Here is a 56950-nt window from a genome sequence, read left to right on the forward strand (position 1 = left end):
GCTTTATCAACGGCGCCGTCGAAATCCTGTTCGAGCTGGAAAAGCCGGGTGCCCATTTCCACCTGAAGCTGCAACATCCAACCGTCCGGCTCGAGGTTGTCGTCGACGACGAGGGACTTGCCATTCGTCATGGAGACGACGCAGTGGAATCCCCTCACTATATTGCCAAGGGAGCCCGTCCAAAACGGCTGCGGATATTCCTCGACTACGGATCGATCGAGGTATTTGCGGATCGCGGTCGTTGGGCTGGCACGAAACGGATCAGCGGTTTTGATCCGGTGCAATCGGCACGTCTCATCGCCGAAACCGGCGCCGTACTACACGCGACGGTATGGGCGCTCAAACCGTGACAAGGAGATAAATATTTCCAGTTCAGGATCGGGCGTCCGCAAACACCGACCAATGAACGAGGCCTTCGACGACGCCAAGGGCGAACTGTTCCTTGGCGCTGTAGATCAGCCGGTTGTTCCGCGCCATGTCAAGCAGTTCAGGAAGGGCATTGGCGACGACAATTCCACGCGCCCCGGGCAGCTCGAACATGCTGCGATCGTTGTTGGTATCGCCGGCGACGACCACCTCATCGAGGCCGATGCCGAGCTCATTGCAGAGCCAGGCCAGCGCCTGGCCCTTGTCTGCTGAGCGCGGCAGGATGTCGAGATCGCGTCCGCTCGAATAGACCATCGTCACCGACAGGCCGGCCTCGGCCAGAGCGCGCTCGATGCTGGCAAGGGTTTCGGGACTTGCGTCGAGCAGGTACCAGCTCGATTTGAAGGCGTGCTGATAGCCGTCGGGCTGGCGGACGGTGTCTTTGAGCGACCCGAGCACCGCATCGACCTTTTCAAGCGACCAGCCTTCCGAAAACCTTTGGGCAAAATGCCCGAGAACAGAGGTGTGCCGCGGACCGGCGAGCATCGTGCCGACACCGCCGATCACATAGTCCGGCGCTGGCAGGCCGACTTCGTCGACGAAGTTCAAGATATCGTCGGCCAGGCGACCGCTGTTGTAGACGAGAACCGGCCGGTGCTCGGGATCGAGCGCTTGCCATTTCAACCGAAAGCGTGACGTCGCCGGCGCGTCGCCCGCCAGGGTCCCGTCGAGATCACTCGACAAAAGCGCGATCGGTTTCAATCGCCGTCGTTCCACGGCTCGTCCCAGTCATGATCGTCGACCGCCTTCAGCACCGGACGTCCTTCGACAAGGCTGACCAGCTGCTGCGCGATGCCTGTCCAGGTGAACAGGCTGCGCGCCTTGTGCGCGCCCATACGGCCCAAGCGGCCGTAGAGGCGCTGGTGCTTCATCGGCTTGACGATGGTGATGCCGAGGTCTTCCTTGTCGAACGGATCGCCAAAAAGCGCATGCCGGCCATAGCTGATCCCGCGATAGAGGCCGCCATGGATCGTAACCACGGTCGGCGTTCCGCAAGCCATTGCTTCGATCGCGGTCATGCCGAACGGCTCGTAGCGGCTCGACAGGACGAACATGTCCGCCGCCCGATAGGTGTCGGCGAGATCCTCGTCGGCAACATAGCCGGAGAAGACGACACGATCCTGCAAGCCTAGCTGTTCGACCTGTTGCTTGAGCTGGTTGAGGATCTTCTGTTCCTGCTCGTCCATGTTCTCGCCGCCGACAGCGAGCCTCAGGACCGCATCCGGCACACGCGGCGCCACCACTGAAAACGCATCGATCAGCAGGTCGTAGCCCTTGTTGGTGGCGAGCCGGCCGAGCGCCAGGACCGTTCGCCCTTCGAAGCCGAGCCGATGGCGGATCAACCGGCGAGACGCCTCGCTGACGGGAAAGAACCGGTTGTCGTCGTAACCGGGCGGGATCATGTGCACGCGGTCGCGCTCGAGGCTGTAGTCCTCGACCAGCATGTCGACCTGCGGCGGCGTTGTTGCGATCACCATGGCGCAGCTTCGATAGATGATCGTCTCGTGCTTGATGCGCTCGGTGAAATTGAACTCGGCCTCGAACGTATCGGCCTTGTCAGGGTAGTCCGTCTTCATCTGGCGCTGCTTCCATATGCCAAGCGAATGCGGCGTATGGATGTGCGGGACAGTGAGCGCTTCCGACAGTCGCTGCCCCGCCACGCCCGCATCCCAGTAGTGACTGTTGATGAAGTCGTAGGAGAGATTTTCCCGGCGAATCAGGCGCAGCGCGTTTTCACACCACTCGAGAAGGTGGCGGTGGAGATATTCCTTCGGAATAAAATCGGGTCCGCCACAGGCGACACGCAGGACGCGAACCCCGTCGGCCACTTCATCGACAGGAGGCTGGTCTTCAAATCGTCGCGTCCAGATATCGACGGCATAACCCAGCTGAGCCAGCTTTTTGGCAAGTTCCAGGACATAGACCACCTGTCCGCCGGTATCGGCCGCGCCCAGTGGCGGGTTGGCTGCTACGTAGCCGTGGGTTGAAATGAGAGCAATTCGAGGTATCGCCGCATCCGAGTCCGGCATCTGTATCCTTCTCTACGATTGATCTGCGCACGCCGCAGCATGCACAAGGTCAATTATATAAGGTTTCCAGCCGCCATCCGCAAATGGCGAAAGCGCCGGGCGGCCGCCAGGGCTGGTGGCACGTCGGTGAGAATATTGACTCCGCCCGCAATGGTAGCCCCCCAGAGACGCCGATAGGGAACATACCGAGGAGCCTCGGCGTGACGATTATGAGAGCCGGACAAGACATTGTGCGATTGGTCGATGATTGCGCCCGCGGACATCGACTTCGAAATCTGACGGACGCTGTAGCAATTTAACGCTGCTCATGATCCTTTCTGGAAATCGATTCCGATTTCCATGGTCATGCGCTAGACCTAACACGCAGCTTTTCCGGAATTCTGATGGCGGGAGGCGCTGGTGGAAGGCCAGGACGAACAGACGACCGGCGCCAGGACTGCTGAGGACAGCGCCGACATCTATGGCGAGGACGGCGCCATTCTGTCGTCGTTCCTTGCCCAGATCGGCGCCGCGATCGCCGATCGCGACACGCTGACGCTGAAGCGTGAGGTCGACGACCTGCACCAATCGGAACTCGGCGACCTGATCGAGGCGCTCCATCCCGAACAGCGCCGCGCGCTGGTCGAATTGTTGGGCGCCGACTTCGATTTTTCCGCGCTGACCGAGGTCGACGAGGCGATCCGCCGCGACATTGTCGACAGCCTGCCCAACGCGCAGATTGCCCAGGGTGTGCAGGACCTCGATTCCGACGACGCGGTCTACATTCTCGAGGATCTCGAAAAGGAAGACCAGGACGAGATCCTGTCGCAACTGCCGTTCACCGAGCGGATCAGGCTGCGCCGCTCGCTCGACTATCCCGAAGAGACCGCCGGTCGCCGCATGCAGACCGAGTTCGTCGCGGTGCCGCCATTCTGGACGATCGGCCAGACCATCGACTACATGCGCGAGGACAACAACCTTCCCGACCGCTTCAGCCAGATTTTCGTCATCGATCCGAGCTTCAAGCTGCTCGGCGCCATCGACCTCGACCAGATCCTGCGCACCAAGCGCTCGATCAAGGTCGAAGAGGTCATGCATGAGACCAGGCACGCCATTCCGGCGACGATGGACCAGGAGGAGGCGGCGCGCGAATTCGAACAATACGACCTTCTCTCCGCTGCCGTCGTCGACGAGAACGAGCGGCTGGTCGGCGTGCTGACCATCGACGACGTGGTCGACGTTATCCAGCAGGAAGCCGAGGAGGATCTGTTGCGCATGGGCGGTGTCGGCGACGAAGAATTGTCGGACAGCATCCTTTCGACCTCGCGCTCGCGCGTTCCGTGGCTGCTCGTCAACCTTTTGACGGCGTTCCTGGCGGCCTCGGTGATCGGCCTGTTCGACCGCACGATCGAGCACATCGTGGCGCTGGCCGTGCTGATGCCGATCGTGGCAGGCATGGGCGGCAATGCCGGCTCGCAAACCATGACGGTCACGGTGCGGGCGCTGGCGACGCGGGACCTCGACATCTACAATGCCGGCCGCATCATCCGCCGCGAGATGGGGGTGGGCTTCATCAACGGCATCATCTTCGCCATCCTGATCGGCATCGTCGCGGCCGCCTGGTTCCACGATCCCAATCTGGGCGGCATCATCGCCGCGGCGATGATCATCAACATGTTCGTGGCCGCACTGGCCGGCATCCTGATCCCGCTGCTGCTCGACCGGTTCAAGATCGACCCGGCCGTGGCTTCGGCGGTTTTCGTCACGACGGTCACCGACGTCGTCGGCTTCTTTGCCTTTCTCGGCCTCGCCACATGGTGGTTCGGCGTGTGAGCGATGCCACTCAATTGACTTTTACGTAAATGCCATGCGAGATTTTGGAACAGCCTCCGGCCGATTCTGAAACGCGTGCGGATAGCGAGGCCGCATGGTTGGAACCCGCAGCGCGGCCGGGCATTTGGAGTGATGATGCGGGAATATTATTCGATAACCGAACTGACCCGCGAATTCGACGTTTCGACGCGGACGCTGCGCTTCTACGAGGACGAGGGGCTGGTGCAGCCGGTGCGGCGCGGCCGCACGCGGCTATTTCGCCCGTCGGACCGGCATCTGATCCGCCAGATCATGCGCGGCAAGAGGCTCGGCTTTTCGATCAACGAGATCCGCGAAATCATCCAGATGTACAAGGAGCCGCCCGGCGAGGTCGGTCAGCTCAACCTGATGATCAAGCGCATCGAGGAAAAGCGCGAGGATCTGCGCCAGAAGCGCCGCGATCTCGAAGAGACCCTGGCCGAACTCGACCAGGCCGAAGAGTCGTGCGTCGAGCGGCTGGTGGAACTCGGCGTCAACACCTGATCGGTTGCCGCCTCAAATCCAGCGCCGCACCCTTTTTGCGTAATCCCGGTATTTCTTGCCGAATTTCGTTGCCAGAACCTTTTCCTCGCCCTCGATCGCCATTTTCTGCGTTGCGAAGGCGGCGATGATCGCCAGCGGCAGGAACCATACGTTCCCCGAGATAAGGGCGACGCCGATCATCAGCAGCGTGTTGGCCAGATAGATCGGATTGCGGCTGACGGCGAAGGGGCCCGATGTAACCAGATGGTCCGGCACGGCGTTCGGGTGGAGCGTCGTCTTTGCCCGGATCATGATGCGGATCGCCGTGAACCAGAGTGCGACGACGCCGAACAATGCCACCCAGCCGGCCGCGAACAGGATGTCGCCCAAAAGGCCGCCGATCCATGGCAGCGGATAAAGCAAGCCAAGCGCGATGCTGACGGCGATGGCCGCGACATAGATCAGCGGCGGCCACGGTATAAACCCCGGTTTTTGCTGTCCCGGTTTCTGTTGGCCCGGTTTCTGCTGATGGTCGGTCATTGTGCTCCTCCCTCCATCAAAGTGCCGTCGGCCTTGGCAGTGCAGGCGCCGGCGAGCTCGTCGAGATGCGCCTTCCATTCCGCAGCCTGGTCGTTTCGGTAGAGCCGATCAAGCGTGGCCTCGCCCTCGAGCGTATCGAGCATGCAGACACAATAGCTGCTGCAGAACTCCGTGTCGCGCGATTGCTCGCACGATGCCTGGCACTCTTTCAGGAAGGTGACCTGCCTGGTTTCGACCGTTGCCGGCATGACTTGCGAAATCAGCCAGACCGAGCCGATCAGCACCGGCTGGTGGATCAGATAGAAGGCGAGGCTGTGCCGGCCGATAAAGACCAGCGGATTAGTCCAGCGGCCGGGCGTCAGGCCCGCCAGCCGCGTCAGCATGCCGGAGGCGAAGGCAAGCTTTGCCGCTGCGATGCCGGCAAGCACAGCGCCGAACCATGGAAACAGCGGGACATAATCGTTGGAGCGCGGGTTGGTTGCCGACAGGCCGACCCACCACAGGGCCGGATGATCGAAGATCTCGGACCTGAGGTAGAGCGGCGCGGTGATGACGAAAGCTGCGACAACCAGCGTCAGCAGCGCCGGCAGCCGCAGAAACGCCAGGCCGAGCAGGCTGGCGAGCGCGATCTCGTGCAGGATGCCGAAGAAGATGAAACTGTCGGGTGTGGCAAGCCTGGTGGCGGCCGATATGGCGAGCGCCGCCCCGCCGACCATGGCGAAGCGTTTCCAGAAGCCGTTCCAGCGGATTTGCTTGCCATGGGCGAGGAACAGGCTGACGCCGACCAGGAACAGGAAGGTCGAAGCGATGCAGCGCGCGTAGAATTTCCACCAGCCAAAGGCAGTCAGGCCGGGATCGGTGTAGCCGAAGAATTCGAGATCCCAGGTGAAATGGTAGCTCGCCATGGCAAGCAAAGCGAAGCCGCGGGCGACGTCGATGGCGATGATGCGCCTGGATCGGTCCTGAACGGCCGGCGTAGGAATGGTCATGGTCTCGCAATTCTGATTCAGTGCTGCAAGACGACTATCATGGTTGCCCCGGACAAAAGAAGACAGGCGCCGCCCTTCTTCCTTCTCCCCTTGTGGGAGAAGGTGGATTGGCGCGCAGCGCCAAGACGGAAGAGGGGTGCTGGCCGGAGCGCTGTTGGTGCCAAGCTGGAACACCCCTCATCCGACCTCGCTTCGCGAGGCCACCTTCTCCCACAATGGGAGAAGGAAGAGCCCACGAGAGACGGCGCATTCGCGCTGCTAGCTGGCGGAATTTGGTTTGCCGGGCGCGGCGATTCTGCCTATAGTCGCAGCCGTCGTCGGTTCCGTTTTGGAACCAAGAGGGAATGCGGTAGGGGCAAAATTCGCCCGATGCCGTGGCTGCCCCCGCAACTGTGTGCGGTAGTCCTCTCCATATGCCACTGAAGATTTTCTTCGGGAAGAGCTTCTTCGGGAAGGTGGGGAAGGGCGCTGATCCGCGAGCCAGGAGACCTGCCGGCGACAGGAGAACTGACTTCTATGCCCTCGGGTGGAGGGCGAAAGGACAAGACATGAATACCGCTTCCGTCTCGCTCGGCGCTTCCGTCTCCTCGCAGTCGCGCTTCGTGCAGTTGGCGCTTGCTGCATTTCTCGGCGTTTTCGTCATGGGTTTTGTCGGCTTCTCGCATATCGATGCGGTCCACAATGCCGCCCACGACTATCGCCATTCGATGGGCTTTCCCTGCCACTGACGAGGGGCTGACACCATGACACTGTTTCGCAACGTCGTGTTCATCGCGGCGATCGCAGGGCTAGTGGCCGGCGTCGTTCTCGCCTGCATGCAGGCCTACGCCACGGTGCCACTCATCCTCAAGGCGGAAGTCTACGAACAGGCCGGCGGTGGTCACACGCATGACCATGGTTTGTCGCCGGCCGCAGCAGGCAGTAATGCCATGAGCAGCGCCGTGCCGGCTGAAGCAGCCACCGCGGAAGAGGAAGGCTGGGCTCCGGCCGATGGCTTCGAGCGCTTCGCCTTCAACGTCGTTGCCAACGTCGTCACCGGCATCGGTTTTGCGCTGATCCTGGTCGCCGCTTCGGAATTCGCCGGCGGCATCGGCAATTGGCGACAGGGCCTGTTCTGGGGCCTTGCCAGCTTTGCCGTGTTCACGCTGGCCCCGAACCTTGGCCTGCCGCCCGAACTGCCGGCGATGCCGGCGGCCGATCTCGCCCAGCGCCAGATCTGGTGGACGGCGACGGTGGTGGCGACCGCGGCCGGTCTCGGCCTGCTCGCCTTTCGCAAGTCATTGCCGCTGGCGGTGATTGCGGTGGCGTTGATCGTGGCGCCGCATATCGTCGGCGCGCCGCAGCCCGACAGTTTCGAATCGCCGATCCCGGAAGGCCTGCACCACCAGTTCGTGGTGGCGGTGACGCTGACCAATCTGGTGTTCTGGCTGGTGCTCGGCGCTGTCGTCGGCTTGGTGCGCGGCCGCTTGACCGGCGCCGCAACCGGCCTGCGCGACAGCCTTGCCTGATCGCGCTGCTCCAGGCAGCAAGCTGACCCTGGTCGTCGGCGGTGCACGCTCGGGCAAGAGCGCGCATGCCGAAAGCCTGGTGACGGACTGTCCGGCGCCGTGGACCTATATCGCCACGGCGCAAGCCTATGACGACGAGATGCGCGAACGCGTCGCGCTACACCGAGCACGGCGCGGCGACGGTTGGACGACCGTCGATGCGCCGCTCGATCTCGTCGGCGCGATCGAGGCGCTGCCTGACGGGCGGCCCGTCCTGATCGACTGCCTGACGCTGTGGCTGTCCAACCACATGCTGGCCGAACGCGACATTGAGGCCGAATGCCGAGGGCTTGCGGATGTGCTGTCGCGGCCGCGCGGGCCGTGGTTCGTGGTTTCCAACGAGGTCGGGCAGGGCATCGTGCCCGACAACGCGCTTGCCCGCCGGTTTCGCGATGCCGCCGGCCGGCTCAACCAGCAGGTCGCCGCCGTCGCCGGCACGGTGCTGCTGATGGTGGCGGGACTGCCGCTCAAGGTGAAGTGATATGACCGAGATCGACGACAGGGACGAGGAACGCCACCGCGCCAAGATGGCCAAGCGCAAGGCGGTGCAGGACGCCGAGGTCGCGGCCAAGACGGTCGAGAAGGGACTGCTGATCGTCAACACCGGGCCCGGCAAGGGCAAGACCACTGCCGCCTTCGGGCTGGCGCTGAGGATGCTCGGCTACGGCAGGCGTGTCGGCGTCGTCCAGTTCATCAAGGGCAAATGGCATACCGGCGAGAAGGACGCCTTTGCCGCTTTCGGCGACCGGGTCGTCTGGCACACGATGGGCGAGGGGTTTACCTGGGAAACGCAGGATTTGAAGCGCGACATCGCCGCCGCCGAGGCTGCCTGGGCCAAGGTGCTCGAGCTGATGGCCGATCCATCGATCAGCCTGCTGGTACTCGACGAATTGAACATCGCGCTGCGCTATGACTATCTCGATCTCGACACGGTGGTGGCGGCGCTGAAGGGCCGCCGCGAAAACCTGCATATCGTCGTCACCGGCCGCAACGCCAAGCCGGCGCTGGTCGATGCCGCCGATCTGGTCACCGAGATGGGCGTAACCAAGCATCACTTTTCCGCCGGCGTGAAAGCGCAGCAAGGCATAGAGTTTTGAGGTTTCGTTCGCCTCTTCTTCCTTCTCCCCTTGTGGGAGAAGGTGGATTGGCGCGTAGCGCCAAGACGGTTGAGGGGTGCTGGACGGAGCGCCGTCGGTACCAGCTGGAACACCCCTCATCCGGCCGCTTCGCGGCCACCTTCTCCCACAAGGGGAGAAGGGGAGGCCGCAGTCACGCAACGATGACGATCACCGACAGCAAGCCGAACAGTCCCATCAGCAGAAAGTCGGCAAGCTGATAGAGTCTTAGCGCTCGTCTGATGTCCACGCTCTCGACATCGCGGCGGCCGCCTTCACCCATGAACGCGTCGTCGACCATGACGCCGTCGTAGGAGCGCGGCCCGGCCAGCGCCAGGCCGAGCGCGCCGGCCATCGCGGCCTCCGGCCAGCCGGCATTCGGCGAGCGGTGCTTTTTCGCGTCGCGCTGCACGGTGCGCCAGGCGTTGCCGGCATCGGCGTCTTTGACGAGGAAGGCGGCCAGCACTATGAGCAGCGCGGTCAGCCGCGACGCCGGCAGGTTGATCAGATCGTCGAAGCGCGCCGCCGCCCGGCCGAAAGCCTCATGGCGCGGCGTGCGGTGGCCGATCATCGAATCGGCGGTGTTGGCGGCCTTGTAGGCGACGCCGCCGGCCAGCCCGCCGACGCCGATCCAGAAGACCGGCGCGACGACGCCGTCGGAAAAATTCTCGGCCAGGCTTTCGATCGCCGCGCGGCAGACACCGGCTCTGTCGAGCTTCTCCGGATCGCGGCCGACGATCTGCGAGACGGCAACACGACCGATGTCGAGTCCGCCATTGTCGAGTCCGTCGGCCACCGCCTCGACATGCTCGGCCAGGCTCTTCTGCGACAGCAGCGATGTCGCCAGGAGCGCGGTGAAGATCAATCCGGCTGGAATGCCCGCAAGCATGGTTTCCACAGCGAATGCGATGGTGGCCGGCACCAGCACGATGATCAGCAGCGCATGAACACCGCGCCGGCGGCGCAGGGCGTCGGAATCAGCATCGCGGTTGAGCCTGCGGTCGAGAAAGGATATCAGCCTGCCGAACCAGGTGACGGGATGGCCGATGGCGCCGAGCAGCCAGCTGGGATAGCCGACAGCGAATTCAACAAGCAGTGACAGGAAAGCGATCAGGATCGACATGAAGTCTCTTGATGGAGCGGCGGCAGTGGTGGATCACGGCGGAAGCCTTGGCCGGGCGAGGGCGCTTTTTCCGCATGCGCCGCAGCCCTTCGTCGACCTCTCGACCGGTATCAATCCGCACTCCTATCCGTTTTTCGAGCTGCCCGCCACCGCCCTGTCGAGATTGCCGGAAGCTGCGCGGGTCCGTGATCTGGCCGATGTCGCGGCAAGCGCCTATGGCGCGCCGTCGGCGGCCAATGTGGTGGCAGCGCCGGGCACGCAGATCCTGTTGCCGCGCGTCGCTTCGCTGGTCAGTCCCGGCAAGGCGCTGGTGCTCGGGCCGACCTATGCCGAACATCAGCGGGCGGCGGCAATCGCCGGCCATGCGGTGACGGAGACCGACGATTTCGAGGCCTTGGCAGGAGCCGACCTTGCCATCGTCGTCAACCCCAACAATCCGGACGGACGCATCGTCGAACGCAAGAAGCTGCTTGCGCTCGCCGAAAGTTTGCGCGCCAGAGGCGGGTTGCTGGTCGTCGACGAGGCGTTCATGGATGTCGGACCAATTGGCGAGAGCCTGGCCGGCGATGTCGAGCAAGGCGGCATCGTCGTGCTGCGCTCCTTCGGCAAGTTTTTTGGTCTTGCCGGCCTGCGGCTCGGCTTTGCATTGGCCGACGCGCTGACGGTCGAACGGCTGGAGGCGCAGTTCGGGCCGTGGGCGGTTGCCGGTCCGGCGCTCGAATATGGCATCCGCGCGCTTGCCGACAGCGGCTGGCAGGCCGAGATGCGGGACCGTCTGGCCAAGGATGCAGCGAGGCTCGATGCGCTGTTTGGCCGCTTCGGTGTCCCGGTCGACGGCGGCACCACGCTGTTCCACTATATCAGGCTGAGCGACGCCGCCTCTCTGTTTTCGGTGCTTGGCGAGCGCGGCATCCTGCTTCGGCATTTTTCCGGCCGGCCGGAGGTGCTGCGCGCCGGGCTGCCGGGCGGGGGCGAGGAATGGCAGCGGCTCGAATCGGCTCTTGCCGACTGGGCGCAACAGCGCCACGATAACACCAGCGAGGTCCAGCAATGATCCATGTCTGTTCGCTTTCAAAAGTCGAGGAAACCGTCGCGAAGACCGGGGCCGAGCGGTTGCTTTCGCTGCTGGCCGCCGGCACCGAGGTGACGCGGCCGGCGTCGATCGCCCAGGAAAACCATCTGCATCTGGTCATGCACGATATCGCGGTGGCGCAGGAGGGCATGACCATGCCGGGCGAGGCGCATGTTCGCAACCTGCTCGATTTCGCGCGCCGATGGGATCGCGCAAGGCCGCTGGTCGTGCATTGCTATGCCGGTATCAGCCGGTCGACGGCCTCGGCCTACATCATCGCGGCGGCACTGGCGCCGCAGCGCTGCGAGGTCGAGTTGGCTGAGACGCTGCGTGCACTGTCGCCGACGGCGACACCCAATCCGCGGCTGATCGCGGTCGCCGACGCGCTGCTCGATCGCAACGGCCGCATGACCGGTGCGATCGAGGCGATCGGGCGCGGCGCCGAGGCCTTCGAGGGCACGCCTTTCGAGCTGAAGATCGACGGCTGATCCTAGTCTTGAGGAGAAGGGGCTGGCCGCCGCGCTGGCGCCTTTTTTGTAATGCCGGCGATAGGCGAAAACATTGATGAGGGCGCCCCTCGCCCCGTTTACGGGGAGAGGATGCCGGCAGGCAGGTGAGGGGCGGCGCGGCGCTGGCGAAAAGCCTCCTAGGCCAGCCAATCTGCAAGCTTGGCCTTGCGCACGTCCTTCAACAGGCTGATGAAACCGTCGGCTTGATGGTTGGCGGTCAGCCGGCCCTTTTCGGCCGTTGCAATGCTGGCGTCGCCGACCACGCCGTTCGGGTTGAGATCGGTGGCGATCCAGGCGAAGGCGTGCGTTCCGGTGTGGCGCAGCAGCGAAAATTGCTTTTCGGCGCGGGCGACGTTGGACACGAAATTGTCGGCCTTTGCCATGTCGACGAGATCCGGCCGGAAATGCAGCATCAGCGAGGTCTCGACATCGCCGCCATGGATGCCGTGGCTATCCTCAAGCTCGGTGTACAAGCCGGCCGGCCGGCCAAAGCGCTGCCAGCTCGTCTTCACCGCCAGCATCTTTGCCCGCACGCGCAATTCTCGCGTCATGATGCCCATGATCTCCTCGTTGCCGCCATGCGAGTTGACGACGATCAGCTTCCTTAACCCGGCCCGGGCGACCGACAGGCCAAGCTCGGTCCAGGCCTCGATCAAGGTCGCCGCCGGCAATGTAAGGGTTCCCGGCGCATGCAGGTGCTCGTTCGACTTGCCCACCGCCTGGACCGGCAAGATGCGGATGTCGAGATCGCCAGGCAGGCGCGCGATCACCGTTTCGAGCATGCCGTTCATGATCGAGCTGTCGGTCGAAACCGGCAGATGCGGCCCGTGCTGTTCGATCGCCGCCACCGGCAGAACGGCGATCGTCGCCTCCGGGTCGATGGTGGCGTACTCCGTGGTCCGGTAGTCGCCCCACCACACGCGTTTCGTTGCAACGGTCATTTTGAAACCTCGAGCAAACTGGCGGCGTTGGCGCTGCCCCTCACCCGTACCCTCTCCCCGTATAGAGACGGGGAGAGGGGGGTCGCCAGCGTTGGAGCGCTTCCAGGCGGATGAGGGGCAGCACCAGCCTTTGTCGTGTAACTGGAGATCAACGGCATGTCGATTCCAGCCTGCTCCTCACCCTGCCGCGATGACCTCGATCTCGACCTTGAATTCCGGCCGCGCGAAACCGGACACGATCATCAGCGTCGAAGCCGGCGCCGGGCTGGTGAACAGGCGATCGCGCACGTCCATATAGGGTTTCAGGAAGACGCGGTCGGTGACATAGGCGTTGATGCGCACGATGTCGGAAAGTCCAAGCCCGGCGTCGCCGAGAATCGCTGCGATGCTTTGAAAACAGAGCTCGGCCTGCGCGCCGGCATCCTCCGGGATCTTATCGTCCGGCGTGATGGCGACCTGGCCAGAACACAGCACCAGCCGCTTGCCGGGCGGCACCTCGACGCCATGGCTGTAGCGGGCAAAGGGCGGCTTGATCGACTTCGGCGTCAGGAATTTGAACATGAAAATCTCCAGTCTGCTGCCAGCGTAAAGCCGGATTGGGCGAGCCCTCAAGATGCAGTGCATACTATCAGGGCGATTGTGGACAGGCGTTCAAAAAATAGGCACGATGCCCCCGGTACGGCATGACCGGTCCGGCTTTCGCGCGCCACTGTTGCGCAAGGCGGGCGGTCCGGGCGATGGCATGTGTCTTGCTTCTTCAATCGATGGTGTCGAGCTCGGCGCGCGGCGCGCCAGAGCCAACTGAGGGTGGTGTGGATGGACGGAAAACTCAAGATTTCGGCTGGCGCGATCGTGCTGCTTGCCGCAAGCACGCTGAACGCGGCAGCAAACGAGAAGATCACCTTCGGCACCAACTGGCTCGCCCAGGCCGAGCATGGCGGCTATTATCAGGCGGTGGCTGATGGCACCTATGCAGCGTGCGGGCTCGACGTGACGATCATGCAAGGTGGCCCGCAGGTCAGTGGCCGGCCGCTGCTGCTTGCCGGCAAGATCGACTTCTACATGGGCGGCAACATGCTGCAGGCCTTCGACGCCGTGCAGCAGGAGATTCCGCTGCGCGTCGTCGCCGCCTCGTTCCAGAAAGAGCCGCAGGTGATCATGAGCCATCCGGGTCAGGGGCTCGACAGGTGGGAGGATCTGAAGAACGCGGATCAGTACATTATCGGCGACGAAGGTGCACAGAGCTACTTCCAGTGGATGATCACGGAGTTCGGCTTCGATCCGGCCAAGCGCGTGCCCTATACGTTCAACCCCGCACCTTTCATCGCCAATCCGAAGTCGATCCAGCAGGGTTACGTGACCTCGGAGCCCTTCGCCGTCGCCAAGGAAGGCGGCTTCCAGCCCAATCTGTTCCTGCTCGCCGACTACGGCTTCGACACCTATGCGACGACGATCGAGACCATGCAGGCGACGATCGACAAGCGGCCGGAGGTGGTTCAATGCTTCGTCGATGGCTCGGCCAAGGGCTGGTACAACTATCTCTACGGCGACAACGCTGCCGCCAACGCGGCGATCAAGAAGGACAACCCCGACATCAGCGACGAGCAGATCGCGTTCTCGATCGAGCAGATGAAGAAATTCGGCATCGTCGATTCCGGCGATACGGAAAAACTCGGCATCGGCGCGATGACCGACGCGCGCATCCAGAGCTTCTACGACAAGATGGTCAAGGCCAAGGTCGTGCCGGCCGACGTCGACATCAAAAAGTCCTACACACTGGCCTTCGTCAACAAGGGCGTCGGGATCGACCTGAAGAAATAGCACCCGGGCATGATGCAGGAGAAAGTGGCGCAAGCGCCGGCAAGCGCATCGGGCAAAGGTCCGATGCTGCTGGCGCTGCGCGGCGTCGGCAAAGTCTTTTCCAACGGCGTGACAGCCCTCAGCGACGTCGACCTGACGATCCGGGAAGGCGACTTCCTCAGCCTTCTCGGCCCGTCCGGCTGTGGCAAGTCAACGGCCTTGCGCCTCATCGCCGGTCTTGCAACGCCGACCTCCGGCCTGCTCGACTGGCGCGGCAGCAGCGCTGCCGATCGCTCTGACATCGGCTTCGTCTTCCAGGAACCGACGCTGCTGCCGTGGGCCGACGTCTTCGACAATGTCTGGCTGCCGCTCAGGCTGAAGGGCGTGTCGCGGGCCAAGGCTGCGCCTGTCGTGATGGAGATGCTGGCGCGGGTTCATCTGACCGGCTTCGAGAAAGCCGTGCCGCGCGAATTGTCCGGCGGCATGAAGATGCGCGTCTCGATCGCCCGCGCCATGGTGACCAAGCCGCGCGTGCTTTTGATGGACGAGCCATTTGCGGCATTGGACGAGATCACCCGCTTCAAGCTCAACAACGATCTCCTGGAACTGTGGCAGAACGAGCGTTTTACCGTCGTCTTCGTCACCCACAGCGTCTTCGAAAGCGTTTTCCTCTCCAGCCGCGTCGTCGTCATGGCGGCGCGGCCGGGTAGGGTCTTCAAAGAACTCGCCATCGATGCGTCCTATCCGCGCAACGAAGCCTTCCGCACCTCGTCCGCCTATGCCGCGCTCTGCCGCCAGGCGTCCGATGTGCTGATCGGCGCCATCAACTCAACCGCCGGACCGCATCATGACGGCCATTGATCATACTGCCGTAACCCTGGATCCAGAGGAGGCGCGTCGCGTGCGCCAGGAGCGGCTCGAGCGGATCGGCCGATGGCTGCTGCCGCTGGCGATCATGGTCCTGGCGATCTGGCTGTGGGACCGCATCTGCGTCTGGAACGACATCCCGAAATATATCCTGCCGCGCCCCGCTGTGGTGCTGCAAACGCTGTTCGACGATGCCGGGCTGCTGTTCTCCTCGCTGCTGGTGACGCTCAGGATCACCTTCCTCAGCCTGCTTCTGGCCGTCATCGGCGGTGTCGGGCTGGCGGTGCTGTTTACGCAATCGAAATGGGTGGAGATGTCGTTCTTCCCGTTCGCCATCGTGCTGCAGGTGACGCCGATCGTCGCGATCTTTCCGTTGATCAACATCTATGTCGACAACCAGACGACCAAGCTTCTGCTGTGTGCCTGGATCGTCGCCTTCTTCCCGATCCTGTCCAACACGACGCTCGGCCTCAACTCCGTCGACCGCAACCTGCGCGACATGTTCAAGCTCAATGGCGCAACCCGCTGGCAGCAATTGCGCTATCTGCGCCTGCCGGCGGCGATGCCCTATTTCCTCGGCGGGCTGAAGATCGCCGGCGGCCTGTCGCTGATCGGCGCGGTGGTGGCGGAGTTCGTCGCCGGGGCCACCGGACAGTCGTCGGGGCTGGCTTCGCGCATCATCGAGGCCGGTTACCGGCTCAACGCACCGCGGCTGTTCGCGGCGCTGATCCTGATCTCGTTCACCGGCATTCTGATTTTCCTGGTGCTGTCGCTGATCTCGCACCTGATCCTGCGACGCTGGCACGAGAGTGCGCTGAAGCAGGAGCGATGATGGAGGGTCGTGTTCAAGGCAAAAACTGTCTGTGGTCCTTTCCGGCGTTGGCGCTGCCCCTCATCGCCCTGCCGGGCACTTCTCCCCGTATAGAGACGGGGAGAAGGGCGCCTTCATCGACGGTTTCGCCAACCGCCAGCGTTGCAGAACGAGCGCCAAGGCTGCCGTCAGCCCCCTTCTCCCCGTTCACGGGGAGAAGATGCCGGCAGGCAGATGAGGGGCAGCGATGACCTCAGAAATGATCCCCGAAACCGGCCAATTCGTACTTTCCAACGTCCGGCTTCATTCATCTTTGACGCCGGGTTTTGCCGCAGCCTTCGATGCAGACGGCTTCGCGCTCACCGACATCGCCGTCGCCGACGGCAGGATTGCCAGCATCGCCGCATATCGCCCATCCAATTCACCCGCAGGCGCCGTCGACCTCGGCGGCCGTATTGTCATGCCGTGCTTCGTCGACTGCCACACCCATATCGACAAAGGCCATATCTGGCCTCGGAAACCCAATCCGGACGGCACCTTCATGGGTGCGCTGAACGCCACCGGCGCCGACCGTGCTGCCCGCTGGAGCGCCGAGGACGTCGCTCGCCGCATGGATTTTTCGCTGCGCTGCGCCTACGCGCACGGCACAAGGGCTTTGCGCACCCATCTCGACAGCGTCGCACCGCAGGAGGAGATCTCCTGGCCGGTGTTCGAGACGGTACGGGAGAAATGGCGTGGCCGCATCGAGCTGCAGGCCGCCTGCCTGCTCGGCATCGAAGGCGTGCGCGACAAGAAATGGTTCGAAAGCCTGGCCAAACGCGTCGCTGCGGCCAACGGCGTGCTTGGCGTCGTCACCTATATGCTGCCGGATCTGGAAGAACTTCTCGATCGGGTTTTCGCGCAGGCGATCAAGCATGGCCTCGACCTCGATTTCCATGCCGATGAGACCGACGACATCTCGGCGATCTCGCTGAAGAAGATCGCCGAGGCGGCGCTGTGGAACGGGTTTGAGGGAAACATCCTCGTCGGCCACTGCTGCTCGCTGGCACGCCAGCCCGATCTCGACGTGCTCGACACGCTGGACAAGATGGCGAAGGCGGGGCTCGCCGTGGTGTCGCTGCCGATGTGCAATCTCTATCTGCAGGACCGGCGCGGCGACAACACCACGCCGCGCTGGCGCGGCGTGACGCTGCTGCACGAGATGAAGGCGCGCGGCATTCCCGTCGCCGTCGCCTCCGACAACACCCGCGATCCGTTCTACGCCTATGGCGATCTCGACATGCTGGAGGTCTATCGCATGGCGACGCGTATCCTGCATTTCGATCACCCGGTCGGCGACTGGCCGCAAGCGGTGACTTCGACGCCGGCCAGGGTGATGCGGCTCGACGGGTTCGGCACGCTTGCCGCCGGCGGTGGCGCCGACCTCGTCGTCTTCAGGGGGCGGAACTGGACGGAATTGCTGTCGCGGCCCGAATCGGATCGCATCGTGGTGCGGGACGGCCGCGCCATCGAGCGCCAATTGCCCGACTATGCCGAACTCGACGATCTGATGGTGCGATGATGGACCTGGCTGCGCTCATACGCGATCTCGAAGGTCTGAAGATCGACGACCATCCGGCGATCGTCCAGCAGAAGAGCCGCGATTTCTACTGGTACAGCCCGGTGCTGAAGCAACAGCTCGATCACGTGACCGGCGACCTGATCGTGACGCCAAAGACCGAGGACGAGGTGATCCGCGTGCTTGCCGCGTGCCACCGGCATAGCATTCCGGTGACGCCGCGCGGCAGCGGTACCGGCAATTACGGTCAGGCGATGCCCTTGTCCGGCGGCGTCGTGCTCAATCTCGCCGAGATGAATACGATCAAGACGATATCGCCCGGCCGCGTCGTGACCGGTCCAGGTGCCGTCCTCGCCGACATCGACAGGGCGACGCGCGCCCATTCCGGCCAGGAGCTTCGGATGTCGCCGTCGACCTATAACACCGCTTCGATCGGCGGCTTCGTTGCCGGCGGCTCGGGCGGCATCGGCTCGATCCGCTGGGGCGGGCTGCGCGACCTCGGCAACGTCATCCGGCTCAGGACCGTGACGATGGAGGCGGAGCCTCGCATCATGGATCTTGCCGGCGAGGAGGTGCTGAAGGTGATGCATGCCTACGGCACCAACGGCATCATCACCGAGGTCGAGATGCCGTTGACCGCATCCTACGACTGGATCGACGTCATCGTCGGCTTCGACGATTTCATGGATGCGGCCGGCTTCGGCAACGATCTCGCCATTCAGGACGGCATCCTGGCGAAGCTGATCACGCCGATCGCCGCGCCGATCCCTTACGACTATTTCAAGCGGCACCAGAAATTCTTCCGGCGCGAGCAAAGCATCGTCGTCTGCATGATCGCACCGCAGGCGATGGACGCCTTTGTCGCCCTCACGGCGCGCAGCAAGGGCGAGATCGTCTTCCGCGCCGACAAGGAGGCCGATCTCAAGGGCTTGCCGCCGGCCTATGAGCTGACCTGGAACCACACGACACTGCGCGCCATCAGGGTCGACCCTGATATTACCTATCTGCAGACCCGCTATCCCTCGCCGGATCACCTCGCTTACGTCAAGGCGATGATCGACCGCTTCGGCGACGAGGTGCCGGTTCATCTCGAATTCATCCGCTTCGACGGCGCGATCGGCGTCGCCGGACTGCCGCTGGTCCGCTTCACCACGGCCGAGCGGCTCGACGAGATCATCCGCATCCATGAAGACAATGGCTGCTGGGTCTTCAATCCGCACCGCTACACGCTGGAAGAGGGCGGCATGAAGCAGACGGACGAGGTGCAGCTCGCCTTCAAGCGCGAGACCGATCCGCAAGGGCTGCTCAATCCCGGCAAGATGATCGCCTGGGAAAACCCTGACTACGACTATCGCTCGGGCAAGTCGTTCCTGTTCAAGGGGTTGCAGAAGGCGGGGTGAACGATGACGAGCGTGTGGCGCTGTCGCGCTGACCTGCGAGGTCTTCGGTGAAAATCCTCGTGCTCTATGCCCACCCGGTCGAAACCAGCTTCAACGCCGGTCTGCACCGGACGATCGTCGAGCGGCTGACGGCCGCCGGTCACACCGTCGACGACTGCGATCTCTATGCCGAGGATTTCGACCCGCGGCTGACACGGGCCGAGCGGCTCGGTTATCACGACGAGCGCGGCGCCGGTGATCCGGCAGCGCCCTATGTCGAGCGCCTGCTGCGGGCAGAGGCGCTGGTGCTGTCGTTTCCGGTGTGGAACTACGGCTATCCGGCGATCCTGAAAGGCTTTTTCGACCGCGTCTTCCTGCCCGGCGTCTCCTTCAAGCTGGTCAATGGCAAGGTGCAGCCTTCGCTGCACAACATCCGCAAGCTGGCGGCGGTCACCACCTATGGTGGCAGCCGGCTCCACGCCATGCTGATGGGCGACCCGCCGCGCAAGCTGGTCAAGCGTGTGTTGCGCGCGACGGTCAAGCCAGGCGCCTCGGTGTCCTATCTCGCGCATTATTCGATGAACCTGTCGACCGATGAGACGCGGAAGAGATTTACGGCGAAGGTCGCCGCCAGCATGGATGCCTTCTGATGCGGGTCCTGGTGGTTTATTGCCATCCGGTCCCGGAAAGCTTTTGCGCCGCGATCCGGGATAGTGCCATCGAGGTGCTGGAGGCGAGAGGCTGGGAGGTGCGGCTGCTCGACCTCTATGCGGAAAATTTCGATCCGGTCATGGGCTGCGACGAGCGACGCTTCTATAACGAGCACGCCCCGCAGGATCCGGCGCTCAAGCCGCATATCGAAAATCTCAACTGGGCCCAGGCAATCCTCTTCATCTATCCGACATGGTGGTACGGGCTGCCGGCGATGCTGAAGGGCTGGCTCGACCGGGTCTGGGCGACCGACGTCGCCTTCCGACTGCCGGCCGGCAAGGGACGGATCCAGTCACTGGTGAGGCATGTGACGAAGATCGGGGTGATCACGACCTGCGGCGCACCGACCTGGTGGAGCGTCGTCGTCGGCCAGCCGGGACGCAAGACAATCCTGCGCGGCATGCGGGCGCTCTGCGCCACCCGCTGCAGGACGTTCTTTCTGGCGCACTACCTGATGGATGCGTCGACACCGAAGTCGAGGGCGGCGTTTCTGGAGAAAGTGCGGGCGAAACTGGAGTGGTTTTGAGCTGGCGGAGATCTCCTTCTCCCCTTGTGGGAGAAGGTGGATCGGCGCGCAGCGCCGAGACGGATGAGGGGTGCTGGACGGAGTGCGGGGGTGCCAAGCTGGAACACCCCTCATCCGACCGAGCTTCGCTCGGCCACCTTCTCCCACAAGGGGAGAAGGGAAGGGCGCCCTACATCCGCACCCGTTCCGCTTTCGGATCATACATCGGCTTCAGCGACACTTCCGCGGCGAAGCGCTCGCCGGCGATCTCGATCTCATAGGAAGACGACAGCACATCCGCCTCGCTCTCGCCTTGGCACGGCACGTAGCCGAGGCCGATAGCGCCGCCGAGATGATGGCCGTAATTGCCCGAGGTGACCGGGCCGACAATCTTGCCGTCGCGCAGGATCGCTTCGTTGTGGAAGAGCAAGGGTTGCGTGTCTTTCAGGCGGAATTGCACCAGCCGCCGGTTCAATCCGGTTTCTCTTTTCCTCAGCACGGCGTCGCGGCCAAGAAAATCGCCCTTGGCAGTCTTCACCGCGAAGCCAAGGCCTGCCTCCAGCACATTGTCCTCATCGGTGATGTCGTGGCCGAAATGCCGGAAGGCCTTTTCGATGCGGCAGGAATCCAGCGTGTGCAGGCCGCAAAGCTTCAGGCCGACATCGGCGCCGGCCGCCTCGATCGCCTCGAACACGTGTGCGGCCTGGTCGGTCGAGACATAAAGCTCCCAGCCGAGTTCGCCGACATAGGTCACGCGATGGGCGCGGGCCAGCCCCATGCCGATTTCTATCTCCTGAAACGTTCCGAACGGATTGGTTTCGTTGGAGAAATCGTTCGGGCTCAGCTTTTGTATCAGCTTCCTCGAATCCGGGCCCATCAGGCAGAGCACGGCTTCGGCAGCGGTGACATCGGTGATGACGACGAATTCATCGGCGAGATGCTTTTTCAGCCAGGCGAGATCACGCTGCAGCGTGGCGCCCGGTACGACGAGGAAAAAAGTGGTCTCAGACAGCCGCGAGACGGTAAGGTCGCTCTCGATGCCACCGCGCTGGTTGAGCATCTGGGTGTAGACGATCTTGCCCGGCGCCATCTCCATGTCGTTGGCGCAAAGCCTCTGCAGGAAGGCGCAGGCATCGCGGCCCTCGACACGGATCTTGCCGAACGAAGTCATGTCGAACAGGCCGACGCCGTTTCGGATCGCCAGATGTTCGTCGCGCTGGTTGTCGAACCAGTTCTGCCGTTTCCAGGAATAGCGGTACTCGCGCTCCTGGTCTTCACGCGCGAACCAGTTGGCCCGCTCCCAGCCGGCAACCTCGCCGAACACCGCGCCGCGTGCCTTCAGATGTTCATGGAGCGGGGAGCGCCTGACGTTCCGAGAGGTCGCCATCTGCCGGTAGGGAAAATGATCGGCGTAGAGCAGGCCGAGCGTCTCGGAGACGCGCTCTCTGAGATAGCGGCGGTTTTTTTGGAACGGCTGGGCGCGGCGGATGTCGACCTCCCACAGATCGAAGGGTGCTTCGCCATCGTTGATCCATTGCGCCAGCGCCATGCCGGCGCCGCCTGAGGAGACGATGCCGATGGAGTTGTAGCCGGTCGCCATCCAGTAGCCGGAAAGCTCCGGCGCCTCGCCGAGATAATAGCGATCATCAGGCGTAAAACTCTCGGGGCCGTTGAAGAAAGTGTGGATGCCGGCGCTGGCCAGCATCGGCATGCGGTTGACGCCCATTTCGAGGATCGGCTCGAAATGTTCGAAATCCTCGGGCAACTGGTCGAAGCAGAAATCTTCGCTTATGCCGTCCATGCCCCACGGCTTGGCCACCGGCTCGAAGGCGCCGAGCATCATCTTGCCGGCATCTTCCTTGTAGTAGGCGCACTCGTCCGGCACGCGCAGCACGGGCAGCCGGGTCAGGCCGGGGATCGGTTCGGTGACGAGATAAAAATGCTCGCAGGCATGCAGCGGGATGCTGACGCCGTTCTGGGCGCCAAGCTCGCGTGCCCACATGCCGGCGCAATTGACGACGACATCGGCCTCGATCATGCCTTGCTCGTCGCCCTGCATCCAGGAAACGCCGGTGACGCAGCCATTCCTGGTGTGAACCTTGGTGACCTTCACATTCTCGACGATTGTCGCACCGCGCTGGCGCGCACCCTTGGCCAGCGCCATGGCGATATTGGCCGGGTCGCATTGGCCGTCGAGCGGCAGATGCACGGCGCCGACCACATCGGAAACATTAAGATGCGGGTACATCTGCTTGACTTCGTTTGGCGAAATCTCGCGCACGTCGATATCGAAGGCACGGGCGAGCGACGCCTGCCTATAAATCTCGTGCTTGCGTTCCTCGGTCAGCGCCACGGTGATCGAACCGACCTGGCGCATGCCGGTGCCGACATCGGTCTCGGCCTCCAGCCTGACGTAGAGGTCGGCCGAATATTTCGCCAGCCGCGTCATGTTCTGCGAACCGCGCAACTGGCCGATCAGGCCGGCGGCGTGCCATGTCGTGCCCGATGTCAGCTGCTTGCGCTCGAGCAGCACGATGTCGGTCCAGCCGAGCTTGGCCAGATGATAGGCGACCGAGCAGCCTGAAACGCCGCCGCCGATGATGACGGCCCTTGCTTTGGGAGGAATGGTTTTGGGAGACGGGGCGCTCATGCGGCCTCACGGCGATAGCTGGAAACGAAGCGGCGCAAGCGAAGGGTTGCTTCCAGAAGCACCGCCTCGGGCTGGCAGAGGCTGACGCGAATATGGCCGGCGGCGGCCTCGCCGAAGCTCGAGCCCGGCATGACGCCGACCTTTTCCTTGTCGAGCAGAGCCCAGGCGAATTTCTCGTCGTCCGGCTCGAGAGCCGAGATGTCGAGCATGACATACATGCCGCCTTCGGAGCCGCGCACGGTGACGTTGTTCATGCCGCGCATGGCATCGAGGACGACGCTGCGCCGTGCGGCATAGCGTTCGGCGATCTCCTTGACGCCGTAGCCGTTTTCCAGCGCCTCGGCGCAAGCGAGGCTGATGAACGCCGGCAGGCCGTAGGTGGTCACCAGATTGAGGTTGGTCAGCAGCGAGATCATCTGTTCGGGCCCGCTCAGCCAGCCCATCCGCCAGCCGGTCATGCCGTGGCTCTTCGACATGGAATTGATGACCAGCGTGCGTTCCGCCATGCCTGGCAGCGAACGCGGCGAGACGTGCTCGCCGCCGCCCAGCGTCCAATAGACCTCGTCCGACAGCAGCCAGAGGTCATGCTCCCGGCAGATCTGCGCCAGCTCTTCCAGCCGCTGGCGCGAATAGACGGCACCCGTCGGGTTGTTCGGCGTGTTGATCAGGATGGCGCGGGTGTTCGGCCGAAGTGCTGCGCGAATGTCGGCGGCGCGCGGCTGGAAACCATCCTCGGCGGGTGTCTCGACCACGGTGAAATCGGCGCCCGCCGCACTGAAGGTGTTGGGGTAGGTCGCGTAATAGGGCGCCACCACAATGGCATGGTCGCCCTGGTCGAGAACGGCCTGCACCGCCGCGTAAAGTGCCGCCTGCCCGCCCGGTGTGGCGATGACCTGGTCGGGGTTGGTCGTAACGCCGGTGCAGGCGGTCGAGGCCGCCGCCATGGCCTGGCGCAGGCGCGGAATGCCGGCAAGCGGGGTATAATGGTGATTGCTGGCGCGAACCGCGGTCACGCAGGCTTCGATCGTCTGCGTCGGCGTGTCGAAATCATGGTCGCCGACCGACAGCATGATGATGTCCTCGCCGGCATGCTTGCGCGTCCAGGCGGCGATATGGACCTCCCAGCCGTCCTTGCCGGAAGGCACGATGCCGGAAATGCGCGATGACGGTCTGGGCATTATGCTACTCCTGAAATTTCGTAGCCAGCCTGTTCGAGCCGGTCACGCAGGGCGGCGATATGAGGCGGCCCGACTTCGCAGCACCGCCGACGATGTCGGCGCCGGCCTCGACCCAGCCGACCGCCTGGTCGGCATAGGCATCCGGATCGAGGTCGTGGCGGGCGTGCAGCACTTCCACCGTTCCGCCATGCTTGAGCGCCTCGACCGAGGTGAAGCCGTTGGCATAGGCGCCAACCGGCCCGCCGAGAGCGATCAGTTCGGGCAGCGCTGCAGCAATGGCTTCGGGCCGGCAGCAATTGATCAGCCTGGCTGCGACCGGCAGGCCATCGAGAGCTCTTGCTGCCGCCGCTATGGTTTCGCCGCTGCGCAGCCGCGGCGCGCCGTGATCGGCGAGCGTCCACGACACCCACACCGGCTTGCCGCTTTCCGACGCGGCGGTGACAGCCGCGCGCGCCTCCTCGGCCGACGCCATGGTCTCGCACAGGAACAGATCGACACCGTCGGCCTGCTCGGCAACGATGCGGCGGTAGATGTCGAGCGTATCCTCGAAGGATATCGTCAGGGCCGGTGCGTAGCTGCCGAACAGCGGCGACAGGCAGCCGGCGATTGCCGCGTCGCCGGCCTGGTCGCGCGCTTGCCTTGCCAGTTCTATGCCGCGCTGCTGCAGCGGCTTGAACAGCTCTTGCGCGCCCTCGCGTGCCAGCCGCTCGGGGGTTGCGGAATAGGTGTTGATGGTGATGACGCGGGCGCCGGCCCGAATGAACTCCGCATGCAGGTCGCGCACCAGGTCCGGTTCGTCGATCAGCACCCTGGCCGACCATAGAGGGGTGGGATCGGAGCTGCTGCGGCGGACCAGTTCCTGGCCCATGCCGCCGTCGGTGAGAATGACTGAATTCATGCGCGCAACCTCTCGTTGTTTGGATCCCACAGCGGTTCGTCCTTCTGCACGACCGCCTTGAAGCGTTCGCCGAAGATCTCGACCTCGACCGCAGTTCCCGGCTCAGTCAGGTCGGCGCGCAGCATGCCGAGCGCGATCGACTTGTCGATGCGATGACCCCAGCCGCCGGACGTCGTCTCGCCGACGATCCGGCCGTTATGCCACAGCGTCGACATGGTTGGCGCGTCGCAGTCGCCGGGGTTTTCGACGACCAGCGTGACAAAGCGCTTCTTCACGCCCTGCTGCTTCTCGTTTTGCAGCGCCGCCTTGCCACGGAAATCCGGCTTGTCCCATTTCACGAAACGCTCCAGCCCACCCTGCAGGATCGAATAGTCGGTCGACAGGTCGCCTTTCCAGGCGCGATAGGATTTTTCAAGCCGCAATGAATCCAGCGCGTACATGCCGAACGGTTTCAGGCCGTGCTTCTGCCCGGTCGCCCAGACGGCGTCGAAGATGGCGGCGGTGTCGTCGATCCTGGTGTGGATTTCCCAGCCGAGTTCACCGGCGAAGGACACGCGCAACAGCCTTGCCCAACGGCCGGCGATTGTCGTCTCCTGGTAGGTCAGCCAGGGCAGAGCAAGGTCGGCGGCGCAGACATCGGCGAGGATTTTTCGCGAATTGGGCCCGGCGAGGATCTGCGTTGAGAATTCCTCGGTCCTGTCGACCAGCCTGAACGAGGCGTCCTTCGGCATGCGGCATTTCAGCCATTCGAAATCGTGCCACTGCGCCACCGCGGCGGTGATCAGCGTCATCAAATTCTCGTCGTGGCGAACGACAGACATTTCGGTGACGATGCGGCCCTTGTCGTCGGCAAAATAGACGAGGCCGATGCGGCCGGGTTTCGGCACCAGGCCGGTGATCTGTTGGCTCAACCAGTCGGCCGCGCCCGGACCGTCGAGATTGAAGCGGGAGAACCCGGGCAGGTCCAAAATGCCGGCGGCATCGCGCACGGCAAGGCATTCTTCGCGCACGCGATGCTGCCACGGCCCGTCGCGGCGGAAGGTCAGCGTCGCGGTTTCCGAGACGTCGTCGCCGGCCCGCGCGTACCAGGTGGCGCGCTCCCAGCCATTATAGGCGTCGAAGCAAGCGCCGAGCGCCTTGATGCGATTATGGATCGGCGACAGTTTGCGGTCGCGGCCTGCCGGCCAGGCATGGCGCGGGAACTGGATGGCGTATTCGTTGCCGTAGATTTCCATGCCCTTGGCGACGCAGTAATCCGGGGCCGAGGCAAAGCCGGTGAAGCGGCGCGGATCGCAGGACCACATGTCCCATTCGGTTTGGCCTTCAGTCACCCATTCGGCCAGCACCTTGCCGGCGCCGCCGCCCTGGGCGATGCCGAAGGTGAAGACGCAGGCCTCGAAGGCGTTCGGCACGCCGGGCATCGGGCCGATCAGCGGGTTGCCGTCCGGCGCGTAGGGGATCGGACCGTTGATGACCTTGGACAGGCCGGCGGTGCCGAGAATCGGCACCCGGGCGACGGCATCGGCCAGATAGTCCTCGAGCCGGTCGAGATCGTCGGGGAACAGCTGGAACGAAAAATCGTCTGGCATCGGATCGTTGTGGCCGACCCAATGGGCACGGCAATTGCGCTCATAGGGGCCGAGATTCATGCCGTTCTTTTCCTGGCGCAGATAATAGGAGGTGTCGACGTCGCGCAGCAGCGGCAGTTTCTTGCCCTGCTCCTTCGACCACGCGGCCAGTTCGGGGATTTCCTCGAACAGGATATATTGATGGCTCATCACCATCATCGGCACGTCGCGGCCGAACATCCTGCCGACTTCGGCCGCACGGTAGCCGGCGGCGTTGACGACGATCTCGCAGCGGATCTCGCCCTGAGCGGTCTCGACCACCCACTCGTCCTTGTCGCGGCGCACGCCGGTGACCGGACAGAAGCGAATGATCTTCCCACCCAGGTCGCGGGCGCCCTTGGCCAGCGCCTGGGTCAACTGCGCCGGGTCGATGTCGCCGTCGCTCGGATCGTAGAGCGCGCCCTTCAAATCATGCGTTTCGATGAACGGGTAGCGGCGCTTGATCTCGTCGAGGCCGACCACATCGATGTCCATGCCCTGGTAGCGGCCCATGCCCTTGGCGCGTTGGAACTCCTGCATGCGCTCTGCCGTATGGGCCAGCCGGAGCGAGCCGGTGACATGGTAGTTCATGGGGTAGCCGACCGCATCGGCCAGCCCGCGATAGAGTTCGGTCGAATAGCGCTGCATGTTCATCAGCGACCATGACGAGGAGAAGGTCGGCACGTTGCCGGCCGCATGCCAGGTCGAGCCGGAGGTGAGCTCGTTCTTTTCCAGGAGCACGCAGTCGGTCCAGCCCGCCTTGGCGAGATGGTAGAGCGCCGACGCACCGACGACACCGCCTCCGATGATCACCACACGTGCCGTAGTCGGCAAACCGGCCATACTCTTCTCCAGACCTCTAGTAGACAGGTGGCGAAACCACCCAGATGACCACCGCCGGCTCCGCACCGGGATTGCGCCAGCGGAATGGCTTGCCGTCGAAGCGAAACGAGTCACCTTCGCCAAGCCGGTGCCAGACGCCTGATATCTCGATGTCGAAGCTGCCGGAAGCGACATATCCGGCTTCCTCCGTCGGCCGGCGGGCTTCGGTCTTCAGTTCAGCACCCGGCGCGAAGACCGAACGCAGCATCTCGAAGCTACCGCCGAGATCGGGCGAAAGAAGCTCCTCCACCAAGCCGGAATCGCTTGTGCCAAGCGTGCGGCGGCTGCCGGCGCGCACGACCACGCCGCGCTCGTTCTCGACGGGCACATCGTGGCTGAAGAACAGGCTGACCGGCACGCCGAACAATTCCGCGAAGCCTCTGAGATCGCTAAGCGACGGTATCGACAGGCCGCGCTCGACCTGACTGACCCAGCCGACCGAGCGGCCGAGCTTCAGGCCGGTCTCGGCAAGCGTCAGCCCGCGCGCCCTGCGCAGCGCCCTGATATCGCCGGCCAGCAGCCGTTCGCGGGTTTCCTGCTCCGATCTGACGGCGGTTGAGGTCAAAGCTTTTTTCTCGGTAAAAATCTGTCTGGTGAAAAGTCCCCCTTGGTAAAAAATTGAGGGCAAATTTCATCAGGGGTCAGGTTCGTGAAAAAATCAAGAGAATTTTCATGAGGCCACAAGATTTGCTTGCGCCGTTTTGACGGTTCAGGCAAAGGCTCGGCCACGAACGGCGAGTGAGGGCGTCCGGTCGAGGCTTGCGTTAGAGCGCCATGCGTCAAATTGGACCGCAATGGTGCTCTCTCATTTCTAGACGGCGCATGTATCCTTTCCGGAATCGATTCCGGTTTCCGGGGCACGCGCAAAGGGACGCCCATGCTGGAAAACAGGACTAAGATTACGGATGGCGCGGCGATCGTCGACGAGGCGATCACGTCGCGCCGTTCGGTGCGGGCGTTCCTGCCCGACATGGTCGACGATGAGACGATCCGCGCCATACTCGCCGTTGCCGCGCGTGCGCCTTCGGGCACCAACATGCAGCCCTGGCGGGTCTACGTGACCAGGGGCGAGGTCAAGCAGCGGATCACCGACGCCATCCTCAACTCCGGCATCCGTGCCGAAAAGGCCGAGTGGGACGAGTATCGCTACTATCCCGACCAGTTCTTCGAGCCCTATCTGACCCGGCGGCGGGCCAACGGCTTCGGCCTCTACAGCGTGCTCGGCATCGGCCGGCGTGAGGTCGACAGGATGCGCGCGCAGCACGACCGCAACTTCGTCTTCTTCGACGCGCCGGTCGGCATGATCTTCACCGTTGACCGGCGGCTGAACAAGGGCTCGTGGATCGATTACGGCATGTTCCTGCAGAACATCATGGTGGCGGCGCGGGGCAGGGGTCTGCACACCTGCCCGCAGGCGGCCTTTGCACCCTATCACAAGCAGATCAGGCCGGTGCTCAACATTCCCGACGAGGAGATCGTCGTCTGTGGCATGGCGCTTGGCCGTGAGGACACATCCAAGCCCGAAAACGCGTTCCGCACCGACCGCGCGCCGCTGGAAGAGTGGGTGACGTTCGCCACGTGAGGTGACGACGCGCCGCGTCGGTCTACTGCACTTCGTAGCCGACTTCCTCGCTGGAGTGACAGAGCGCCTTCCAGAACGAGCGCGCAAACGAGCGGAACACATAGATGTCGAACTGGTCGGTGCCGGTGCGCTGGATCTGGGCGAAGACATCATGATGCATGGTCGAGCGGCCGGCACCGACCGGGAAGGCCGGCAGCGCGAAGTCGATGGCGAAGAACTTTGCCAGCACCCATTCGGCCTTCGGTCCGGCGATGCGGATCGCGGTGCGGCCGTGCGACAGGTCGGTCACGGTGCCGATATCAGGGGTGACGACATTGGCAAAGGCCGATGCCAGGCCCTCGGCCTCGTCGACCACGGTGAATTTTCCCGGTGCAAATCCGAACACCGACCTCACGCCGTTGGTGCTGCCGGCGCCAGCGCCGTCGGGCAGCGCAAGGCCGGTAACGGTGCGAATGCCTGCTATCAACGCCTTCTCCTGGCCCGGCCAGGCTGCGAGCTGCAGGATCGATCCCGGCCTGGTTTCGGAGAGGATGACCTCGATGCCGTGTTCGAAATCGCCATGCGAGCCGGTGCGCAGCTCCAGCTCAAGCGGGGATTGGCGCTCAACCATGCATGCGGCTCCCGTCCGGATCAAAGAAGTGATTGGAGACGATCTCGACCGGGCCGAACCGGTTGCGCAGAGGATCGGAGATATGGGCGCGCGTGCCGCGCCGTGCCTTGCCGTCCTTGACCAGAGCGAGCGCGATGTACTTGCCGAGCGCCGGCGAATAACAGCAAGCGGTGATGTGGCCGATGGAATTGTGCGGATTGGCTTCGTCGAGCGCTTCGACGATGTGGGCGCCGCCGTTGAGCGGCTGGTTGTCCAGCGAAATCAGGCCGACGAGTTCCAGGCGGCCGGGCGCGATCAGGCCCTCGCGATCCATCATCGCCGAGCCGATGAAGGGCTTCTTCCTGGACAGCATCCAGTCGAGATGCAGGTCGCGTGCGCTGGTGCGGCCGTCGATCTCGGCGCCGGTGACGTGACCTTTCTCGATGCGCAACGTGCCAAGCGCCTCAAGCCCGTAGGTCACCAGTCCGAACGGCTTGCCGGCTTCGATCAAGGCTTCCCAGACAGGGGCGCCGTAGCCGGCGCCGGAGTAGACTTCGAAGGCCATTTCGCCGGAGAAGGAAAGCCGGCAGATCATCACCGGCACGCCTGATATCTTGCCGTGCACGATGCCCATGAAAGGCAGGGTTGCGTTGTCGACGGCGGTGCCGGTGACGCAAGCAGCAAGGATCTCTCTCGCCCTAGGCCCGCCGATCGCCGCACCCGCCCATTCGTCGGTCACCGAGGTGACATGGACCCTCAGCTCCGGCCAGATGACGTCGAGGAAATACTCCAGATGCTGCATCACCTTGCCGGCATTGGCGGTGGTGGTGGTCATCAGGAAGTCCTGTTCGCCGAGCCGCCACGTCGTGCCGTCGTCGAAGGCGAGGCCGTCCTCGCGCAGCATCAGCCCGTAGCGGGCCTTGCCGACGGCCAATGTCGAGAACATGTTGGTGTAAACCCGGTCGAGGAATTCCGCCGCGTCCGGGCCCTGCACGGCGATCTTGCCCAGCGTCGAGACATCGACGATGCCGGCGCTCTCCCGCGTCGCCCTGGCTTCGCGCACATAGGCCTGCTCGATTGTCTCGCCGGGATGGCCATAAATCATCGGGCGATACCAGAGGCCGGCCGAATACATGGTCGCGCCGTTGGCGACGTGCCAGTCATGCATCGGCGTCAACCGTTGGGGCCTCAGGTCGCCGAAACGCTCGGCGGCGAGTGAGCCGATCGACACGGCCGAAAAAGGTGGGCGAAAGCGTGTCGTGCCGACTTCGGGAATCGGCTTGCCCAGCGCCTCGGCCATGATGGCGAGGCCGGATATGTTGGAACTCTTGCCCTGGTCGGTCGCCATGCCGAGCGTGGTGTAGCGCTTCAGATGCTCGACCGAGACGAAGCCTTCGCGATGTGCAAGCCGTACATCCTCCGCGGTCACGTCGTGCTGGAAATCGACGAAGCTTTTTCCATTGGCCCTGATCTCGAACACCGGCGCCGGGTCGGGACCGCCGGGTGCGGCTTCGACGACCGGCAGGGCCGTAGGCACGCCTGTTCCACCTGCCGCCGAAAGCCCGGCGGCGCGGCCTTCGGCGATTGCCTCGGCGGTTGAAAAGCTGCCGGTGATAGCGCCGGCGCCAATCCATTGCTGGGTTGGCCATTGCTGGGTTTGCTTCGGTGGCAGGAAGGCTTGTCTGGCGGCATTCCATTCCGCCTTGGCGCCGGCCTGGCTGGCCAGATGGATGGTCGGCGACCAGCCTCCCGACATCAGCAGGCAGTCGGCTTGAATGCTGCGCGCCTCGCCGGCAAGCGCGCCGTTGACCATGTCGAAGCGCTGCACCTTGACGCCGGACAGCGCCTTGCCGCCTTCGGTGGCGACCACGGCGTGACCGAAAAGGATCTTGGCTTCCGCTTCATCGGCGAGTTCGCGCATCCTGCTCGAAAGCTCCGGCCGCACGTCGACGATCGCAACAATCGCCGCACCGGCCTTCTTCAGCGCCAGGGCGGAGCGATAGGCGCTGTCATTATTGGTGAACAGTGCGATCCTGTTGCCCGCCAGCACGCCGTACTCGTTGGCGTAGCGTTCGGCGGCATGCGCCAGCATCACTCCCGGCCGATCGTTGCCCGGAAACACCAGCGGCCGCTCGAAGGAGCCGGTGGCCAGCACCACCGACTTGGCGCGAATGATCCAGTAGCGATGGCGTGGTTCGCCCTTGCCGGGCCTCTCCTTGTGGTCGGCAACCCGTTCAAGCGCGGCGAGCGTGTTGCCGTCGTAATAGCCCCAGACCGTGGTGCGTGGCAGCAGGCGGACATTGTCATAGCCTTCGAGCTGGCCGGCGGCTCGCGCTGCCCAGTCGGCCCCGGGCATCCCGTCGATCGTCTCGCCCGACCAATTGGCCGAGCCGCCGAAATGCGGTTCGAGTTCGCTGAGGATGACACGCGCGCCCTGATCGGCGGCTGCCCTGGCGGCCATCAGTCCGGCCGGACCGGAACCGACCACCAGCACATCGCAGAAGGCGTTCATGCGCTCGTAACGCGCCGTGTCGGCAGCGGTCCCGGCGCGGCCGAGACCGGCGGCGCGGCGGATGAAATGCTCGCAGAACTTCCAGAAACGCGTGCTCTTCAGCGGGCCGATCGCGGGCCCCATGAAGGTCTTGTAATAGAAGCCGGCGGACAGAAGCTTGCCGCCGAGCTGGTTGGCGGCGCTGACATCCCAGGCCAGCGATGGAAAGCGGTTCTGGCTGACGGCGGTCAGCCCATCATGGATCTCGACCATGGTCGCGGCGATGTTGGGCTCGCGAACCTCGCCCCGCAAAACCGTCACCAGGGCGTTCGGTTCCTCGACGCCTGCTGTCAGCACCCCGCGAGGACGGTGATATTTGAACGAGCGTCCGAACAGCGTGACGCCATTGGCCAGCAGCGCTGAGGCAAGGGTGTCGCCGGCATGGCCGGTGTAAGGCGCGCCGTCGAAGGTGAACCGGATGGTTCGCAGCCGGTCGATCCGGCCACCGGCATCGGTGCGGCGCGGGCTCATGACTTGCCCTCCGCCTTGTGCCGGGCAGCCACTTTGTGGTCGCCGCGCGTGAACGCGACGCTGGAGATCTCGTGTGTCAGCGTGTTGCGCACGACCCTGAGATGGGCACGGCAGCCGCCGGAATGCTGCCAGATCTCGTTGTGGTCACCCGGCGGGTTCAATCGGTCATAGACATAGGCGTTCCAGGCATCGAGGTCCTGCGAGGCAGGCTGAGGGCGCTCGCGGTTGCCGTCACCCTGATAGGTGAACTCGATGACGTCGCGCGGGCCGCAATAGGGGCAGGTAATCAGCATGCGATTGTATCTTCTCGTTTGACCATGATCTTGGCCGAAAACCGGTTTCCACTCTTGTTACGCCGACCTGCGGTTCGGGATCATGGTCTAATGCAGCCGCGGTGTCGCGCCCTGGCCCTTGTCGTCGATCACCAGTCCGCGATGGAAGCGATCCAGCGTGAAGGGCGCGTTGAAGTCGTGCGGTTCATCCTTGGCGATGGTCCAAGCAAAGCACCAGCCGGAGGCCGGCGTCGCCTTGAAGCCGCCGTAGCACCAGCCGCAGTTGAGATACATGCCCGGCAGCGGGCCGGTGGTGATGATCGGAGAACCGTCCATCGACATGTCGCAGACGCCGCCCCAGGAACGCAGCATGCGAACCCGGGCGAGACCCGGAAACAGCGCCAGCATCTCGCTCATCACCTCATCGACAACAGGCAAACTGCCGCGCTGGGCGTAGCTGTTGTAGCCGTCGAGATCGCCGCCATAGACAAGGCCGCCCTTGTCCGACTGCGACATGTAGAAATGGCCCATGCCGAAAGTCAGGACTGTGTTGATGAACGGCTTCAGCGATTCCGTCACAAAAGCCTGCAGCACGTGGCTCTCGATCGGCATCGTATCGATGCCGGCGAGCCGCATGACTTGCCCGGTGCTGCCGGCCACCGCGACCGCCACCTTCCTGGCGCGGATATCTCCGCGCGACGTCGAGACGCCTGATATGCGGTCGCCGTCGCGCAGGAAGCCGGTGACCTCGCAATTCTCGATGATGTCGACACCACGGCGGTCGGCGCCGCGCGCATAGCCCCAGGCGACGGCATCGTGGCGGGCGGTGCCGGCGCGCCGCTGCATCAGGCCGCCGACGATTGGGAAGCGCGCCGTGGCGGAGACGTCCAGCGCCGGCACCAGGCGCGCGATCTCGGCCGTGGTCATCAGTTCGGCGTCGACGCCGAGATGGCGCATGGCGTTGCCGCGGCGGGCAAAATCGTCGAGCTGGGCGGGCGTGTGCGCGAGGTTGAGGCAGCCGCGCTGCGAGAACATCACGTTGTAGTTGAGATCGTGCGACAGGTTCTCCCACAGCTTCATCGAATGTTCGTAGAAGCGCGTGTTGGCCGGCAGCAGGTAGTTGGAGCGGACGGCTGTCGTGTTGCGGCCGACATTGCCGGAGCCGAGCCAGCCCTTTTCCAGCACTGCCACGTTGGTGATGCCGTGCTCCTTGGCGAGATAATAGGCGGTCGACAGGCCATGGCCGCCACCGCCGATGACGATCACGTCGTAGGACGCCTTCGGGTCCGGCTTGCGCCAGGCCGGTTTCCAGTCCTTGTTGCCGGTCAGCGCATTTTTGAGAAGCGAGAAGGCCGAATATTCCGCCATTCTTTTTGTTGTCCGTTCTGGCTTTTCGTCAGCCGTTTTGGGCGATGCGGCACATTATAGAGCAGGCCGGTGCCGCAAAGCCAATATTGCGCCATCGCTTTTCGACTGGCCGACTCCGAAGGGCGGGCAGGGCGGGACGGCTTGCTCCCCGGTATCAGCGTCTTTATCAAGGGCGAGCTTTAGAACGCCTTACCGCCTGTGAGTCGCCAAACGATCATGCTTTTCCGACTGCTCCGCTTCGTTCTGGTCCTGGCGATCGTCGCCTCGGCGCCGCTGTCGCTTGATGCGGCGGCGCAGGGGCTTGAGCAGGCTGCCTCTGGAGTGGTCGCCGACCAGCAGAAAATCCTGCAGGACCTGACGACGAGGACCGACAATCTCGAAAAAAAAATCCAGGAGGACGGTGACGACGACGCCAGCCTTGTCGACATCCGCCTGCAGCTCGAGGAAATGTCGCGAGGTGCGCTGGACAGCGCGCTTGTCTTCCGCCCGCGCCTTTCGGAGATCAACGCAAGGCTCGATCAGCTCGCGGCGCCGCCGGCCGCGGGCCAGCCACCCGAACCCGACATCGTGACCAGCGAACGCCAGGCGCTGGCGTCCGAAAAGGCCGAGATCAATGCTGTCATCGCCGCGGCGCAAAACCTGTCGATCCGAATCAGCGGCCTCATCGCCAAGATCGCCAATATGCGCAGCGAGCTGTTTCGCAATCTGCTCACCAAGCGCTACGTGCTGTCCGACGCGTTGAGCCCTGAAGTCATTTCCGATGCCAATGGTGAATTTACCGGCTTCAACAAGGCAGTGTCGTCGTGGCTGGCCTTTGTCTTCAAGTTCAAGTTCCAGGCCGTGCTGGCCGCGACCTTGACGGCGCTTTCCCTGGCGGCGGTGCTTTTTGTCGGTGGGCGGCGTTTGTTCGGGCGCATCTTCGAAGCGGACCCGTCGGTCGAAGATCCGTCCTATCTCAGCCGGTTGTCGGTGGCGTTCTGGTCGACATTGCTGCCGACGCTGGCGGTCGGCGTCTTCCTGGTCTCGACCGTGTTCTTTTTCAACTATTACAATGTGTTGCGCGGCGACATTGGCGTTTTCCTGAAGGCGCTGGTCGGGGTCATCGCGGTGGTGTTCTGCGTCAACCGACTGGCCAATGCGACGCTGGAGCCGCGGCTGCCGAACTGGCGGCTCATCCCCGTTGAATCAGGCCCGGCACGCTGGCTGGTGCGGCTGACGACCGCCATGGCGGTGGTGATCGGCGTCAACTATTTCCTGTCGGTGGTCAACGACACGATGGGCTCGCCGCTGTCTCTGACCATCGCCAGAAGTTTTGTCGCCACCGTCATCGTCGGCATCATCCTGATCCTGATGGCGCTGCTGAAGCCGTTCAAGGCCACCGACGGAAGCTGGCGCCCCTGGCCGGCGTGGCTGCGCTACACCGCTGTCGCGCTAGGCCTTTTCACCATTGCCACGGCGCTGCTCGGCTATATCGGCCTTGCCATCTTCGTCTCGCTGCAGGTCGTGGTCACCGGTACCATTCTGGTGACCGCCTATATCGGCTTCCTGTCAGCGCGGGCGATCAGCGAGGAAGGTGGCTTTGCCAACACGTCGATCGGGCGCTGGCTATCGACCAATTCCAGTTATGAGGAGTCCGCGCTCGACCAGCTCGGCCTGGTCGTCAGCGTCGCCATCAACCTGATGATCGTGCTGGTGTTCCTGCCGCTGATCCTGTTGATGTGGGGCTTCCAGCCCGGCGACATCGAGGCCTGGGCCTACAAGCTGGCGACGGGCCTCACCGTCGGCTCCGTGACGATCTCGGTGACCGGCATCCTGACCGGCATCGTCGTCTTCATCATCGGCTATTTCCTGACGCGCTGGTTCCAGGGCTGGCTCGACGGCTCGGTGATGGCGCGCGGCAAGGTCGATACCGGCGTGCGCAACTCGATCCGGCTGGCGGTCGGCTATGCCGGCGTCGCGCTCGCAGCCCTCGTCGGCGTCTCGGCGGCGGGCATCGATCTCTCCAACCTGGCGCTTGTCGCCGGCGCCCTGTCGCTCGGTATCGGGTTTGGCCTGCAGAATGTCGTCTCCAACTTCGTCTCCGGCCTGATCCTCTTGGCCGAGCGGCCGTTCAAGGTCGGCGACTGGATCGTCGCCGGTGAGATCAGCGGCACGGTCAAGAAGATCAGCGTGCGCGCTACCGAGATCGAGACGTTCCAGCGGCAGTCGGTGATCCTGCCCAATTCAAACCTGATCAACAATGCCGTCGGCAACTGGACGCACCGCAACAAGCTCGGTCGCATCGACATCAAGGTCGGCGTCGCCTACGGCAGCGACGTCAAGCAGGCCCATGCTGTGCTGTTGGAGATTGCGCGCGGCCATCCGCTGGTGCTGAAAAATCCGGAACCCTTCGTGCTGTTCACCAATTTCGGGGCGGCCGCTCTCGAATTCGAAATCCGTGTGTTCCTGGCCGACGTGATGAACGGCAACATCGTGCAGAACGACATTCGGTTTGCCGTCCTCGACGAGTTCGCCGATCAGCATATCGAAATTCCGTCGGCGCCGCGCGCCGTCGTCGAGACCAAGACGCATGAGGCGTGGCCGATCGATGACGACAAGATCGAAGTCGATTTTGCCGAACAGGAGCAAGCAAAGGCGGAAGCCGTGGCCGAGACGAAACGCCTGGCCAGATCCGGGCGCAAGACCCGCAAGCCGGATCCCGATTAGGGTTTATTGATATTCAGCCGGCCTGCGAACGGCTGATACCTGCGCTTCCGACGCAGCCAAAGCAATTGCGGCATGAATGCGGCATTCAGTTGCCGTTCAGCTTGCATCTCATATAAGCTCACATGCAAAGGGCGGGAATGCCTTGCGAAATGCAACAGAGGCGGTGGCAACACCGATACTGCAAATGTGGAAGTCGCTCGTCGCCGCCATCGCTTTTCTTGCCGTGGGCGGTTCAGCCTTTGCCGCCAGCGCCACCAACAAGGACGCCGAGACCCGCACACTCGTCGTGACCGAAGGCGGTGGCAAGACGGAGCTGGCGCTGGCCGCCGGCGAAACCGCTGAATTCTGCCCGACCGGCTGTTTCGTTACCATGCCGAATGGCGACCTCGAAGCGCTGACCGGTTCGGAAACAATCGAAATCTCTGGCGGCGTCGCCCGCATCAAGTAACCGCGTCAAAAAACGTTGACTAGTATTTAGAAGGCCGGGCAAATGCCCGGCCTTTGATCGTTTCGGGTTATCGAAACTTAACGATGAAAGGGAAAATACCGTCACGCAAGCCAGGCCGGGCCGGACGCTTTAACGATCGCTGCGCTGTTGCCCGCTATATCGGGCCGAAGACGCCGAAGCATGGGGTTTTGGATCGGCGCCTGATCCTTTCCGAAAGGTCGGCTTTCGGGATCATGCGCTTTTAGGCAGGGCGACGAAGAATGGATGCGCGGTCGGACAGGAACGCAATCCCGCTTGCTGTCGATCTCGACGGCACGCTGATCGCGACGGACCTGTTGTGGGAAGGTCTGTTCATCCTTCTCAAGAAGAATCCGCTCTATGTTTTCCTGGTGCCGTTCTGGCTCGCCGGCGGGCCGGCGCGGTTGAAGCAGGCCATCGCTCAACGCATCGACATCGATCCTGCGTCGCTGCCCTACCGCGAGGCGCTGCTTCAGCGCCTTCGCACCGAACATGGCGAAGGCCGCAAGATCGTGCTGGCGACCGGGACGCCGCGTAAATTCGCCGAGGCGATCGCCGCACATCTCGGGATATTCGATCGCGTCCTGGCGGCTGACGGCCCCCACAACATGACGTCAGGCAGAAAGCGCGCCTCGCTTGTCGCAGCCTATGGCGATGGCGGCTTCGACTATGCCGGCAACAGTCGGCACGACCTTAAGGTATTCGACGCCGCGCGCACGGCAATCGTCGTCGCGCCCGACCGTCATGCCGCGCGCTGGCAGGCCGCGCACAGTGCTGAAATCATGCCGGCGCCGAAACCGACATTCAGAACCATCGTCAAGATGCTGCGCGTTCATCAGTGGCTGAAAAACTCGCTGATCGCAGTGCCGATGGTGCTGTCGCACGAATACTTCAACGCCGACATGATCTGGGAATGCCTGCTGGCATTCGTCTCGTTCAGCGCGGTCGCTTCCGCCATCTACATCCTCAATGATTTCTTCGATCTCGCGCTCGACCGCAAACACCCGACCAAGCGCAACCGGCCATTCGCCAGCGGCGCGCTGTCGATCCCGTTCGGCCTCGGTTCAATGATGGTGCTGCTCGCAACAGGCGTTGCTGCAGGGCTTCTGCTGCCGATCGAATTCCTCGGCGTACTCGGCGGCTACATGGTCATCACCACCGGCTATTCGCTGTCGTTCAAGCGCATGCTTCTGATCGACGTGCTGACATTGGCCGGTCTCTACACGATCCGCGTTCTGGCGGGCGCCGCGGCAACCGGCGTCGACGTCTCTTTCTGGCTGCTGGCCTTCTCGATCTTCTTTTTCCTGTCGCTGGCGCTGGTGAAGCGGTTTGTCGAGCTGCGCACGACCGCCATTCCGGCCGGCGAGCGCATTGCCGGCCGCGGCTACCGCACCGAAGACCAGGAGATCGTCGCCCAGGCGGGCATGGCGTCGGCCTTTTCCTCGGCGCTGGTGCTGGCGCTCTATATGGACAGCGCTGCGGTGCGCGAACTTTATCCGCATCCTTGGCTGGTCTGGCCGCTGGCGCCGATCGTGCTTTACCTGACCATGCGCGTCTGGATTCTCGCCCGCCGCGACCAGATGCATGACGATCCGGTCGTCTTCATCATCCGCGACTGGCGCAGCCAGATCGTCGTGCTCATCGGCGCTGTATTTCTGGTCGTCGGAGGCTGGTAGGCGTGGGGCAGGAGCGGTTCCAGAGCTTCGGTCTTGCCACGCCACCGGCACTCAATGTGATCCCGGCGGACGACGCTGTTGCGTTGCTGAAGAGCGGCAAGGCGACAAGAAACGCTTTGCTCGCCTACGGCAACGGCCGCTCCTATGGCGATTCCTGCCAGAATGGGGCCGGCACTATCATCGATATGCGGCCGCTGAACAGGATCCGCGCCTTCAATGCCGAGACCGGCGTGATCGAGGCCGAGGCCGGCGTGCTTCTGTCCGACATCATCGCCCATGCAGCGCCATACGGCTTCTTTCCCGCCGTCGTTCCGGGCACGCAGTTCGTCACCCTCGGCGGCGCCATCGCCAACGACGTTCACGGCAAGAACCATCACCGGCGCGGCACCTTCGGCTGCCACGTCGAATCCTTGACGCTGCTCAGATCGGACGGACAGGCCCATTACAGCTCGGCCACCGAGAATGAACGCCAGTTCGCGGCGACGATCGGCGGCATGGGGCTGACTGGCCTGATACTGTCCGCATCGATCCGGCTGATGAGGGTGCCATCGCTCGACATCATCGAGAAGGTGACGCCGTTCCGTGATCTCGGCGAGTTCTTCGAACTTGCAGAAGCGGCCGATCAGGCCAACGAATACGTCGTCGCCTGGATCGACCAGCTTGCCGGCGGCCACAGTCGCGGGCGCGGGCTGCTGTTCACCGGCAATCACGCCGAGCATGGCTCCCATGTGGCCTTGCGTGCCGGTGGAAATCTTTCGGTGCCGTTCCAGCCGCCGTTCAACGTGCTCAACCGGCCGTTCCTGACTGCCTTCAATGCCGCCTACCGGTGGAAGAAAGGCCGGTCGACGGAGGCGCGTCAGGTCGGCTACCAGGGTTTCTTCTTTCCGCTCGACGGCGTCGGCAACTGGAACCGCCTCTATGGACCGAATGGACTTTTCCAGCACCAGAGCGTGATGCCGGAAGACGTCGCGCGCCGAGTGGTGCCGGCGTTGCTTGCGGCGGCAAAACGGGCCGGGCAGGGCTCGTTCCTCACAGTCCTGAAGCGCTTCGGCGGGGTCCGCTCGCCGGCACTGCTGTCGTTCCCGCGGCCGGGTTTCACGTTGACGCTGGATTTCCCCAACCGTGGCAGGGCGACGCTGGCGCTGCTGAAGGAGCTCGACCAAATCACGGTCGAGGCCGGTGGTGCGGTCAATCCCTACAAGGATGCCCGCATGGGCGACGACGTTTTCGCAGCGTCCTTTCCGGAATGGCAACGCCTCGAAGCGATCCGCGATCCCGCCTTCATGTCGAGTTTCTGGGCGCGAACGGCGAAAAGGCTCGAGGCGCGACACGGAGCCGCCGAAGCCGCGGAATAGATAACATTCGAATAGTTCGTGGTAAACAGATCGATAATTCAAGCTTTCCTCGAACTTTTTCGTGCTTCACGAAATGTTTGGAAGTTTTCAGTAGAACGAAAAAGGTTGATGAGAAAAACATGAAATACATCGTCTCAATTCTGTTCACGGTCATGACCAACGCCGCCGCGCAACTCATGCTGAAGCAGGGCATGATGTCACTCGGTCCGATTTCCTTCGAGGGCAGCAATCCGTTGCTGAAGCTGTTGCAGATCGTCTTCAGCCCATGGGTTTTCTTCGGCCTGTGCACCTTCGTCATCTCGATGGCGGCGCACATCTATGTGCTGTCCAAGGTAGAGCTCAGCTTCGCCTATCCGTTCCTCAGCCTCGCCTATGTCGCCGTTGCGATCTTCGCCTATTTCATCTTCCGCGAAGACCTCAATGGCTGGCGTATCGCCGGCATCGCTTTCATCTGCGTCGGCACGGTGCTGATCGCCCAAAGTGGCCGGGATCTGGGTGGCCGGGATTTGGATAGCCGGGATTTGGGTGGTCGCGGGCATGACGAGGAAACGGCCTCCTTTTCGTCCGACAAGATTCAAAGTGGGATCGTTCGATGAGACATGTGATCTTCGGCGGCGACGGTTTCGTGGGCCGCCACCTTGCCCCGAAACTCCTGGCCGATGGCGAGGAGGTGGTCGTCGCAGATATCGCCAAAAGCGACCTGCCGCATTACCGCTCGGTCCGATATGTCAGGTGCGACGTCACCGATCCGGCCTCGGTCGCTTCGGTTGGGCTGAAGGCCGACGACATGGTCTACAATCTGTCGGCGAAAATGCTGTCGCCGATCCAGGTGCGCGCCAGGCGCCACGAATTCTTCTTCCCGGTGAATTTCCACGGCACCGAGCATATCATGCAGGCGATGGACAGAGCCGGCGCGCCCAAGCTCGTCCATTACACGACCGACATGATCTACGGCCACACGGTCACACAACCAATGACCGAGGAGCACCCGGTCGCGCCGCTCGGCGAATATGGCTGGTCGAAGCAGAAGACCGAGGAACTGGCCGTCGAATGGCGCAAGCGCGGCATGTCGATCTCGCTGTTTCGGCCGCGCCTGATCATCGGCCCCGGCCGCCTCGGCATCCTCGAAAAGCTGTTCAAGCTGATCGACTGGAACCTCCCGGTGCCAATGATCGGCTCGGGCAAGAACCCGTATCAGTTCATCTCGGTGTTCGACTGCGCCGAGGCGGCGCGCGCCGCCTGGAGAGCCGGCGTGCCTGATGAGGCCTATAATCTTGGCTCGCTCAACCCGCCGCCGGTCCGGAAACTGCTCGGCGACCTGATCAGGCATGCCGGGTCGAAATCGATGCTGATCCCGACGCCGGGCTGGGCCGTCAAGCGCACGCTCGACCTGCTCGACCGCTTCAACATGCCGATCATGGATCCGGAGCAGTATCTGATCGCCGACGAGGATTGCGTGCTCGACGTGTCCAAGGCCGAACGCCAGCTCGGCTGGGTGCCGCAATATCGCGACGAGGACATGCTGATCGCCGCCTACAGCGAATATCGCGCCAAGAAAGACGGCCATGCCGTCGCCGCCAAACATGTGCCCGCCGAGTGATGCGCCAGCAGGAGATTCTTGAGATGACCGTCATGACCAAGCCAGACCACACGACTGCGCGCGCCACGGTCAGCGGGCCGGCGCTTTCGCCCGCCACCACCGCCAAGCCCGATCTGATCAGCGTCGAGCAGGCCAAGGCGATGGACGTCGCGCGCATGACCGACCTGTTCAAGGCGCATCTCAACCCCGGCCAGCTGCATTTCATGAAGCTGCTCGGCTTCCACAAGATCAAGGTCGAGCGCGCCGAAGGCATGTTCTACATCGACCAGAACGGCCGCAAGATCCTCGATTTCTTCGGCGGCTTCGGCTCGCTGGCCTTCGGCCACAATCATCCGCGCCTTCTCGAGGCGCGCAAAAAGTTCCAAGAGGAGAAGCGGCAGGAGATCGCCATCGCCTTCATGTCGCAATATGCGGCGGCCCTGGCGCACAATCTCGCCAAATGCTCGCCCGGCGACCTCGATATGGTGTTTCTGGGCTCTTCCGGCTCGGAAGCCATGGAGGCGGCGGTGAAGCTCGCCGAGCGCGCCGCCGGCCCGAAGCGGCCGAAAATCGTCTATGCCGAGAATTCCTTCCACGGCAAGACCAAGGGCGTGCTGGCGATCACCGACGGCTCGCTCTATCGCGCCGACTTCAAGATGGCCGACAATGTCATGCGCATTCCGTTCGGCGACGTCGAAGCGGTCGAGCGCACGTTCCGCTCCGATCCCGAGGTCGGCGTCATCGTGCTCGAAACCATCCAGGGCGGCGGCGGCATCATCCAGGCCCCTGCCGAATACTGGCAGAAGCTGCGTGCGCTATGTGACCAATACGGTGTTCTGTGGGTCGCCGACGAGGTGCAGTGCGGCTATGGCCGCTCCGGCCGCTTCTATGCCTTCGAGCACTACGGCGTCGTTCCGGACGTGACGGCGCTGGCAAAGTCGCTCGGTGGCGGCAAGGCGGCGGTCGGCGCGATGATCGCCAGGCGCGAGGTCTATTTGAAGGCCTATGGCACGCCGAAGACGGCGATGATCCACGCCATGGCCACCTTCGGCGGCATGGGCGAGGCCTGCGTCACCTCGATCGAGGCGCTCAACGTGCTTTACGACGAGGGGCTGATCGACAACGCCGCGGTCACCGGCGACTATCTGCTGCAACGCCTGCAGACGTTGCGGGAAAAATACCCGAGGATCATCAAGGAGGTCCGCGGCAAAGGCCTTATGGTCGGGCTGGAATTCCACGACTTTTCGCAGACCTTGCCGATGGTGCTGCGGCCTGTGGTCAGCGTGCTTGACGACAAGCTGAAGGGATCCTTGTCCGGTTTTGTTGGTGCTTTGCTGCTGCGTGACTACGACGTGCTCGTTGCCTTCACCGAATACAACCGCAACGTCATCCGTCTCGAACCGCCGCTGATCTGCCAGCGCGAACATGTCGACCGCTTCGTCGAGGCGCTCGACAGCCTGTTGTCGCGCGGCATCGTGTCGATCGTGAAGGATTTCGTCAAAAGCCAGGTTCGTTAGCCAGGTGCGCCGAGCGAGACCATGCTGAGCAAGTCTCCGGCTCCGAGAAACCTGCTCGACCGGCTGACCAAGGCCAGTCTGGCATGGGGCGAGGGCACTTATGCGCGTCTTGCCGCACCGATCGGCGCGGCTGCCTTCGCGCTCTACATCCTGCTGACCGCGGCGACGGCATGGTTCATGCCTGACGCCAATTGGGACATGCTGCCCTACCTTGCGATCGCCGAGGAGGGCACCTATCGCGATGTGCAGGCGCTGCACGATTATGCCTATGGCACGGTCAGGGACGGCCTGTCGGCGAGCGACTATAAGGCGCTGACCGATGATGGCGGCGGCTTCCGCAGTCATATGGCCGGGAATGCCGCCGATTTCCATTCGCTGCTCGGCATGTACCGGATCAAGTTCCTTTACGCCGAGATCCTGTCGACGATGAGCTCGGCGATGTCGCCGGTCGCGGCGATGCGGCTGCTGCAGGTGTTCTCGGTGCTGCTGTTCGGCGCGATCGCGCTGCTCTGGCTGCGCTCAGAGGGCGCGCTGGCGCTGGCGCCGGTTCTCGGCGCGGTGCTGATGATGGCTGATTTCGGCGACGCGGCGCGGGCGTTGACGCCTGACCTGCTGTGCTCGGCGCTGTTCCTCGGCGGGCTCTTTGCCTATAGGCGCGGTCGTGAAGTGGCCACCGCGATCCTGCTCTTCCTCGCTTTCATGGCTCGGCCCGACAGTATTGTTTTTCTTGCTATTTTTGCCGTGCTGCTGTTGGTCTTCCGGCAGAATGCGTGGGGCGCGCTGGCCGGCTTTGCCGCCTCGCTCGTCGCCTATTTCGCCATCTCCCACTGGGCGCAGCATCCCGGCTGGTGGCCGCATCTGTGGTTCTCCTCGATCGAGCAGCACTACAATATGGCCGGCTTCGATCCGCCGTTCTCGGCTGTCGCCTACCTCCGGGCTTTTGCCGCCTCCCTGATCCGTGCCGTCAGCCTGAATAACTGGGTCGGCGTCTCGGTGATGGCGCTGGCGGGGTGGTATGCCTCAAGCCGTGCCGGCTTCAAGCTCGACCGCCGCGCCGGCATTCTGTTTGCGGCATTGGTGCTCGGCGTATTGGCCAAATTCACGGTCTTCCCGATCCACGACACCCGCATCTATTTTCCCAATCTGATCCCGCCGTTCCTGCTGCTCGCCGGGCGATTCATGGCGTTGTGGGCATCAGCGAGCACCAAAGGGCGCGGCGCCGCGCCATTGCACGTCATTCCTGGAGACAAGTCATGAGTTCCGTTTCCAGCCTGGCGCGCATCGCGCTGTCGCTCGGCCTCCCCGCTGGCATCCTCGATCGCGGGCCGTCGCTGCACGGTACGAAGTTCCTGGCGAAGGCCGCGCTGAAGGCGCGCCTCAGTGGGGCAAAAAGGCGGTTCCAGATGGTCAATGTCGGCGCCTGCGATGGCGTGTTGTTCGACGATGTGACGCCGTGGCTGCACCGCATCCCGCACGCTCGCGCCGTACTGGTCGAGCCGATCCCGCACAACCAGAAGCGGTTGCGCGCCAACTATACCGATACGGGCCGCTTCATCATCGAGCCGGTCGCGGTGACGAAGAGCAAGGGAACGATCACGGTCCACACCTTCGATGCCGCCGCACTCGAGGCTGGCACGCTGCCGATCGAGTTCATCGGCTGCTCGTCGGTGACCGACACCAATCTGATGTCGGGCAAGAATGCCTGGGGCCAGGCCGATGCCAACTTCAACAAATTCGCGCCGCACCTCAGGGATATCGAAGTGCCGTCGGAGACATTGCAGACGCTGCTCGACCGCAACGGCATCACCATATCGACGCCTTCCTTGTCGATTGCGAAGGCGCCGACTGGATCGTCTTCGAGCAGCTCGACCTCGAGCGCTACCGTCCCGGCATGATCAAGGTCGAGGTTGGTGCGTTGCCGGCGGCCGAGATCGGCCAGGTCGTGGTCAAGTTGAAGACCGCCGGCTACCAGGTCGGCTTCCAGGCCGAGGACATCTGGGCCTTCGCCTGAGGGATAGCCCCGGAGCCCGATAGCACCTGATTTTTGCGGGTCGCGTCGCACTTGCAGCGTGTCGCAAACAGGCGGTAGCATGGCGGCTGTCGCCTGCATATTGTGCGCCGACCAACGGGCGCCGGTGCCCGCTTTACCACTTTGGAGTCGCGGGCAATGGCAGGGTTTCCGGAAAAGGCGAAGGTCGTCATCGTCGGGCTGGGCGGTATTGTCGGCGCATCGGTCGCCCATCACCTGATCGAGCGCGGATGGGACGACATCGTCGGCATCGACAAGTCAGGGATTCCGACCGATATCGGCTCGACAGCGCATGCTTCCGACTTCTGCTACACCACCAGCCATGATTTCCTGTCCTGCTGGACGACGCTCTACTCCATCGATTTTTATGAAAAGATGGGTCACTACGCCCGTATCGGCGGCCTCGAGGTTGCCCGCGTCGGCGATGACGATCGCATGGCGGAGATCAAGCGCAAGATCGCCTCGGCAAAGGCTTTCGGAACGCGTGCCCGGCTGATCGAGCCGGCCGAGATCAAGCAGAAATTCCCGCTGATCGAAGAAGAGATGGTGCAGGGCGGCCTGTGGGATCCCGATGCCGGTCTCGTCATCCCGCGCTCGCAAACGGTCGCCGGCAAGCTGGTCGACCAGGCGGAAGCCTCCGGAAAACTTAAATCCTTCGCCAACACGCCGGCCCGGTCGCTTGTCGTCGAGAACGGTCGCATCAAGGGCGTGGTGACCGATCGCGGCACCATCGAAGCCGACTACGTCATCGTTTGCGCAGGTATCTGGGGCCGGTTGATCGCGGAAATGGTCGGCGAGGACCTGCCGGTCATGCCGATCGACCATCCGCTCACCTTCTTCGGGCCCTATACCGAGTTCGCCGGCACCGGCAAGGAGATCGGCTGGCCGCTGCTGCGTGACCAAGTCAACTCGGCCTACATGCGCGACACCGGCGATCCCAAGACCGCCGAAGGCGGACAGATCGAGTGGGGCTACTACGAAGAAACGAATCCGCGCCTTTGTCATCCGCGCGACCTGCTGGAGAAGGACCAGGCCCGCCTTTCGCCCTCGCAGCGCGACCTCGACATGGAACAGATCCTGGCGCCGCTCGAGCGCGCCATGGAATTGACGCCGATCCTGGGCGAACTGGGCTACAATGAGAGCCATTCCTTCAACGGGCTTCTGCAGGTGACGGCAGACGGCGGCCCCTCCATGGGCGAGAGCCAGAAGGTGCGGGGCCTCTGGTATGCCGTCGCGATCTGGGTCAAGGACGGCCCCGGCATGGGCAAGCTCATCGCCGACTGGATGACGGACGGGAGGACGTCGATCGACCACCACGCCATCGACTATTCGCGCTTCTATCCGCACCAGACGCAAGAGCAGTTCATCTGGGACCGCTGCACCGAAACGGCGATGAAGGTCTACAATCCGGCCGTCCATCCGCGCGAGCCATTCTCCAAGGCTCGCGACGTGCGCCGCTCGCCCTTCTGGGAGCGCGAGAAGGAACTCGGCGGCTATTTCATGGAACTCGGCGGCTGGGAGCGCGCCCACGGCTATGCCGCCAACGAGCACCTGCTCGAGAAATACGGCAACCGGGTGCCGGTGCGCGAAAACGAGTGGGACAACCGCCATTTCTGGCGCGTCTCCAATGCCGAGCATCTCGCCATGAGCGAGGATTGCGGCATCGTCAACCTGTCGCATTTCGCGATGTACGACGTGGAAGGCCCTGATCATGTCGCGCTGATGGAGTGGCTGTGCGCGGCCAGGATCGGCGGCGACGGCAATATCGGCAAAGGCATCTACACCCATTTCCTCGACGACGAGGGCATGGTGCGCGCCGACCTGACCGTCATCCGCATGGCCGACCGCTGCCGCGTCATAGACGGCGCCGATGCCGGCCCGCGCGACTTCCACTACATGCGGCGGACGGCAGAAGACAAAGGGTTCGATGTCGCCATCACCGACGTGACCGAGAAATACGTGACCGTCGGCATCTGGGGTCCGAACGCGCGCTCGACCTTGCAGAAGGTCGTCGAGGACCCGGATGGCCTGACGCCGGAGAACTTTGCCTTTGCGGCGATCAAGCCTGTCAGGATCGCCGGCAAGGACGTGACCGCTTTCCGGATCTCGTATGTCGGCGAGCAGGGCTGGGAACTGCACATGCGCTACGAAGACGGCCTGGCCGTATGGGATGCTTTGCGTTCGACCGGCGTGATGGCTTTTGGCGTCGAGACCTATGCCAACAGCCGCCGCATGGAGAAGAGCCTGCGCCTGCAGAATGCGGATCTTTTGACCGAGTACAATCTGCTGGAGGCCGATCTTGCCCGCCCAAAGGTCAAGGAGGCCGATTTCAGCGGCAAGGCAAAGCATCTGGACTATCGCGCCAGCGCGCATCAGCCGGCCATGCTCTGCACACTTGTCATGACGGATAATGTCGATTCCAACGGCGTGGCCCGCTATCCCGTCGGCACGATGCCGGTGATGGACCCGCAAACGGGTGAAACGCTGGTCGACGAACTCGGCCGCCGATCCTTTACGACCTCAGTCGCCTACGGCCCGACCATCGGCAAGAACATTGCGCTCGCCTATCTGCCGTGGGCGTATTGCCAGGAGGGCCGCAAGCTAGACGTCGAGTATTTCGGCGAGACATACCCGGTCGAAGTGGCCGCCGTCGGCTACAGGCCGCTCTACGACCCGGAGAACCTCAAACCACGCAGCTGAGCCTCCCACAATAGAAGGTGAAGGGCGGACTCGCAAAAACGTGAATGCAAGGACTTAAGGCGCGTCACGTTTTGTGGGGAGTCATGCGCCGCGCCTTAAGTTCTCGTTTTTATGCAAGTCGTGACCCAGGGCATGCTTTTGGACGACATGCATTAGCCCGGCGCTGGGCTTTTCGCTTTGTGGCGCGACGATTTTCGCTTACCTTGCGGCATGTCTGCTTTTCCCCGCGCAGGACATCTCCTCTCAGGCGCCGCCGCGCTGGTGCTGATGCTCGTCCAGGCGCCGGACTCCCGCGCTGCCGAACCCGTCGACGTCGAACTGGTGCTGGCGGTCGACGTTTCGCTGTCGATGTCGCCGGCCGAACTCGAAATCCAGCGTCGCGGCTATGTCGCGGCACTGACGCATGACACGGTCCTGCAGGCCATCGCCGACGGCGCCTACGGCAAGATTGCCGTCACCTATGTCGAATGGGCCGGCACGACATGGCAGCACATCATCGTGCCGTGGACGGTGATCGCCAATCGTGCCGACGCCGAGCGGGTGGTCGAGCAACTCTCCGCCCATGCGCCCAACAGCGCGCGGCGCACCTCGATTTCCGGTGCCTTGCAATTCAGCAGCGATCTCTTCGCCGAAAGCGGCTTTCAAGGCGTCAAGCGAGTCATCGACATTTCAGGCGATGGCCCCAACAATCAAGGTGCTCCCGTCGACATCATCCGTGACGAACTGGTCAGGCAAGGCATCACCATCAACGGCCTGCCGCTGATGACCCGGGGCGGCTTCACCAGCGTCTACGACGTCAACTATCTCGACCGCTATTACACCGACTGCGTCATCGGCGGGCCCGGGGCGTTCATGATCCCGGTCAATGAGTGGACGCAGTTTCCCGAAGCGATCCGCCGCAAGCTGGTGCTTGAGCTTGCCGGACCTCCCTCACCGCAATGGACGGCGGAAGAAGCGGCGCATCCGCCAGTGGTGCTGGCGCAGGACAAGCCGGCCACCGATTGCCAGGTCGGCGAGAAAATGTGGCGCGACCGAAGCTGGATGTTCGACACCCGCTAGACTTCAATCGCCATCCGCCAGAGGTACGCGTGCAAGATATTGCCTTGTCTTGTCTACGCGACCAGCAACTGCTTGCGATCGACGCGCTCCTGCTGCGGCGAGCGCGCATAGAGCTCGCGGTAGCATTTGGAGAAATGCGAGGCGGAGACGAAGCCGCAAGCGACCGCCACTTCGACCACCGGCAGCGATGATTGGATCAGCAAGTGCCGGGCCCGGTCGAGGCGGATCTCCAGATAGTAGCGGGCAGGGGATCGTCCCATCTCGGTGCGGAACAGGCGCTCGATCTGCCGGCGTGACAGGTCGACATGGTCGGCGATCTCGATCAACGACAGCGGCTCGGACAGATTGGCTTCCATCAATTCGATGATGGTCAGCACCTTGGAGTTCTGCACGCCAAGGCGTGCGCGCAGCGGCAGGCGCTGGCGATCGGTCGGGCTGCGCACGCGGTCAGTCAAGACCTGCTCGCAGACCCGGTTAACCAGATTGTCGTCGAAATCGTCGCCGATCAGCTTCAGCATCATATCGAGCGCTGCGGTGCCGCCGGCGCAGGTGTAGATGTTCTGGTCGATCTCGAAGAGGTCGGCAAAGACATTGGCCTTCGGGAACGCTTCGGAGAAGCCCGGCAGGTTCTCCCAATGAATGGCGCAGCGCTTGTTGGACAACAGGCCGGCGGCGGCCAGTATATGAGCGCCAGTGCACAAGCCGCCGATGGCGACGCCGCGATTGTATTCCTCGCGCAGCCAAGCGAAGGCCGATTTGTTCTGATAGCGCTCGACATTGATGCCGCTGCAAACGACCGCCATGTTCGGCCGTTCGGAGCCGGACATCTTCTTGCGCTCGTCCTCCAGCGAGGTGTCGACGGCGCATTCGACGCCGTTCGAGGCGCGCACCGGCTTGCCGTCGATGCTGGCGAGCCGCCAGCGGTAGGCCTCGTAGCCGAGCATCCGGTTGGCCGAGCGCAACGGATCGAGCGCCGTTGCAAAGGCGATCATGGTGAAATCGGGGACCAGGAAGAACACAAACGATCGCCTGATCGGATGATTTACGACGTTCACAGGGTAACCCTCACGCTGCAATGGCGCGAACAGGATGTCGCGATCAGCATAGCGACATCAGGAAAAACTTTTCCTGTCAATCGGCTAGGCGGCAACGGAAAGACTTTATTTGCGACATGGGTCGCAAATGGGCAATCGCTATGCGATGACGGACCCGACATGCTGCCGGATTAAGCATTTGCCGCATGTGGTCGGGGCATGACCAAGCACGCCGCCTCGGCAAACCGAAGCGGCGCTGTGATAACTTCGAAGCAGCAGCAGCGAGCGCCGCTTGCGAGCTTGGCAGATCAGGCGACGAAGCCGAGGCGTGCGGCGGCCACGGCGCCGGTCTGGCCCGGCATGGTGTTGGCAAGGCGCTGGCGCTCGAGCGCGGTCGTCAGGCTCATTTCACGGCGAGCAAAAAGGCGGGCAAAAAGCTTCATCATCATCTCCATTCGGTTGCTCAGACGGGTCGCCTTCGCGTGATGGAGTGGGGCAGCTCGTTGGCTGGCGCTGATATAGGCTTACGTGAAGGGAAACTAAATCACAAAAGCGAAGCACTTGACATGAAAAGCGACATGGCATGCGATAAGTTTGGGCAGTCTGCCCAAGATTTGTGAATATGTACAAGGCGTTAGGCAGGAATCCCGCTGCTATGCGGCGTATTCATATGCGTCATGCAACGGCGACATGGCTCCAAAAGAACATTTGATCAACAAATAAAACGGCCTGCCGGACATGGTCTGTGCGGCAGGCCTTCAGCTTTGAATACACACGATCTATTTTGCTCCGCCAGCCCAGGATCCAACGCCGTGGCGAGTGCCGGTCTTGGTGTCGGCGGCTTCAGGCCAACCGATATCCTTCTGCAGTTCGATCGGCAGAGAGCGGATGGCGCGTTCGGTCTGGTAGCGGGCGCGGGCCGCGCTGAATTCGGTCGCGATGCGGCCGATGGATGACAGGATGGACATTTTAATTCTCCTTAGGGTTGGGCCGGGTGCCGGTGCTCGGCGGACCAAGCGCTACATCCGGTTTGTTTCAGCTTCATTTCGTGTCGATTGCAGATCAGTGTCATCGTCGTCTGCCTTCGATGGAGTTGACTATCCTCCCAAAGTGATGTTCAATCAAACGAAATGGAATGATAGTTTGCATCAGAAAAATTGAAGGTCGATCCCGATGAACGCCCCACTCAATCATCCGTTGCCGTTGCTCGATCTCGACGTCTTGCGCACCTTCGTGGCGATCGCCGAGACCGGCAGTTTCACCACCGCTGCCAGTGCCGTCTTCCGCACGCCGTCGGCCGTCTCCATGCAGATCAAGAAGCTTGAGGACATTCTCGGCCGCTCGGTGTTTGCGCGCGACGCGCGCTCGGTGACGCTGACCACGGATGGCGAGATGCTGCTCGGCTACGCCCGCCGGCTGTTGTCGATCAACCGCGAGGTGGTGTCGAAGTTCATCATCCCCGACATTGTCGGGGTGGTGCGGCTCGGCTCGCCTGATGACTATGGCGAGCGCGTGCTGCCGCATGTGCTGAAGCGTTTTGCACAGTCGCATCCTTCGATCGCCGTCGACGTGACCATCGACCAGAGCGTCAATCTGCGTCGGCGCATGGACGACCGGGCGCTCGACATCACGCTTCTCACCAATTCATACAAGACCAGTGCGCTCGGCGCCGAAGTGCTGCTCACCGAACCGATCGTCTGGGCCGGCGCCAAGGGCGGCTGCGCGCATCTGCGCGAACCGCTGCCGGTGTCATTGTGGGAAGAGGGCTGCGCCTGGCGGGCCGGGGCGCTCGAGGCGCTTGGGCGTGAGGGCCGCAACTATCGCGTCGCCTATATGAGTGCGCACACCGCCGGCCAGCGCGCCGCAATCATGTCCGACCTCGCGGTGGCGCCGCTGCCGAAATCGTTCCTCGGCAGCGACATGGTCGAGCTTTGCCCGAAGGACGGCATGCCCGATATCGGCACCTACAATCTGGCCATGGTCGTGGCGCCGGACGCCAGCGCGCCAGTGAAAGCCGTTGCCGATCACATCCGCGCGACCTTCGAAGTGTTCAAAGAAACCGGAAAGTTTTGATTCAGGACTTCGACTGCGTAGACAGGTTGTGACTGGGGACTTCACGACCTGTCCTTTGCAGTGCCAATTCGCCGGCCTTGGCATGATAGCTTTCGGTGTCGCTGGCTAAAAACGTCACGATGCTGTCCCGCGCGCGCCGCGCTTCTGGCATGTCGATCAGCGGCCAAGCATGGAACATGCCTTGCTCGTGCACAACCTCTATCGCGACACCGGCGGCACGGGCCTTTTGCGCGAAGATCAGATTGTCGGGGGTCAGCATGTCGCGCGAACCGGTCAAAAGCAGCGTTTTCGGCAACACCGAGAGGTCACCGTAAAGCGGACTGATGCGCCAGTCGCTGGGATCTATGCCGGCACTGTAGAGCCGGACTGCCTCCAGCCCGCCAGGAATTCCCAGCCACGGATCGTAGCGTTCCGCCTCGAACACTTCGGGGTTGGCGAGCGACAGATCGAGCCCGGGCGAAATCAGCACATGGCGCGACGGCAATGGCAGGTCGGCTTCCGCGGCCATCATGGTCAGCACCACGGCCATGTTGCCGCCGGCGGAATCGCCAATGAAGACGATGTCCTGCGCTTCCGTTTCGTCGAGCATCTGACGGTAGACCTCGCCGACCATGCCGAACATGACGTGAAAATCGTGTTCGGGAGCAATGGGGTAGATCGGCACGGTGATGCCGAAGCCCAGCCGGTCGGCCATATCGGCGATCAGTCCCCAGTGATAAGACGTGATTTGAAAGACATAGGCGCCGCCATGCAGGTAGAGGATCCGCTTTCGCTCGCCGGTCTTCGGCGCGATCTCGTACACGGGAAAGCCGTCCACGCTGCGCGTCGCGATCTCGAAACGCTGATGCAGCGATGCGGGCGGCTGATGGTTCTCCGTCTTGCGGGCGTAGGCGATCCAGCGCTGCAGGTTTTCCGGGCTGGAAAAGGCTTTCTTGCGGCTATACCTGAGCACGAAGGAAACGACGTGGCTTTTGATACTGGGCATGCGGACACACGGACTTCGGCTGAGCCGACTAAGAGAACCCCTCGCAATCGAAGATCGTGCCTTCGCCCAGAATGTCAAGATTTGCGCGGTCTCAACACGGCCCTGTGATCTGGCTGGCAATTAAGGCCAGCGCAGCATCGCTCAGCGCCTGGGCAGCAGTACGGCGCGCAGCCGACGGTCGCTTGCTGCCGGAGCCGGATGACGGTTCCGGCGCTTGGCCAGCAGCTTGCATTTGTCGGCGAAGGTCATCAGCGCGCCGAACCCAGAAGCAGGGCCGAGAAGGTGACCTGCGGGTCGTTGCGCGGCGACACGGGCCAGCCGATATCCTTCTGAATTTCGGGCGGCAGGCTGTTCATGGCCCGGACCGACCTGTTCCTGTTGTGCGCATGCTTGATGGCCGTACCAAAGCGGCCGAGGCTTTCGAACATCGACATCTTCATCTCCCTTGGAGTGCTGCAGCGGCTGAAAGTTATTTCCTGCCTGCCGTTCGATGCCGGTTAAATGCGCCGCGTGTGTATCGGGTGGATTTCGCGAAAACAGCGCCTTGTTTCTGTTTGGGCTGATCCGGAAACATATGCATGCAAATGAGAATGAGGGTGAGTGCAGCTTTTAGCAGCGGGATGCTACCCCCGGCCGCGCCGGGCGGCGTGGCCTTCGCGCGAACGACGCCGTGGGGCGGCATCGCCGGCAATGCCGTCCTCGCTCACGGTCTTGCGCGGCGGCAGCTTCACCGCCGCCGATAGTTTTGGGAACGGGTCGATCTTGTTCGGCAGCGCCATGGCATAGACGAAATGCTCCTGGAATCTCGGCTCCAGCGCGGTCTCGATCTTCTCGATCCGGCTCACCGTTTCCTCGATCTCGCGGCGATAGCCGCGATTGAGCAGCGCCATGCGCGCACCGGCACCGGCGGCGTTGCCGACGGCCGAGACCTTGTCGAGATCGCAGTCGGGAATCAGTCCCAGCACCATGGCGTATTTCGGATCGATAAAGGAGCCGAAGGCACCGGCGAAGTGGATGCGGTCGACATGATCGGTGTGCTGCTTTTCCATCAACAGCTTGGTGCCGGCGTAGAGGGCCGCCTTGGCGAGTTGGATGGCGCGCACGTCGGTCTGGGTGATGGTGATCCTCGGCTCGCCTTCCTTCAGCACGTAGGAGAAGGTGCGGCCATTGGCGGTGACGCGCGGCGAGCGGGCGCAGAGCCCACCGTCGACGACGCCGTCCTCGGAGATGATGCCGGCCAGGTACATCTCGGCGACCACCTCGATGATGCCGGAGCCGCAGATGCCGGTGACGCCGGTTGCCTGGACGCTGTCGAGGAAGCCGGGCTCGTCGGACCACAGTTCCGAGCCGATGACGCGGTATTTCGGCTCCAGCGTGTCGGGATCGATGCGGACGCGCTCGATGGCGCCGGGCGCAGCGCGCTGGCCGCCGGAGATTTCCGCGCCCTCGAAGGCCGGACCGGTGGGCGAGGAGGCCGCCACGACCCGCTGGCGATTGCCGAGCACGATCTCGGCATTGGTGCCGACATCGACGATCAGCATCATCTCGTCCTGGCGGTGCGGGCCTTCCGACAGCGTCACCGCAGCCGCGTCGGCGCCGACATGGCCGGCGATGCAAGGCAGCATGTAGAGCCTGGCGCCCTGGTTGAGCTTCAGGCCGATATCCGACGCCTTGATGTGCACGGCGCCCGAGACAGCCAGCGCGAAGGGCGCGCCGCCGAGTTCGGTCGGGTCGATGCCGAGGAACAGATGGTGCATGATCGGATTGCCGACGAAGACGCAATCCAGGATGTCGTTGCGCTGGACGTTGCCTTCCGCGCAAACCTTGTCGACGAGACCCGAGATCGCCTCGCGCACCGCGACCGTCATGCCTTCGCGGCCGTCCGGGTTCATCATCACATAGGAAACGCGGCTCATCAGATCCTCGCCGAAGCGGATCTGCGGGTTCGACGTGCCTGACGAGGCGGCGACGCGGCCCGACAGCAGCGACACCAGATGCATGGCGATGGTGGTCGAGCCGATATCGCAGGCAAGCCCGTAGGCCTCGTTCTTGAGGCCGGGCCACAACGAGATGACCCGCGCGGTCTCGCTGTCGGCATCCTTGTGGATGGCGGCGGTCGCGGTCCAGTTGCCTTTGCGCAGGATGACTTGCACCTGCGGCAGCAGATGGAAATCGAAATCGAGGCTGTTGAGCCCCCAGTCCTTCATCAGCGCGATCTTCAGGCGATCGAGATCGCCTGATGGATTGTGCATGTCGGGCTCTTCGATCTCGACATAGCACATGTGGATTGCCGAATCGCGGGCAATGACCCTGGTGTCGGCATCCTTGCGAATGGTCTGGGCGTTGATGACCGTGTCCTGCGGCACATCCACGACGAGATCGCCGAGGATCTGCGCCGAGCAGGACAGGCGGCGCCGTTCGGGAAGGCCGCGCACGCGTTCGTAGCGTTCCTCCTTGGCGCCCTTGGGCGAGATGTGGTCGTTGGAAGAGACGATCTTGTGCTTGGCGAAATTGCCTTCCTGCACCTCGACCTGGCAGCGCCCGCAGGTGGCGCGTCCACCGCACACGCTCTCGACATAGACGCCGAGCTGGCGTGCGGCATCGAGCACCGGCGTGCCGACCGGAAACCGCCCGCGCTTGCCGGACGGCATGAACAGCACGAGTGGATCGGTGATGTTGGCAGGAGAGTTCACGATTGCGCGCTTATCCTCGGGCCATACGGGCTTCACGACCCCCGCGCCGGCGACCGCCATTGCCATTGCCTTCGCCCGGCGCATTGACTTGCGTGGGCGCCGCGATCGCCTGGCCGCCTTCGGCCGGCTTGTAGTCCTTGTAGGTCCTGATCCAGTTGGTGCAGTTCTCGTCGGTGCCGTTCAGCACATTGGCGCCGCGCACCGCTTCCATCTCTTGCGGACGCACCGGGTTCATGATCGCCGAGGTCATGCCGGCGCCGATCACCATCGGGATGAAGGCAGCATTGATGCCGTGGCGGTGCGGCAGGCCGAACGAGATGTTTGACAGGCCGCAGGTGGTGTTGACCTTGAGCTCTTCACGCAGCCGGCGCAGCAGGGCAAAGACCTGGCGGCCGGCGTCGCCGAGCGCGCCGATCGGCATGACCAGCGGGTCGACGACCACGTCATGCGCCGGAATGCCGAAATCGGCGCAGCGCTCGACGATCTTCTTGGCGACGGCGAAGCGCACATCCGGATCCATCGAAATGCCTGTCTCGTCGTTGGAGATGGCAACCACCGGGACATTGTATTTCTTGACCAGCGGCAGGATGGCTTCGAGCTTTTCTTCCTCGCCGGTGACGGAGTTGACCAGCGGACGGCCCTTGGCGACCCTGAGCGCCGCCTCGATCGCCGCGGTCACCGAACTGTCGATCGACAGCGGCAGGTCGACCAGCCCCTGCACGATTTCCAGCGTCTGCACCAGCAGGCCGGGTTCTGTCTCGTTCGGGTTGACCGAGGTGACGCCGGCATTGACG

The 56950-nt window shown here is 63.3% G+C and carries 50 protein-coding genes, 2 pseudogenes and 1 riboswitch (2 of these 53 cut by a window edge); of the genes and pseudogenes, 29 read left to right on the forward strand and 23 right to left on the reverse strand.

The features are described from left to right. On the forward strand, positions 1 to 350 hold the end of the coding sequence (locus tag AC0L2A_RS04210) for a GH32 C-terminal domain-containing protein (protein WP_473607695.1). Its footprint begins 1363 nt before the window's first position; the window shows 350 of its 1713 coding nt (coding positions 1364-1713); the start codon falls outside the window, past its left edge; its stop codon occupies positions 348 to 350. A 22-nt stretch (positions 351 to 372) separates the two neighbouring features. Here the strand turns inward: AC0L2A_RS04210 and AC0L2A_RS04215 are convergent, their stop codons facing one another. Together AC0L2A_RS04215 and AC0L2A_RS04220 are read right to left on the reverse strand one after the other, a co-directional pair. After that, positions 373 to 1128, reverse strand: coding sequence for an HAD-IIB family hydrolase (locus tag AC0L2A_RS04215; RefSeq protein WP_473607696.1), 756 nt, complete (start codon positions 1126 to 1128; stop codon positions 373 to 375). Continuing rightward, positions 1125 to 2456 carry a glycosyltransferase gene (locus AC0L2A_RS04220; RefSeq protein WP_023798878.1) on the reverse strand — a complete coding sequence of 444 codons (1332 nt, stop codon included), beginning with the start codon at positions 2454 to 2456 and terminating at the stop codon, positions 1125 to 1127. The genes AC0L2A_RS04215 and AC0L2A_RS04220 overlap by 4 nt, the downstream gene beginning before the upstream one ends. Before the next feature lie 399 nt (positions 2457 to 2855). On the opposite strand from AC0L2A_RS04220, the gene mgtE reads away from it, so the two are divergent. Further along, on the forward strand, positions 2856 to 4268 hold the full coding sequence (gene mgtE, locus AC0L2A_RS04225) for a magnesium transporter (RefSeq protein WP_473607698.1): 1413 nt from the start codon (positions 2856 to 2858) through the stop codon (positions 4266 to 4268). A 135-nt stretch (positions 4269 to 4403) separates the two neighbouring features. Further along, the gene (locus AC0L2A_RS04230) at positions 4404 to 4790 is read left to right on the forward strand and encodes a MerR family transcriptional regulator (protein ID WP_023685221.1); all 387 of its coding nucleotides are present in this window, start codon (positions 4404 to 4406) and stop codon (positions 4788 to 4790) included. A 12-nt stretch (positions 4791 to 4802) separates the two neighbouring features. On the opposite strand, the gene AC0L2A_RS04235 is transcribed toward AC0L2A_RS04230, so the two are convergent. Both AC0L2A_RS04235 and AC0L2A_RS04240 read right to left on the reverse strand, forming a co-directional pair. After that, complete coding sequence (locus AC0L2A_RS04235; RefSeq protein ID WP_051407790.1) at positions 4803 to 5309, reverse strand: methyltransferase family protein; 507 nt, start codon at positions 5307 to 5309, stop codon at positions 4803 to 4805. Continuing rightward, the gene (locus AC0L2A_RS04240; RefSeq protein WP_473607699.1) at positions 5306 to 6298 is read right to left on the reverse strand and encodes a heparan-alpha-glucosaminide N-acetyltransferase; all 993 of its coding nucleotides are present in this window, start codon (positions 6296 to 6298) and stop codon (positions 5306 to 5308) included. The genes AC0L2A_RS04235 and AC0L2A_RS04240 overlap by 4 nt, the downstream gene beginning before the upstream one ends. 301 nt (positions 6299 to 6599) lie before the next feature. Beyond that, a riboswitch (cobalamin riboswitch) is annotated at positions 6600 to 6809 on the forward strand. 37 nt (positions 6810 to 6846) lie between these two features. Here AC0L2A_RS04240 and AC0L2A_RS04245 point away from each other — a divergent pair. From AC0L2A_RS04245 to cobO, 4 genes are read left to right on the forward strand one after another with little or no spacing between them, the layout of a single operon-like run. Further along, complete coding sequence (locus AC0L2A_RS04245; RefSeq protein ID WP_023798882.1) at positions 6847 to 7026, forward strand: CbtB domain-containing protein; 180 nt, start codon at positions 6847 to 6849, stop codon at positions 7024 to 7026. 15 nt (positions 7027 to 7041) lie between these two features. Beyond that, positions 7042 to 7806: a CbtA family protein gene (locus tag AC0L2A_RS04250; RefSeq protein ID WP_473607700.1), complete on the forward strand. Its 765-nt coding sequence runs from the start codon at positions 7042 to 7044 to the stop codon at positions 7804 to 7806. 22 nt (positions 7807 to 7828) lie between these two features. Continuing rightward, positions 7829 to 8326, forward strand: coding sequence for a bifunctional adenosylcobinamide kinase/adenosylcobinamide-phosphate guanylyltransferase (cobU, locus tag AC0L2A_RS04255; protein ID WP_473607820.1), 498 nt, complete (start codon positions 7829 to 7831; stop codon positions 8324 to 8326). Between the two features lies 1 nt (position 8327). Continuing rightward, positions 8328 to 8942 (forward strand): cob(I)yrinic acid a,c-diamide adenosyltransferase, encoded by a 615-nt coding sequence (gene cobO / locus AC0L2A_RS04260; protein ID WP_473607702.1) that lies wholly within the window; start codon positions 8328 to 8330, stop codon positions 8940 to 8942. Positions 8943 to 9114: 172 nt separating this feature from the next. On the opposite strand, the gene cbiB is transcribed toward cobO, so the two are convergent. Beyond that, on the reverse strand, positions 9115 to 10083 hold the full coding sequence (gene cbiB / locus AC0L2A_RS04265; RefSeq protein WP_473607703.1) for an adenosylcobinamide-phosphate synthase CbiB: 969 nt from the start codon (positions 10081 to 10083) through the stop codon (positions 9115 to 9117). On the opposite strand from cbiB, the gene cobD reads away from it, so the two are divergent. Together cobD and AC0L2A_RS04275 are read left to right on the forward strand one after the other, a co-directional pair. Next, entirely contained in the window at positions 10082 to 11137 is a 1056-nt protein-coding gene (cobD, locus tag AC0L2A_RS04270) for a threonine-phosphate decarboxylase CobD (protein ID WP_473607705.1), read from the forward strand. The genes cbiB and cobD overlap by 2 nt on opposite strands. Continuing rightward, complete coding sequence (locus tag AC0L2A_RS04275) at positions 11134 to 11643, forward strand: tyrosine phosphatase family protein (RefSeq protein ID WP_091594393.1); 510 nt, start codon at positions 11134 to 11136, stop codon at positions 11641 to 11643. Before cobD ends, AC0L2A_RS04275 begins: the two co-directional genes overlap by 4 nt. Positions 11644 to 11801: 158 nt before the next feature. Here AC0L2A_RS04275 and AC0L2A_RS04280 read toward each other — a convergent pair whose 3' ends face one another. Both AC0L2A_RS04280 and AC0L2A_RS04285 read right to left on the reverse strand, forming a co-directional pair. Next, entirely contained in the window at positions 11802 to 12605 is an 804-nt protein-coding gene (locus AC0L2A_RS04280; RefSeq protein ID WP_473607706.1) for a creatininase family protein, read from the reverse strand. 177 nt (positions 12606 to 12782) lie between these two features. Beyond that, positions 12783 to 13166 carry a RidA family protein gene (locus tag AC0L2A_RS04285; RefSeq protein WP_473586592.1) on the reverse strand — a complete coding sequence of 128 codons (384 nt, stop codon included), beginning with the start codon at positions 13164 to 13166 and terminating at the stop codon, positions 12783 to 12785. Positions 13167 to 13421: 255 nt separating this feature from the next. On the opposite strand from AC0L2A_RS04285, the gene AC0L2A_RS04290 reads away from it, so the two are divergent. From AC0L2A_RS04290 to AC0L2A_RS04320, 7 genes are all read left to right on the forward strand, one after another. Next, entirely contained in the window at positions 13422 to 14426 is a 1005-nt protein-coding gene (locus tag AC0L2A_RS04290; RefSeq protein WP_023798892.1) for an ABC transporter substrate-binding protein, read from the forward strand. Between the two features lie 9 nt (positions 14427 to 14435). Then, positions 14436 to 15266 carry an ABC transporter ATP-binding protein gene (locus AC0L2A_RS04295; protein ID WP_473607708.1) on the forward strand — a complete coding sequence of 277 codons (831 nt, stop codon included), beginning with the start codon at positions 14436 to 14438 and terminating at the stop codon, positions 15264 to 15266. After that, positions 15253 to 16104, forward strand: coding sequence for an ABC transporter permease (locus tag AC0L2A_RS04300; protein WP_473586595.1), 852 nt, complete (start codon positions 15253 to 15255; stop codon positions 16102 to 16104). Before AC0L2A_RS04295 ends, AC0L2A_RS04300 begins: the two co-directional genes overlap by 14 nt. A 238-nt stretch (positions 16105 to 16342) precedes the next feature. After that, positions 16343 to 17644, forward strand: a complete 1302-nt coding sequence (locus tag AC0L2A_RS04305) for a cytosine deaminase (RefSeq protein ID WP_473607821.1) — start codon at positions 16343 to 16345, stop codon at positions 17642 to 17644. Continuing rightward, positions 17644 to 19041, forward strand: coding sequence for an FAD-binding oxidoreductase (locus AC0L2A_RS04310; protein WP_473607823.1), 1398 nt, complete (start codon positions 17644 to 17646; stop codon positions 19039 to 19041). The genes AC0L2A_RS04305 and AC0L2A_RS04310 overlap by 1 nt, the downstream gene beginning before the upstream one ends. A gap of 47 nt (positions 19042 to 19088) precedes the next feature. After that, entirely contained in the window at positions 19089 to 19670 is a 582-nt protein-coding gene (locus AC0L2A_RS04315; protein WP_473607709.1) for an NAD(P)H-dependent oxidoreductase, read from the forward strand. Next, positions 19670 to 20257 carry an NAD(P)H-dependent oxidoreductase gene (locus AC0L2A_RS04320; RefSeq protein ID WP_473607710.1) on the forward strand — a complete coding sequence of 196 codons (588 nt, stop codon included), beginning with the start codon at positions 19670 to 19672 and terminating at the stop codon, positions 20255 to 20257. The genes AC0L2A_RS04315 and AC0L2A_RS04320 overlap by 1 nt, the downstream gene beginning before the upstream one ends. Before the next feature lie 169 nt (positions 20258 to 20426). On the opposite strand, the gene AC0L2A_RS04325 is transcribed toward AC0L2A_RS04320, so the two are convergent. The 5 genes and pseudogenes from AC0L2A_RS04325 to AC0L2A_RS04345 form a co-directional block, all read right to left on the reverse strand. After that, on the reverse strand, positions 20427 to 22886 hold the full coding sequence (locus AC0L2A_RS04325; protein WP_473607711.1) for a GcvT family protein: 2460 nt from the start codon (positions 22884 to 22886) through the stop codon (positions 20427 to 20429). Continuing rightward, positions 22883 to 24064 (reverse strand): pyridoxal phosphate-dependent aminotransferase, encoded by a 1182-nt coding sequence (locus AC0L2A_RS04330; RefSeq protein ID WP_473607713.1) that lies wholly within the window; start codon positions 24062 to 24064, stop codon positions 22883 to 22885. The genes AC0L2A_RS04325 and AC0L2A_RS04330 overlap by 4 nt, the downstream gene beginning before the upstream one ends. Beyond that, positions 24064 to 24962, reverse strand: a pseudogene (locus AC0L2A_RS04335) (homocysteine S-methyltransferase family protein). Before AC0L2A_RS04335 ends, AC0L2A_RS04330 begins: the two are co-directional and overlap by 1 nt. Beyond that, positions 24959 to 27412 (reverse strand): GcvT family protein, encoded by a 2454-nt coding sequence (locus AC0L2A_RS04340; RefSeq protein WP_473607714.1) that lies wholly within the window; start codon positions 27410 to 27412, stop codon positions 24959 to 24961. Before AC0L2A_RS04340 ends, AC0L2A_RS04335 begins: the two are co-directional and overlap by 4 nt. A gap of 16 nt (positions 27413 to 27428) precedes the next feature. After that, positions 27429 to 28016, reverse strand: coding sequence for a helix-turn-helix domain-containing protein (locus AC0L2A_RS04345; protein WP_473607716.1), 588 nt, complete (start codon positions 28014 to 28016; stop codon positions 27429 to 27431). Between the two features lie 312 nt (positions 28017 to 28328). Here AC0L2A_RS04345 and AC0L2A_RS04350 point away from each other — a divergent pair, with 312 nt between their 5' ends. Then, the gene (locus tag AC0L2A_RS04350; RefSeq protein ID WP_091594418.1) at positions 28329 to 29033 is read left to right on the forward strand and encodes a nitroreductase; all 705 of its coding nucleotides are present in this window, start codon (positions 28329 to 28331) and stop codon (positions 29031 to 29033) included. Positions 29034 to 29055: 22 nt separating this feature from the next. On the opposite strand, the gene AC0L2A_RS04355 is transcribed toward AC0L2A_RS04350, so the two are convergent. The 4 genes from AC0L2A_RS04355 to AC0L2A_RS04370 form a co-directional block, all read right to left on the reverse strand. Then, entirely contained in the window at positions 29056 to 29643 is a 588-nt protein-coding gene (locus AC0L2A_RS04355) for a sarcosine oxidase subunit gamma (RefSeq protein WP_473607717.1), read from the reverse strand. Further along, positions 29636 to 32644, reverse strand: coding sequence for a sarcosine oxidase subunit alpha (locus tag AC0L2A_RS04360; protein ID WP_473607718.1), 3009 nt, complete (start codon positions 32642 to 32644; stop codon positions 29636 to 29638). Before AC0L2A_RS04360 ends, AC0L2A_RS04355 begins: the two co-directional genes overlap by 8 nt. Next, positions 32641 to 32937: a sarcosine oxidase subunit delta gene (locus AC0L2A_RS04365; protein WP_473607719.1), complete on the reverse strand. Its 297-nt coding sequence runs from the start codon at positions 32935 to 32937 to the stop codon at positions 32641 to 32643. The genes AC0L2A_RS04360 and AC0L2A_RS04365 overlap by 4 nt, the downstream gene beginning before the upstream one ends. Before the next feature lie 87 nt (positions 32938 to 33024). Continuing rightward, on the reverse strand, positions 33025 to 34284 hold the full coding sequence (locus AC0L2A_RS04370; protein ID WP_473607721.1) for a sarcosine oxidase subunit beta: 1260 nt from the start codon (positions 34282 to 34284) through the stop codon (positions 33025 to 33027). Between the two features lie 216 nt (positions 34285 to 34500). On the opposite strand from AC0L2A_RS04370, the gene AC0L2A_RS04375 reads away from it, so the two are divergent. From AC0L2A_RS04375 to AC0L2A_RS04425, 11 genes and pseudogenes are all read left to right on the forward strand, one after another. After that, complete coding sequence (locus AC0L2A_RS04375) at positions 34501 to 36990, forward strand: mechanosensitive ion channel family protein (protein ID WP_473607722.1); 2490 nt, start codon at positions 34501 to 34503, stop codon at positions 36988 to 36990. A gap of 184 nt (positions 36991 to 37174) precedes the next feature. Next, positions 37175 to 37438 (forward strand): hypothetical protein, encoded by a 264-nt coding sequence (locus AC0L2A_RS04380; protein WP_023798910.1) that lies wholly within the window; start codon positions 37175 to 37177, stop codon positions 37436 to 37438. A gap of 260 nt (positions 37439 to 37698) precedes the next feature. Beyond that, positions 37699 to 39132, forward strand: a complete 1434-nt coding sequence (locus AC0L2A_RS04385) for a UbiA family prenyltransferase (RefSeq protein ID WP_473607723.1) — start codon at positions 37699 to 37701, stop codon at positions 39130 to 39132. A gap of 2 nt (positions 39133 to 39134) precedes the next feature. Beyond that, positions 39135 to 40487, forward strand: coding sequence for an FAD-binding oxidoreductase (locus AC0L2A_RS04390; RefSeq protein WP_473607725.1), 1353 nt, complete (start codon positions 39135 to 39137; stop codon positions 40485 to 40487). A gap of 119 nt (positions 40488 to 40606) precedes the next feature. Next, positions 40607 to 41083 (forward strand): EamA family transporter, encoded by a 477-nt coding sequence (locus AC0L2A_RS04395; RefSeq protein ID WP_091594437.1) that lies wholly within the window; start codon positions 40607 to 40609, stop codon positions 41081 to 41083. Then, a complete protein-coding gene (locus tag AC0L2A_RS04400; RefSeq protein WP_473522036.1) occupies positions 41080 to 42087 on the forward strand; it encodes an NAD-dependent epimerase/dehydratase family protein in 1008 nt (335 codons plus the stop codon). The genes AC0L2A_RS04395 and AC0L2A_RS04400 overlap by 4 nt, the downstream gene beginning before the upstream one ends. Positions 42088 to 42110: 23 nt before the next feature. Further along, positions 42111 to 43583 (forward strand): aspartate aminotransferase family protein, encoded by a 1473-nt coding sequence (locus tag AC0L2A_RS04405; protein WP_473607726.1) that lies wholly within the window; start codon positions 42111 to 42113, stop codon positions 43581 to 43583. 21 nt (positions 43584 to 43604) lie between these two features. Continuing rightward, positions 43605 to 44840, forward strand: a complete 1236-nt coding sequence (locus AC0L2A_RS04410; RefSeq protein WP_473607727.1) for a hypothetical protein — start codon at positions 43605 to 43607, stop codon at positions 44838 to 44840. Next, positions 44837 to 45594 (forward strand): annotated as a pseudogene (locus AC0L2A_RS04415) (FkbM family methyltransferase). Before AC0L2A_RS04410 ends, AC0L2A_RS04415 begins: the two are co-directional and overlap by 4 nt. 156 nt (positions 45595 to 45750) lie before the next feature. Then, a complete protein-coding gene (locus tag AC0L2A_RS04420) occupies positions 45751 to 48312 on the forward strand; it encodes a GcvT family protein (RefSeq protein WP_473607729.1) in 2562 nt (853 codons plus the stop codon). A 210-nt stretch (positions 48313 to 48522) separates the two neighbouring features. Further along, the gene (locus AC0L2A_RS04425; RefSeq protein WP_473607730.1) at positions 48523 to 49371 is read left to right on the forward strand and encodes a DUF1194 domain-containing protein; all 849 of its coding nucleotides are present in this window, start codon (positions 48523 to 48525) and stop codon (positions 49369 to 49371) included. A 53-nt stretch (positions 49372 to 49424) separates the two neighbouring features. Here the strand turns inward: AC0L2A_RS04425 and AC0L2A_RS04430 are convergent, their stop codons facing one another. The 3 genes from AC0L2A_RS04430 to AC0L2A_RS04440 all read right to left on the reverse strand — a co-directional run bounded on the left by AC0L2A_RS04430 (position 49425) and on the right by AC0L2A_RS04440 (position 51373). Further along, positions 49425 to 50426 (reverse strand): GlxA family transcriptional regulator, encoded by a 1002-nt coding sequence (locus tag AC0L2A_RS04430; protein WP_128246512.1) that lies wholly within the window; start codon positions 50424 to 50426, stop codon positions 49425 to 49427. A gap of 287 nt (positions 50427 to 50713) precedes the next feature. After that, positions 50714 to 50860, reverse strand: a complete 147-nt coding sequence (locus AC0L2A_RS04435; RefSeq protein WP_198032808.1) for a hypothetical protein — start codon at positions 50858 to 50860, stop codon at positions 50714 to 50716. A gap of 324 nt (positions 50861 to 51184) precedes the next feature. Beyond that, a complete protein-coding gene (locus tag AC0L2A_RS04440; protein ID WP_077383673.1) occupies positions 51185 to 51373 on the reverse strand; it encodes a hypothetical protein in 189 nt (62 codons plus the stop codon). A 205-nt stretch (positions 51374 to 51578) separates the two neighbouring features. Between AC0L2A_RS04440 and AC0L2A_RS04445 the strand changes: the two genes are divergently transcribed. Continuing rightward, complete coding sequence (locus AC0L2A_RS04445; RefSeq protein WP_023798923.1) at positions 51579 to 52478, forward strand: LysR substrate-binding domain-containing protein; 900 nt, start codon at positions 51579 to 51581, stop codon at positions 52476 to 52478. Position 52479: 1 nt separating this feature from the next. On the opposite strand, the gene AC0L2A_RS04450 is transcribed toward AC0L2A_RS04445, so the two are convergent. From AC0L2A_RS04450 to AC0L2A_RS04465, 4 genes are all read right to left on the reverse strand, one after another. Further along, positions 52480 to 53463 (reverse strand): alpha/beta hydrolase, encoded by a 984-nt coding sequence (locus tag AC0L2A_RS04450; RefSeq protein ID WP_473607731.1) that lies wholly within the window; start codon positions 53461 to 53463, stop codon positions 52480 to 52482. 248 nt (positions 53464 to 53711) lie between these two features. Continuing rightward, positions 53712 to 53897 carry a hypothetical protein gene (locus tag AC0L2A_RS04455; RefSeq protein ID WP_023798926.1) on the reverse strand — a complete coding sequence of 62 codons (186 nt, stop codon included), beginning with the start codon at positions 53895 to 53897 and terminating at the stop codon, positions 53712 to 53714. Positions 53898 to 54086: 189 nt separating this feature from the next. Then, positions 54087 to 56216, reverse strand: a complete 2130-nt coding sequence (locus AC0L2A_RS04460) for an ASKHA domain-containing protein (RefSeq protein ID WP_128167262.1) — start codon at positions 56214 to 56216, stop codon at positions 54087 to 54089. After that, on the reverse strand, positions 56167 to 56950 hold the 3' portion of the coding sequence (locus AC0L2A_RS04465; protein WP_023798928.1) for a methyltetrahydrofolate cobalamin methyltransferase. 191 nt of this gene lie beyond the right edge of the window; 784 of the gene's 975 nt are visible here — the last part of the coding sequence; its start codon lies off the right edge, out of view; the stop codon is at positions 56167 to 56169. Before AC0L2A_RS04465 ends, AC0L2A_RS04460 begins: the two co-directional genes overlap by 50 nt.

The sequence above is a fragment of the Mesorhizobium sp. WSM4844 genome (assembly GCF_055811775.1).

Bases quoted from the DNA above. Each gene is read 5' to 3' on its own strand.
- AC0L2A_RS04330 (WP_473607713.1), bottom strand. From the start codon at position 24,064: ATGCCCAGACCGTCATCGCGCATTTCCGGCATCGTGCCTTCCGGCAAG.
- AC0L2A_RS04450 (WP_473607731.1), bottom strand. From the start codon at position 53,463: ATGCCCAGTATCAAAAGCCACGTCGTTTCCTTCGTGCTCAGGTATAGC.
- AC0L2A_RS04250 (WP_473607700.1), top strand. From the start codon at position 7,042: ATGACACTGTTTCGCAACGTCGTGTTCATCGCGGCGATCGCAGGGCTA.
- cobO (WP_473607702.1), top strand. From the start codon at position 8,328: ATGACCGAGATCGACGACAGGGACGAGGAACGCCACCGCGCCAAGATG.
- AC0L2A_RS04395 (WP_091594437.1), top strand. From the start codon at position 40,607: ATGAAATACATCGTCTCAATTCTGTTCACGGTCATGACCAACGCCGCC.
- cobD (WP_473607705.1), top strand. From the start codon at position 10,082: ATGAAGTCTCTTGATGGAGCGGCGGCAGTGGTGGATCACGGCGGAAGC.
- AC0L2A_RS04360 (WP_473607718.1), bottom strand. From the start codon at position 32,644: ATGAGCCCGCGCCGCACCGATGCCGGTGGCCGGATCGACCGGCTGCGA.
- AC0L2A_RS04245 (WP_023798882.1), top strand. From the start codon at position 6,847: ATGAATACCGCTTCCGTCTCGCTCGGCGCTTCCGTCTCCTCGCAGTCG.
- AC0L2A_RS04290 (WP_023798892.1), top strand. From the start codon at position 13,422: ATGGACGGAAAACTCAAGATTTCGGCTGGCGCGATCGTGCTGCTTGCC.
- AC0L2A_RS04220 (WP_023798878.1), bottom strand. From the start codon at position 2,456: ATGCCGGACTCGGATGCGGCGATACCTCGAATTGCTCTCATTTCAACC.
- AC0L2A_RS04300 (WP_473586595.1), top strand. From the start codon at position 15,253: ATGACGGCCATTGATCATACTGCCGTAACCCTGGATCCAGAGGAGGCG.
- AC0L2A_RS04285 (WP_473586592.1), bottom strand. From the start codon at position 13,166: ATGTTCAAATTCCTGACGCCGAAGTCGATCAAGCCGCCCTTTGCCCGC.
- AC0L2A_RS04385 (WP_473607723.1), top strand. From the start codon at position 37,699: ATGGATGCGCGGTCGGACAGGAACGCAATCCCGCTTGCTGTCGATCTC.
- AC0L2A_RS04400 (WP_473522036.1), top strand. From the start codon at position 41,080: ATGAGACATGTGATCTTCGGCGGCGACGGTTTCGTGGGCCGCCACCTT.
- AC0L2A_RS04320 (WP_473607710.1), top strand. From the start codon at position 19,670: ATGCGGGTCCTGGTGGTTTATTGCCATCCGGTCCCGGAAAGCTTTTGC.
- AC0L2A_RS04350 (WP_091594418.1), top strand. From the start codon at position 28,329: ATGCTGGAAAACAGGACTAAGATTACGGATGGCGCGGCGATCGTCGAC.
- AC0L2A_RS04240 (WP_473607699.1), bottom strand. From the start codon at position 6,298: ATGACCATTCCTACGCCGGCCGTTCAGGACCGATCCAGGCGCATCATC.
- AC0L2A_RS04275 (WP_091594393.1), top strand. From the start codon at position 11,134: ATGATCCATGTCTGTTCGCTTTCAAAAGTCGAGGAAACCGTCGCGAAG.
- AC0L2A_RS04325 (WP_473607711.1), bottom strand. From the start codon at position 22,886: ATGAGCGCCCCGTCTCCCAAAACCATTCCTCCCAAAGCAAGGGCCGTC.
- AC0L2A_RS04355 (WP_473607717.1), bottom strand. From the start codon at position 29,643: ATGGTTGAGCGCCAATCCCCGCTTGAGCTGGAGCTGCGCACCGGCTCG.
- AC0L2A_RS04310 (WP_473607823.1), top strand. From the start codon at position 17,644: ATGGACCTGGCTGCGCTCATACGCGATCTCGAAGGTCTGAAGATCGAC.
- AC0L2A_RS04380 (WP_023798910.1), top strand. From the start codon at position 37,175: ATGTGGAAGTCGCTCGTCGCCGCCATCGCTTTTCTTGCCGTGGGCGGT.
- AC0L2A_RS04420 (WP_473607729.1), top strand. From the start codon at position 45,751: ATGGCAGGGTTTCCGGAAAAGGCGAAGGTCGTCATCGTCGGGCTGGGC.
- AC0L2A_RS04455 (WP_023798926.1), bottom strand. From the start codon at position 53,897: ATGTCGATGTTCGAAAGCCTCGGCCGCTTTGGTACGGCCATCAAGCAT.
- AC0L2A_RS04295 (WP_473607708.1), top strand. From the start codon at position 14,436: ATGATGCAGGAGAAAGTGGCGCAAGCGCCGGCAAGCGCATCGGGCAAA.
- AC0L2A_RS04370 (WP_473607721.1), bottom strand. From the start codon at position 34,284: ATGGCGGAATATTCGGCCTTCTCGCTTCTCAAAAATGCGCTGACCGGC.
- AC0L2A_RS04445 (WP_023798923.1), top strand. From the start codon at position 51,579: ATGAACGCCCCACTCAATCATCCGTTGCCGTTGCTCGATCTCGACGTC.
- AC0L2A_RS04230 (WP_023685221.1), top strand. From the start codon at position 4,404: ATGCGGGAATATTATTCGATAACCGAACTGACCCGCGAATTCGACGTT.
- cbiB (WP_473607703.1), bottom strand. From the start codon at position 10,083: ATGTCGATCCTGATCGCTTTCCTGTCACTGCTTGTTGAATTCGCTGTC.
- AC0L2A_RS04425 (WP_473607730.1), top strand. From the start codon at position 48,523: ATGTCTGCTTTTCCCCGCGCAGGACATCTCCTCTCAGGCGCCGCCGCG.
- AC0L2A_RS04305 (WP_473607821.1), top strand. From the start codon at position 16,343: ATGATCCCCGAAACCGGCCAATTCGTACTTTCCAACGTCCGGCTTCAT.
- AC0L2A_RS04460 (WP_128167262.1), bottom strand. From the start codon at position 56,216: ATGGCGGTCGCCGGCGCGGGGGTCGTGAAGCCCGTATGGCCCGAGGAT.
- AC0L2A_RS04440 (WP_077383673.1), bottom strand. From the start codon at position 51,373: ATGTCCATCCTGTCATCCATCGGCCGCATCGCGACCGAATTCAGCGCG.
- AC0L2A_RS04410 (WP_473607727.1), top strand. From the start codon at position 43,605: ATGCTGAGCAAGTCTCCGGCTCCGAGAAACCTGCTCGACCGGCTGACC.
- AC0L2A_RS04365 (WP_473607719.1), bottom strand. From the start codon at position 32,937: ATGCTGATTACCTGCCCCTATTGCGGCCCGCGCGACGTCATCGAGTTC.
- AC0L2A_RS04405 (WP_473607726.1), top strand. From the start codon at position 42,111: ATGACCGTCATGACCAAGCCAGACCACACGACTGCGCGCGCCACGGTC.
- AC0L2A_RS04340 (WP_473607714.1), bottom strand. From the start codon at position 27,412: ATGGCCGGTTTGCCGACTACGGCACGTGTGGTGATCATCGGAGGCGGT.
- AC0L2A_RS04280 (WP_473607706.1), bottom strand. From the start codon at position 12,605: ATGACCGTTGCAACGAAACGCGTGTGGTGGGGCGACTACCGGACCACG.
- AC0L2A_RS04375 (WP_473607722.1), top strand. From the start codon at position 34,501: ATGCTTTTCCGACTGCTCCGCTTCGTTCTGGTCCTGGCGATCGTCGCC.
- AC0L2A_RS04235 (WP_051407790.1), bottom strand. From the start codon at position 5,309: ATGACCGACCATCAGCAGAAACCGGGCCAACAGAAACCGGGACAGCAA.
- AC0L2A_RS04435 (WP_198032808.1), bottom strand. From the start codon at position 50,860: ATGGAGATGATGATGAAGCTTTTTGCCCGCCTTTTTGCTCGCCGTGAA.